Raw genomic sequence first — 57,671 nt, forward strand, 5'->3', positions numbered from 1 at the left:
AGATCATGGAGCGCGGGGGAGAGCAGAACGTGAGCGAACTGCAGTCGTACAGCGGGGCCACGCAGGCCGCCGTCTCCGAGCAGCTCGGCATTCTCCGGGGGCACGGCGTCGTCGAGTCCCGGCGGGACGGCACCTACATGCTGTATCGCATCATCGAACCGAAGGTCTTCCGCATCCTCGCCTGTGTCCGTGAGTGTGAAATCACCGACGGGAGGATCACATGACCCGCATTGTCATCCTCGGCGCCGGCACCGCCGGTACCACCATCGCCAACCGACTGTCCCGGCACTACCGCCGGGAAATTGCGGCGGGGCAGACCATCATCACCCTGGTGGACCAGGACAACGACCACATCTATCAACCCGGGCTCCTCTTTCTGCCGTTCGGGATGTACACCCCAGAGCAGGTCCGGAAGCCCCGCAACCGTCAGATTCGCGACGGCATTCGGTACGTCCAGCGCCCGATCGACCGGGTCGACGCAGACAAGGACGTCGTCTTCCTCGCTGACGGGACGCCGATCGCCTACGACGTCCTCATCGTCGCCACCGGTACTCGCGTGCTCCCGGAAGAGACCGAAGGGATGACCGGTGCAGGCTGGCGCAAGAACGTATTCGACTTCTACACGCTCGAAGGCGCCACGGCGCTCCGGGACGCGCTTGCCACCTGGAAGGGCGGCCGCCTGGTCGTCAATGTCGTGGACATGCCGATCAAATGCCCGGTGGCCCCGTTGGAATTCGTGTTCCTGGCCGACTGGTTCTTCACCAAGCGGGGCATGCGCGACAAGGTGGAGATCACCTACGTCACCCCGCTCGACGGTCCGTTCACCAAACCAGTCTGCAATCGCGAACTCGCCCACCTCTTCAAGGGCAAGGAGATCCGCCTCCAGCCCGAGTTCAACACCGGGGAGGTGGATGGCGCGAATGGTCGATTGATCGCCTACGACGAGCGCGCAATCCCCTTCGATCTGCTGGTCGCGATCCCCCTGCATGGCGGCGCCGAGTATGTGAGCCGGTCTCCCGGGCTGGGCGACGACCTCGGGTTCGTCCTGACCAACCCGCAGACCCTGCAGGCGGAGCGGAAGCCGAACATCTTCGCCCTGGGCGACGCCACCAACGTGCCGGCGTCGAAGGCGGGCTCAGTGGCACACTTCCAGGCCGAGATCCTCGAGGAGAACATCGCGCGCTTTCTCAAGGGGCAGCCGCTGGAGCCCGACTTCGACGGCCACAGCAATTGCTTCATCGAGACCGGATTCAACCAGGCGCTGCTGATCGACTTCAACTACGAGACCGAGCCCCTTCCCGGCACCTTCCCGATCCCCGGCATCGGCCCGCTCCGCCTGCTGAAGGAGTCACGCCTTAACCACCTCGGGAAGCTGGCGTTCCGGTGGGTCTACTGGAACATGCTGCTCCCAGGCCACGACATCCCGCTCGTGGCACCCCAAATGACCATGCGCGGCAAGCAGCTGCCGACGCCTGCCGCCGAACCAGTCGCCGTCTGAGACGCGAGGAGACCAAGACCATGCCCACCCTGACCATGCTGGATACCGTACTGGATGTGGATGCCGAGGGGTTTCTGCAGAAGCCGGAACAGTGGAACGAGACGATCGCCGCCGAGATCGCACGCGAGAACGGCGTGCCGGCACTGACGGAGCGGCATTGGGCGGTCGTGCGGTACATGCGCACCCGGTATCTCGAGACCGGCGCGGCGCCGTCGATCCGCTCGCTGGGGAAGGAGTCCGGGGTCGATATCAAGGAACTGTACAAGCTCTTCCCAAAGGGTCCTGCCAAGCTGGCCGCCAAGATCGGCGGCATTCCGAAGCCCAAGGGCTGCATCTGACGTGGCCTGCGCCACAGGAGCACTGCATATGTCCGCAACAGCTGTCTATCCAGAGACGTCCTCCGCCCCCGAGGCGGTCGAGGCTGCGCCGCGCCGCATCGAAAAGGTGTCCATCATCGTGTCCAAGGGGTCGCTGGAAGGGATCTATCCCGCGCTGATCATGGCCAACGGCGCTCGCATGGAAGGGATCGAAGCGAACCTCTTCTTCACCTTCTTCGGCATGGACGCCGTGGTGAAGGCCAAGCAGGGCAAGATCAAGGTGGCAACCGTCGGCAATCCGGCCCTCGGGATTCCCACACTCCTGGGGATGATTCCCGGCATGTCGAGCTTCGTGACCGGCCAGATGCAGAAGAAGATGGAGACGCTTGACATTCCGCCGATCGGGGAGTTTATCCAAATGATCGCCGACTCCGGCGGTAAGCTCTATGCCTGCAAGGCATCGGTCGACATGTTCGACTTGGACAAGTCGGACTTCGTCGAGGTGGTGGACAGCATCATCACCGTCGGTGACTTCTATGACATGGCTGCAGGCGGCGAGATCATCTTCACCTGAGTTGCCTCGGCCACATGCACGAGCCCCCGTCCGGCAAGTCCCGGGCGGGGGCTCTTCTTGGTCGTGCACGGTCCCATCAGGCTGACCTACCTGCAACGCGCCTGAGCCGGGGAAGCGGTCACATGACCTGGGCTGGCAGGTTGGAAAAGGTTCATTCGGCCTTCATGCACGATTCACGATCCGTGTTGTAGGGTTGTCGCGTCCATTCCAGGGTTTGCCCAAACATCGGAGGTAGTATGTGGTCGAGGCGCTATCTTCTGGCGTCAGGTCTGGTAGGTATTCTCCTGGGCTGTGCTGGCGATCCGCTTGATGAGAGCAACACCGGCATTCAGTCCCTGGTGGGTCCCCTCTGCCATCAGGGTTGTATTGAGATCGACCCTAATCCGAACGCGCCCGGGGTGTTCCTAGGGAGCGCTGTGACGGGGGAGACCTGTGTGGCGGGTGGGCAGTCAGATCATGACGGGGATGGGTTGTCAACATTCTGCGAAAACAACTTGGCGATCGCCTTTGCTCCAGAGCTCTACTACGACCAGTGGGACGAGGTAGGGCGAGAACCGTACTGGGTGGCCGCGCCTGTGTCGCCTAATGATACGGACAATATCAAGATCGCCTACCTCATTGGATACTATCGAGATGCTGGGAGCAGCACCTATACTTGTGGCCTGCCAGGCGCTCCTTCGAGCTGCTTTGGGCACAATGGCGATTCCGAAGCGATCATTCTTGAGGTGTACTACGACTACGACACTGAGCATTGGGTGCTGGGGAAGGCCAAGTATTCCCAGCATACCAGCTATGGTATCTACTCTAAGGGGTCGAATGCTTATCCTACTCAGTTGATGTATCCAAGTCATCAAGGCGCCTATCCACGTGCCTACGTCGCGGAAGGCAAGCACGCCAACTACAATAGCGAGAGCGCCTGTAATGCTGGGGGTACCCTTGGGACCGACACTTGTGAAAGCGTCGATACCCCCGCGAGGGTGTTCGTGAGCGGTGTGTATAATCTCGGGAGCAATTCAGTTCGATTGATAAACTGCACTACGAGTCGTGACCCCTCATATATCTATTACGGCAGCGGACGCCAAGAGTGCTTCTGGACAGACACGATATTCCGAGGCTGGATACCGACGAGTATCGGTGGCGCGGCGTCAGACCCCTACAAGACGCGATTGAATGCCGAGGGTTTCTAGCCATGAAACTGTCTCTCATCGTCGTCACCTCGGTGATCCTGGCGACCATGCCAGCGGCCGTCGCTGCACAGGAGAAAGCGCAGATCTACACGTCGAGTCATTGGGTGACCTGGGAGCCGCCCTCGTTTGAGAGTACCGCAGCTCTCGTGAGCGCTGCGGCGGACGATTACCGGTGGACCGGCGCGATCGTCGGCGGTGTGTTGTTGGGGGCGGCCGGCGGCGTTTTACTAGGTGGTATGTGCTCGGAAAACGGTGACGACAATTGTGGTGTCACCGCTGCATTTGGGGTCTTGCTGGGAGCGGCGGTGGGAGTTCCTCTGGGCGGACTGATCGGCTCACTCTTTCCGAAAGGCGACTAGTACTGCAGGCCCGTTTCGCGGCCGATGCGGCCAATCGGCTGAGCAGTCGAGCCCCCATCCGGCAACACGCCGGGCGGGGGCTCTTCCATCTGAATGGCACACCACGCAGGCTACCCCCGCAGCAGTGTGGTAAGGTAGATCCCATACCCCGCCAGCAGGATCCCCCCCTCCAGCCGCGAGATGCTCTTCCCCTTCCGCATCATCGGGAAGAGCACCAGGGCGAAGGCCAGCATCCACCACATGTCCGTCTTGACGATGCCCTCCGCGATCGGGATCGGGAGGACCAGCGCTGTGACGCCCAGGATACCGAGGATGTTGAAGATGTTGGATCCGATAATGTTGGCCAGCGCGATGTCGGTCCGCCCGCGGGCGGCGGCCACGAGGCTCGCCGCGAGTTCGGGCGCGCTGGTGCCCACAGCGACGATCGTGAGCCCGATGACCCGCTCCGACATCCCGGCATAGCGCGCCAGCGACACCGACCCGTCCACCAGGAACTTGCCGCCGAGCACAAGGAGTCCGGAGCCGACGAGCACGGCCAGGATGCTCATGCCGAGTTCGCGGGTGCGGGGATGCAGCGATCGCCCCGCCGTCTCGCTCGCGTAGTCGGTCTGTTCCTCGGGGCTCACCTCGTGCCGGGCGATGTAGACCGAGTAGGCCACGAACACGACCAGGGAAGCGACGAAGAACCCCCCCTCCATACGGTCGAGGCCGTAGTCGCGCATCAGCAGGAACCCGATCCAGCTCGCCAGGAACATCACCGGCCACTCGAGGCGCACCGCCGCGCCGTGGACCACCAGCGGCGCGACCAGGGCCGCCGCCCCCAGGACCATCCCGATGTTGAAGATGTTCGATCCCACCACGTTGCCGACCGCAATGTCCGGCGTGCCGCGCACGGCGGCCAGAACGCTGACGACAAGCTCGGGGAGAGAGGTGCCGGCGGCGACGATGGTCAGCCCGATGACGGCCGGGGTCAGCCCCGCAATCCGGGCGATGGTGGTGGCGCCACGGACGAGTGCCTCGCCGCCACCGGCGAGGAGGCCGAGGCCGAGAACCACAAGCAGGATCGGAGGCAGGAGTTCCATGGGCTGGAATATACTGCGGCCCGGGAACTCCGGGCCTGTGCGGAGCGGCGCATCCCTGTACCTTTCCCGCCGTTCTGCCGCCCGGTATTCCCCGGAGCGGCCAGCACATGACCGCGGAGCAACGAGGCTGGGTGTGGCGATCGAAGTGCAGGTCTTCGGGACGAAGAAATGTCAGGACACCCGCAAGGCGCTCCGGTTCTTCGCGGAGCGGCGGGTGAAGACCCACTTCGTGGACCTGCGGGTGAAGGCCGCGTCGCCGGGTGAATTGCGCCGGTTCGCCCAGAAGTTCGGGGTGGGGGCCCTGGTGGACCGCGAAGGAAAGCGGTTTGCCGAGCTCGGCCTCCGCAGCGCGGCCCTTTCAGACGAACGCTGGCTGGACCGACTCGCCGACGAACCGACGCTGCTCCGGACCCCCCTGGTGCGGCAACAGCAGCGGCTAACCATTGGTCCAGCGGAAGAGACCTGGAAGGAATGGGTGGCGTCGTGAGCCAGTTTTCAGTCTCCGGGCTGGCGGTCGAGTTCGGGGTCACCCGGCTCTTCGCCGACGCCACCTTCACCATCGAACGGGGCGAGCGCTGGGGTGTGGTGGGTCGGAACGGGACGGGGAAGACCACACTCTTTCGCCTCCTCGCCGGCACCGCCCAGCCGAGCCGCGGGACCGTCGCCCGGGAATCGGGACTGCGCATCTCGCTCATGGACCAGCACCGTGACTTCGGCGACGCCACGCGGGTGTGGGAGGCGGCCGCCGGTCCCTTCGCCGAGCTCCTCTCCCTTGAAGTGTCCCTCGCGGAACAGGCCGCCGCCCTCGGCGCCGATCCCTCGGAGGCTGCCCTCGATCGCTATTCCCGTGACCTCGAACGATTCGAACGCGATGGCGGCTACACCCTTGCCCCCCGCGTGGACGCGGTGCTCCACGGCCTCGGCTTCGACCCGGAGGTGGCACGGACGCAGGCGGTCGCCACGCTGAGCGGCGGGGAGCGGGGACGTGTCGCCCTCGCCCGCCAGCTCGTGGCGCCCGCGGACGTCCTCCTCCTTGACGAGCCGACCAACCACCTCGACCTCGACACCACCCGCTGGCTGGAAGACCACCTCCTCGGCCTCGACGCGACGGTCCTCGTCATCAGCCACGACCGGGCATTCCTGACCCGCCTCTCCAACCGGATCCTGCACTTCGAGGCGAAGACCATCACCGCCTACAAGACCGGCTACAAGGGTTTCCTGGAGCAGCGCGCCGAACGGCAGCTGTCGCAGCAGCGCGCCTTTGACAAGCAGCGGAAGAACATCGAGGCGGAGGAGGACTTCATCCGGCGAAACATCGCCGGCGGCAACAGCGCCCAGGCCAAGGGGCGCCGCCGCCGCCTCGAACGGCTCCCGCGGCTCGGCCCACCCCCGGGCGAGGAGGGGAGCATGACCGTCAACTTCCCGCCCGGCGATCGTGGTGGCGACCAGGTCCTCGTGGCCCAGAACGTCCGGGTCCAGATCGAGGACCGGGTCCTCCTCGACCGCTTCTCGGCGCGCGTCACCCGTGGCGAAGTGGTCGGCCTTGTCGGTCCAAACGGGGCCGGCAAAACGACCCTCCTCCGCGCCCTACTCGGTGAGCGTCCCCTCAGCGAGGGCGAGCTACGCCTCGGCGATTCGATCACCCCCGCCTGGTACCGGCAGGACATGGCCCAGGTGCCCCAGGAGAAATCGCTCTACGACATCACCGCCGACCTCCGCCCCATGTGGAATCGCGGCGCCATCCAGGGCCACCTCGGTGCCTTCGGCTTCAGCGGCGACACCGTGCTCCGCCGCGCCAGTTCCCTCTCCGGCGGCGAGCGTGCCCGGATGGCGCTCTCGATGATGGTGCTCGAGAACGCCAATCTCCTCATCTTCGACGAGCCCACCAATCACCTCGATGTCGAGTCGATCGAAGTACTGGAGGACGCACTCAGTGCCTGGGGCGGCAACGTCCTGCTGGTCAGCCATGACCGCGCGTTGCTGGAAGCGTTGGTGACGCGGGTCTGGGTCCTTCATCACGGCCGCATCACCGACTATCCCGGCACCTTCGTGGAGTGGGAAGAGGCGAGCAGGGAGCGGGAGCACGCCGCCGCGGTCGCCGCGGCGGAGGATGAGTCGAGTCGCCGCGTGGAGGAGCGGAAGAAGACGCGGCGCGGGGACGATCGCGCGAAGGATGAACGCGTCGCGCTGCGCGCCGCCCGCGAATCGCTCGCAGCTGCCGAGGCGCGGGTGGCGGCCAGGGGGAAGACCGTCACCGCCTTGAAGGACCAGATGGAAGACCCGGCGCTCTACGCCACCGCCGAGGGTGGCAAACGTGCGGCGCAGTTGGGGAAGAAACTCGAGGCGTCGCGGAGAGAATTCGAGGCGGCGTTCGCCGCCTGGGAAGCGGCCACCGCCGAGGTCGAGGCGCTCGGTCAGTAGCCCGGTGGCGGGCGGAACGGGCCAAGGATCCGGGAGACGCGGTCCGCCGTGGCCAGCAGGGCGTCGTCTTCCCACCGTCGTCCCACCAATTGTACCCCGACCGGCATCCCGCCCGACGTCTGGCCCGCCGGCACCGTCAGCACCGGATTGCCCGTCAGGTTGAATGGTGCTGAATACGCGCCGACCGCTGTGGTGTAGGCCACCTTGACCCCGTCGATCACGATCGGCTTGCCGGGCCGCATATGCGGAAAGGCAGCGGTCGGCGACACAGGAAGCATCCACGCGTCGAATCGATCGAGGAACCGCTCCAGGGCGGCGATCATCTCATCGCGGGCGGCCAGCGCCCGCACGAAGCGCTTCGGGTCCATCGAGAGCCCGCCGCGGAGCCCGCGGGTCCATCGGGTTCGTCCCAGCCCGAAGTAGGTGCCGTGACGGAGCATCATCCGAATCGGCGCCGGCGTCATCACTCCCATCTCGAACCCGTTGATCTCCCCCCACAATTCCAGTGCGTCCTGAAGGTCGAAATCCGACGGGCCAACTCGTTCCACCGTGCATCCGGCGGCCTCCAGCGATGCCGCAGCGGCGCGCACCACGTCGGCGGTCTCGCTCGCCACCGGTCCCTGCGGCAGGGCATCCATCCACGCGATGCGCACCTCGCCGGCGGCCGGCGGCTCCCGCGTCGGGGCGATGGGCGGCACCGGGGGCACCTCGCTGTGGCGGCCGTCGGGCCCTTCCAGCAGTGTCAGCGCGAGCCGCAGGTCCGCCACGTTCCGGGCAAGCGGCCCGAAGCTCACCATGTGACGAAGCCCGCGAGGCGGGGCGCCTGGCAACTCGCCATGTCCGGCGCCCGACACGCGATGCTCGGTTGGCTTCAGTCCGAAAACCCCGCAGAAGTGGGCCGGGATCCGGATCGATCCGGCGGCGTCGCTGCCGATCTCCAGTGGCGTGAGTCCGGCGGCGAGCGCCGCGGCCCCGCCGCCGGTGCTTCCACCCGGTGTCCGGTCGAGGTTCCAGGGATTGTTGGTGCGGCCGAAAATCGGACTGTCACACTGCCAGTCGTAGCAGAGGAGGGGGACGTTCGTCTTGCCGAGGATGACGGCCCCGGCATCGAGGACGCGCTGGACCACCGTGGCATTCGTGGTGGAGACGTTGTCGCGGGCCGGCAGGTAGCCGGCGGTGTTCCGCAGCCCCTGCACGTCGAAAATGTCCTTGATCGTGACGGGCACGCCGTGCAGCGGTCCCCACGACTCGCCGCGGGCCAGCGCGGCATCGGCGGCAACGGCGCGATCGCGGGCCAGCGGGTTCGGTATGACGACGGCGTTGATGGAGGGATTCAGCCGCGCCATGCGGGCGGCATGGACGTCGTGGGCCTCGACCGCGCTCAGCTCCCCCTCGCGGATGGCCGCCGCGATCTCGCCGGCGGTCGCAAACCCTGACCTGAGGTCGGCGGTCACTCCGGAAGCGGCTCCCCCGCGGTCCACTGCCCGGTGGCCAGTCGCTGCAGGTAGCGGAGCACGGTGTCGCGGTCGGCATGCACGGTCAACAGCAGCAGGTCTCCGTCGCGCGCCCAGCCGAGCGCCTGCCGCGCCGCCTGCAATTCGCCGACGGCCAGGTCGAGCTGATCGTCCCGCGCGCCGAGCGACCGCAGTTCCGCCAGCAGCATGCCGGAGACTTCCCCTGCGGCGCGCCCGCGAAGGTAGTCCGGCATTTCTTTCACGAGGACCCGGTCGGGTCTCCCGATCCAGGCGGTGCGCGCCAGCTCGAGGATGGCGTGATCGTCCCGGTCGCCCGCCTGGCCGATGACCACGAGGCGGCGCGTGGCGGGAAGGGCCTGGGCCATGTCCATGAGGGCGGTGATGCCGTGCGGATTGTGGGCAAAATCCACGAAGAGCCGGATGCCGCCGAATTCGAAGGCGTTGAGTCGGCCGAGATTTCCCGTGGGGCTGTTCGTGAGGGCGGCAAGGCCCGCGGCGATGGCGGGGTCCGCCAGGCCGAGGAGCGCTCCCACCAGCGACGCGGCAAGGGCGTTGGCGACGTTGTATCGTGCCGCCCCGCCGACGGTGATGGGGACGCTGCTGAGTGGCGCAATCGAACGCTCCCGCGTTCCCTCGGCGAGCACGATCTGGCCGTCACGGACCGTGGCGGTGGGTCCGCCCCTGCGTCGGGCACCGGCCAGGGTGAGGTTGTCGGGATCGAGCGAAAACCAGGCGATGGGCCCGGCAAACTGCGCCCCGGCGGGCACCAGGGCAGGGTCGTCCGCGTTCAGCACCAGCGGCCGCGTCCCCCCTAGCGCGCGGGCGACGACCAGCTTCGCCTCCGCGAGGTCGCCAAGGGAATAGACCCCCGATTCACCGAGGTGGTCCTCCGCGATATTGGTGACGACCGCGACCTCGGCGTGGTCAATCGCGAGGCCGCGGCGGAGCAGTCCACCGCGGGCCGTCTCCAGGACGGCCATCTCCACGCGCCGGTCGCGGAGGAGGCGGCGCGCACCGCCCGGTCCCGAGAAGTCTCCGGCCTCCAGCAACTCGCCCCCGACCTTCACACCATCGGTGGAGGTGTGCCCGGCCACCAGGCCCGCCGCCGCGATCATTTCGCTCACCAGCCGGGTAACGGTTGTCTTCCCGTTGCTGCCGGTGATGAGCGCCACCGGAATGTTCCGGAGTGCGGCCCAGTCGACCCTGCCAGGGTCGGGGAGCGCGTCCATCGCCCAGGTCCTCGAGCCCGCGCCCGTACCGATGGAGGCGGCCTCGTCGTCCCAGAGAAACCGGAGGCCATGGGCCCCGGCCGACTGGTGCAGGGCGAGCAGGGCAGGCTTCCGCTCCTCCGCGATCAGCGCGGCAAGCCGGGCGTACTCCTCCTCGTCGTCGACCGACTCGCAATGGAACCGGGCCGTCGCCGCCGCCCAGGCCCACTCGTTCACCTCGGTGGCGGCGTAGAGAGCGTCGATCGGTGCGGTCATCGCGAGGCTGGCGCCGCCGGGATATCGCCGGACATGCAACGACTCGCCCGCCCATCCCACGGCATCGAGGGCGAGCCGCGCCTCTTCCTTCCAGAAGCGGACGAGTTCGTCCGCGGCAGGTTCTGGGAGTTCGACTTCCAGCACCGCACCGGGACGGTCGGTGACGAGGTTCGGGCCCGTCAGGCGCCGTGAGTCACGGATCGTTGCCGGCAGCAGCATCAGTCGTCGGCTTCGCGGACGAGGCGGACGCCCCGCTCGTCGCTGATGAGCTGTTCAGAATCGGGAAGCTCGGTCCCGGGCACCGGCGCGGTCACGGCCACTTTCACCGGCGTGGCCGGCGTCGACGCGGCCCGGCTCTTGGGGCTGAAGTGAATGATCTGCTTCCAGGTCCGTGCGATCGAATCGCCGAAGACCAGCAGGAGGTCGCCCTGGCGCGCCATCCGCAGGGCGGCGTCCACCGCGCGCTGCTCGTCGGAGATGACCGTGATCTGCTTGTCCGGCACGCCGGCGGCGAGCAGCGTCTCGCGCAGGATCCGGGGCACTTCCTCGTCGGTGCGGCCCCGCAGTGAGTCGTCCCGCCGGCAGATGTAATGGCTGAAGCGCCCCGCCGCCTTCGCGGCGATGGCCCGGATGTCCTCGTCGCGCCGGTCGCCAGGCCCCGCCAGCACCACGAGCTTCTTGCCCTTGATCTCGATACGGTCGGTGAGCTGGCACATCACCTCCACCGCGTCGGGGTTGTGGCCGTAGTCGAGAATGACCTTGAAGCCGTGTTCGTCGAAGACGTTCATCCGGCCCGGCGCCTGGAAGAAGCTGGTGTCGAAGGTCCGGAGACCGTGCCGGATGTCCTCGAGCTTGACCCCCATGCTGAACGCCATGGCCGCCGCGAACATCGCGTTCTGCACGTTGTGCATCGCGCGGCCTTCGAGGGTGGCGGGTATCAGGTGGGTCCAGAGCAGGGGGATGTGTCCGCCCTTGTCGTAGATCGTGATCATCTCCCCGTTCACGCCGGCTTCCAGCGCCAGCGCGCGGCCGCCGGCGCGGATGTGCGCCCGGACCAGCTGGTGCTCGGGGTTCAGGGTGACGTAGCAGATGACCTTCGCCTCGGTGTAGTCGGCCATGGCGAGGCAGAGGGGATCGTCGGCGTTAAGCACGGCGGTGTCGCGCGCGACCTCGATCGGAATGCGCTTGACCTTGGCGAGCTCCTCGAGCGAATGAATGCCGCGGAGGCCGAGGTGATCGGACTTCACGTTGAGGCAGGCGGCCACGTCGCAGCGGCGGTAGCCCATGCCCGCGCGGAGCAGGCCGCCGCGCGCCGTCTCGAGCACGGCCACGTCGACATGCGGGTCCCCGAGCACCATTCGCGCGGCGATCGGGCCGGTCATGTCGCCTTCGACGGTCCGATTGCCGTCGATGTACACACCGTCCGTGGTGGTCAGCCCGACGGTGCGTCCCGCCAGCTTGTGGATATGCGCCAGCATGCGCGACGTGGTGGTCTTGCCGTTGGTGCCGGTGATCGCCGCGATCGGGATGCGCGAGGGGCTGCCGGGCGGGAAGAGCATGTCGAGCACGGGGTCGGCTACGTCTCGCGGCGTGCCTTCGCTGGGCGCCATGTGCATCCGGAATCCCGGCGCCGCGTTCACTTCGCAGATGGCGCCGCCGCCGTGCTCACGGTAGGACTGGGTGATGTCGGGTGTGAGGAAGTCCACGCCGCCCACGTCGAGACCGATCGCCTCCACGGTGCGAATGGCCATCTCGCGGTTGTCGGGATGGACCGAGTCGGTCACATCCACCGAGGTCCCGCCAGTGGAGAGGTTCCCCGTCGACCGGAGATAGACAATCTCCCCAGCGGGTGGCACCGACTGGCGCGTGTAGTCCCGCTGCGCCAGCAGCCGGTCGGCCTGCGCGTCGAACTCGATGCGCGTCAGGACTTTCTCGTGTCCGATGCCGCGGCGCGGGTCGGCGTTGACCACCGCCACCAGCTGCTCAATCGTGTGCGTGCCGTCGCCGACCACGTGCCCCGGCACCCGCTTCGCCACCGCCACCAGCTCGCCGTCGATGACCAGCATGCGGTGGTCGTGGCCCTCGATGAAGGTCTCCACGATGACGCTGCGGCTGATGGCCTGCGCCTGCCGGAAGGCCTGGGCCACCGACTCGTCGTCGCGGAGGTTGATGGCCACCCCGCGGCCGTGATTCGCGTTGTACGGCTTGATCACCACCGGATACCCGATCCGCCGGGCCGCATCGATCGCCTCGTCCTCGCGCTGCACCAGCCGCTGCTTCGGCACGGGCAGCCCGAGCCGGGACAGCAGCTTGTTGGTCTCCTCCTTGTCGGAGGCGATTTCGACCGCGATGTGCGGCGTGCGGCTGGTGATCGTCGCCTGGACCCGCTGCTGATAGCGACCCCAGCCGAACTGGATCAGGCTGTAGTCGTTGAGCCGCATCCAGGGAATGCCTCGTTCCACCGCCGCGTGGACCAGCGCGCCGGTGCTCGGTCCCAGGGCGCGGCGCTGGGCGAACCGGATGAAGGCATCGCGCTCCTCGGCGAAGTCGAAGTCGGTCGGGACGCTTCCGGGCGGCCGCAACTCTTCCGGCAGCAGGGAGTGGAGGAGCGTCAGCGCCAGCCGGCCCGCCTCGAGGCCGACCTCTTCCTGCTCGTATTCGAAGACCACGTGGTAGTGACCCGGGACCTCGGTCGAGCGCGTCTTGCCGAAGGTGACGTGCGCACCGGCGACATTTTGCAATTCAATCGCCACGTGTTCGAGCACATGGCCCAGCCAGGTGCCCTCGTCCTCCAGGACGCGGCGCTGGAACCCGCCGGCGTCGCCGTAGGAGCAGCCGTGCTCGAGGAGTCCGGGGAGTGCGGCAAACAGGGCGTCGTTGAACGCAGGTCCGAGCCGGCTGGTCGGCCATTCCTCGAGCGGTCCGAGATCCAGGTCGAAGCGGATGACGGGGAAATGGGCGTACAGGCTCGGTCCGAGGTAGACCGAGGTTTCGGTGATGCGCATAGGCCTCCCGGGGGGGACCGGGGTCAGGGCTGAGCGGCGGCGGCGTTCGGCGCCGCCGCCACGCGAGTGTGCAGATTGAAGGTCGCGCCGGCGGTCAGGATGTGCAGGCGCAGGCCGATGAGGCAGACCGGTTCGTGGTCGCCCACCTGGTCCATCGAGGAGTACTCGACGTTGGAGCAGTCCACGATCGTGATGCCACCGCTGCCGACCACTTCGAGCGTTTCATCCGGTCCGATGAACGCCGCGGTGTCTTCGTCGAGACCGACGCCGATCGCGAAGGGGTTGTAGGCGAGGGCGGTGAGGAGCCGGCCGAGCCGGTCGCGCTGCCGGAAATGCTGGTCGATGACCACGCGGTTCGTCAGCCCGAGCCCGGGGGCGAGCGCCACGATGTTGGCGCGCGGGACGGCGCCGTCCTCGCCGTGGGCGATCATGTGCTCCGAGAGGAAAGCCGCGCCCGCGGAGGTGCCGGCCACCGGGACGCCGGCGGCGTTCAGCGTCCGGATGGTCCGCGCGACCTCGGTCCCGCCAAGGGTCGTCGCCAGCCGCAGCTGGTTGCCGCCGGTCATGAACACGCCCGTCGCCGTGACCAGCTTGTTGAGCAACTCGGCGCGATCGCAATCGGCGCGCGTCTCGAACGGGAGGGACCGGACCCGGCCCGCGCCCAGTTCCGTGAAGAGGGTCTCGTAGCGATCGCCGGTGTCGGCCAGTTGCGAGGCGGTGGGAATGACCGCGATCCGCGCGTCCTTCCCGCCCGCGATCTCCACGAAGCGCCGCAGGATCCTGGCGTCGCTCATCTTCTCTTCCGCGCCGCCGACGGGGATGATCACCCCGCGCTCGGCGCCATCCGGCACGCGTGCGGGGCTCATCGCAGGTCCTCGAAGGTGCCGCGCACCACGGCGCGGCCGTCCACCACGTGCCAACGTCCCAGGGCCATCACGTCAGTCATCTCTCCGTCGGGGTTGAGGACCACCAGATCGGCGTCGCCCCCCGCTTCGATGCGTCCCTTGTCGGGGAGGCGCAGGAGGTCGGCGGGGTTGGATGTGAACGCGGGCAGGACCCGCTCCAGCGGCTGTCCGCGGTCGAGGAGCTCGCGCAGCGCGGTTGCCAGGGCGGCGGGGCTGCCCACCTCCATGTCGGTCACCCGGCCATCGCCGTCGAAGACCGGGAGGCACCCGCCACCATCCGAGCTGACGGTGATCCGTTCGGGGGGGAGCCCGGCGCCGAGGTAGCGGAGCAGGGCGTCCTCCGCCGACCAGGCGTCCTCCTCCGGGCCGACCGGGAACGCCGTCAGGTCGATCCACGCCCCGCGTGACGCGAGTTCCATCGATTCCTCGAAGAGCGTGCGGCGGCGGTTGACATGGGTGGGATTGAACACGCGGGGGGGGAGTTCGCTGGCGTCGAGCGCGTCATTGACCAGTTGCAGGCCGCGCGTCCCGTCGCCGAGGTGCAGGTGAACGATACCGGCTTTGCCGGTCATCAGGCCGGCGACATGCGCCTCGCTGGCCAGCCGGAGCAGTTCGTCCAGCGTCGGCTGACTGGAGCGATGATCGCTGAGCGCCAGCTCGCCGACCCCGATGATGCGGTCGACATGCACGATGTCGCCGCGGATGCTGCCGGTCAGCGTTGTCGGGGGCAGGTGATACCCGCCGGTATGGCACCAGGCGCTGAGTCCCTCGGCGACGAGGCCGCGCGCCGCCGCGACGAGCGAGCCCGTGGTCCGCGTCACGTCGTCCGTGCCCAGCACGCCCACCACCGTCGTGACGCCGCCAAGGGTGAAGCGCGTGAGGGGCACCGGGGGGACGCGACTTTCCGGCCCCGATTCTCCCCCGCCGCCAGTGAGATGCACGTGGCCGTCGACCAGGCCGGGAATCACGCGGCGGCCGCTGAAATCGCGCTCCACCACACCGAGCGAGGCCGGGAGCGCTGGGAGGTCGCGTCCCATCCAGAGCACCTTGCCGCCGCCGACGAGCATGTGGCGGGCCTCGCGAGGTTCCGGGGCGTAGATCTCGACGTTTCTCAGCAGCGTCAACATGCGTCTGGATGACTCCGTCGGCGTCAGGGGGAGGCGGGATAATACTGCCGTGGAGGCGTATATTGAAAGGATGAACAGGCCTTCATACGCCCCGGCAACGCTGACGGGGGAGACGGTGGTGCTCGAACCACTCGCGGAGCGGCATTGGCCGGGGATCCTGGCCGTCGGGCTCGCTCCGGAGCTGTGGACCTGGACGATCGAAGGCGTGGAGGGCGAGGCGGACCTGCGGCGCTGGTTTGACGGAGCGCTGGCGGCCGGTGCGGCCGGGCGCGCCGTACCCTTTGCCACGGTCGTCCGGGAGTCGGGGCGCGTGGTTGGCTCCACCCGGTTCGGCAACCTCGACGCCGACAACCGCCGGGTCGAAATCGGGTGGACTTGGGTGGCGCCGACATGGCAGCGGACGGGCGTGAACGCCGAAGCCAAGTACCTCATGTTGCGGCACGCCTTCGAGGCGTGGGGGTGCCACCGCGTGGAGTTGAAGACCGACGCCCTGAACGTGCAGTCGCGGGGCGCCATGCTGCGGCTTGGTGCTCGCGAGGAGGGCGTCTTCCGAAAGTACCAGGTGCGGCAGGATGGCCGTGTGCGCGACACCGCCTGGTATTCCATCACGGCCGATGAGTGGCCGGGAGTCAAGGCCGGGCTGGAGCGGCGGTTGTGGGAGCCGCCTCCGGCGCGTTAGCTTGCCCCCTTACCTGACACACCACCCCAAACAGATCGAATTCGCAATGTCCCTGATGACGTCGCTCCGCCATGCCGACCCCGGCACCGTCACCACCCCGTTGCTCATCGTGGCGGTTCCGCAGGGCGCCATGCCCGCCTCGCTCGCCGCACTCGACGGCCCCGCAGGCGGCGCCCTCGCGCGCCTGTATGCCTCGGGAGACTTCGCCGGCAAGAAGGACCAGGTGGCGTCGGTATACCCCGCCGGCCCCGCCGCGCGAATCCTGCTCGTCGGCTGCGGTGCCGCGGACGGCGCCTCCTCCCGCACCCTGCGCCGCGCCGCGGCGGTCGGTGGCAAGCGTGCGCGCCTCGCCGGCGTCACCGAGGCGGTGTATTACCTGACGCCGGAAGCCCGGGGCGCGGTGCCGGAGGGTGACGCGACGCAGGCGACCGCCGAAGGGCTCCTGTACGGCGCATGGTACTTCGATGCACTGAAGTTGCCGCCAGAGGAGACCAAGCCGGTGTTGGAGCGGGTCGAGATCCTGGCGCAGGGCTCGGCCGCGGAGGCAGGTCACGCCCGGGGCGCCGCGATCGGGGCCGCCCAGGCGCTGACCCGCGGGTTGCAGGTCCTCCCGAGCAATACCTGCACCCCGTCGTTCCTGGCCGCCCAGGCGCAGGACCTCGCGGCGCGCCACAAGATGGGCATCACCGTGCTGGACCGGGCGGCCATCGAGAAGGAAGGGATGGGCGCGCTGCTCGCGGTCGGGAAGGGAAGCGCCGAGGATCCGCGGTTCATCGCCCTGGAATACAAGGGCAGTGCCGGCGCCCCGGTGGTGCTGGTGGGGAAGGGCGTCACCTTCGACACCGGCGGCATCTCCATCAAGCCCGCCGAACGGATGGAGGACATGAAGTTCGACATGTCCGGCGCGGCCGCGGTGCTCGGCGCGTTCGAGGCGCTCGGCCGTCTCCAGCCCAAGGTCCACGTGATTGGGCTGATCCCGTCCGCGGAAAACATGCTCTCGGGCACCGCCTACAAGCCTGGCGATGTGGTGCGCGCCCTGTCCGGCAAGCACATCGAAGTGGTGAACACCGACGCGGAAGGTCGCCTGCTGCTGGCCGATGCGCTGCACTATGCCCGGCGCTACAACCCTGCCTGCGTTCTGGATATCGCGACGCTGACCGGGGCGGTCGTCAGCGCGCTGGGCTACACCGCCGCCGCCGTGATCGGCACCGACGAGGCGCTCATCGACGAGGTGCGTCGCGCCGGGGACCGCTCGGGAGAGCGGGTCTGGCAGCTGCCGTTGTGGGACGAGTTCCGGGAGCACATCAAGTCGGACATCGCCGACGTGAAGAACTCCGGTGGCCGGCCGGCGGGAACGATCACCGCGGCCTGGTTCCTTCGCGAATTCGCCGAGGGGTACCCCTGGGCGCATCTCGACATTGCCGGCACCGCCTATACGCAGAGCGAGGATGCCGGGTCGGTGAAGGGGCCCACCGGCATGGGCGTGCGCCTCTTCGCCGAGTTTGTTCTGGCCCGTCAGGGGTGACCCTCCGCCGCAGGTTCCCGGTCGCCGGGCTGGTGTTGCTCTGTTGCCTGGCCGCGACCGCACTCGAGGCGCAGTCGCCCGAGCAGATGGCGGCCGACTCGCAGCGCAACGCCGCGGACACGGTCGACATGAGCGCCCGGTATCTCGAGGGGCAGGCGCTCTCCAGGATCCGGCTGCCGGTGGCGCCGCGTCTCGACCCCGATGGGGTCATGCCGAACGGCTCGCGCATTGTCCTCGACAAGCAGGCCATCAGCTGGGCGACCGCCGAGACCGTGAGCGGGCTTCTGCTCGAGGTCCCCGGCCTCTACCTCTGGCGCAGCGGCTGGATCGGTCGGCCGGAGTACGCCAGCTACCAGGGCCGGGGCGCGACGTCGGTCGAGTACTTCCTTGATGGCCTGCCCGTCACCCCCGTCGGGCCCGACTCGGTCGGGATCGACCCCGCGCTTCTTCCCCTCAATCTCCTCGATCGCGTCGAGATCGAACGGTGGGCCGGCCTGCTCCGGGTCCGGATGTATACCCCCCGACACGACGTCGCCGCCGCGGAGTCCGACATCCTCGTCGCCACGGGCGACAAGAGTTTGTCGCGCTACGGCGGCAGGCTCCAGAAGCGATTCCGCTCGGGAATCGGCTATGCTCTCGCGGCGGACTACTGGGACGTGCTTACCAATGACGCCTTGTCCAGCGCCGCGCAGGAGACCAACGTCTGGTTCCAGCTGAGCTATTTGCATGGGGAACGGTGGGGACTGCAGTACCAGTACGTGATGCAGTCGCCGAACCGTGACCCGTATGTCAGCAACGCAGGCGACAGCATCGGGGCGGGGGTGAAGGGGACCCGGGGCGACATGCAGCTGCGGGCGTTCCTCAAGGGGGAAGCGGAGACCTCACGCGGCAGGCGGACCTCGTGTTCTCCTCGACCGGGTGGTCTGGGAGTGACGTGTCGCAGCGCATCAACGGCGTCGGCGTGGTGGCCTCATGGCGGAAGCCGACCATGTCGGCCTCCGTCAGCGGCTTCCTTCGCTCCCGCTGGACCAAGGCCGAGGTGCGGGGAGCGCGGGCTGGGCCCCACCGGGGCGCTCAGTGCCAGCCTCGAAGGAGTGGATTTCCTACGACAACAGCCGGTCGAGCGAGTGGGTGGGCGCACGCGCCGGCCTCCAGCTGCCCTACGGTTTCGACCTGAGCGGCTCCGCTCGGCTCGGCAAGGTGGTGGCGGCGCCGGCCATCGAGACGAGCCAGGCGCAGGACATCAGCGATCTCACCGCCACGCTCGGCTGGCAACGGTCGTGGCTCTCGCTGACCGCCGACGTCTCCCGGACGAGCGGCTTCCAGGGACTCGCGCCGCAACCGTACCTCAACGTGCCCGGCCTGGCGCCGGCGGCTTCCACGACCTGGCTGTCGCTCGGCGGGCGGCTGGCGCCCATTCCGTGGATCATCCTGGAGAGCCGGTACAGCAACCCGACCTCCGCGGCACCGAACGGCAATCCCCCAACCCATTCGCTCACGACGGCGACGATCCGCTCCAAGTTCTTCCGGACCTTCAAGAGCGCCTCCTTCGACCTGAAGGCCCAGGTTGGCGTCGAGTCCTGGGGCGACGGGGTGATTGGCCTGGATGCCACATCGGCACCGATCCGGCTTCCCGGGGCCACCTTCCTCCGGGCCTACCTGGAACTGGAGCTCGGGAGCTTCCAGTTCTATTACGACCGGATGAACCTGGCGGGGACCCAGCAGACCTACGTGCCCGGCTACGTAATTCCGCCTTATGGAAGCACTTACGGGGTGCGGTGGTCGTTTGTGAATTGAACGGCCACGCTGCCCCGCTGCCGCCTGGCCGCGCCGTCATCTGACCTATCCTGCCGCCTCCAAACCCGCTATCTTTCTTTGCTTTACCAGATTCGCGGAGGTTGTGTGCCGCACAGCATGACCGGCTTCGGGGCCGGCGAGGGGAACGCGGCCGGCGGGCGCCTCCGGATCGAGATCCGGACCGTCAACCACCGGTTCTTCAATCTGTCGGCCAAGCTGCCGTCCGATCTTGCTCCGCTCGAGTCCGAACTGCGCGAGCGGCTTCGCAGGGATCTGGAGCGAGGGCACATCAGCGTGAGTGTCCGCTGGGTCGAGTCGCCGGCGCGCGAGGCCGCCCTGGCGCTGAACATGGAGCGGGCCCGCGTCGTGGTCGCTCGCCTGCGCGAATTGCAGATGAGTCTCGGGCTGGTCGGTGAAGTGTCGCTTGAGCTGGTGGCTCGGCAGCCCGAGGTGCTGGTGTTCGACGGCAGCGAAATTCCGGCCGTCACCTGGGCCGAGTTCGAGCCGATCGTGGTCGCGGCCATCGCGGAATGTGCCGCCATGCGCCGCCGCGAGGGCGAGGCCCTTGCCACAGAGCTCTCGCACCGGCTCAACCTGCTGGAATCGGCGGCTCGTCGCGTGGCAGAATTGGCGCCGGCTCGGCTGCCACGGGAGCGGGACCGGCTGCGGAACGCCGTGGGCGAGCTGCTCGACGGCCGAGCCATCGACGACGCACGCCTCGCCCAGGAACTGGCACTCCTGGCCGATAAGCTGGACATCACCGAGGAACTCGTGCGCTTCGGCTCCCACGTGGCCGCCTGTCGTGCCGCGCTGGCCAGCGACGGTCCGTTGGGGAAGCAGCTCGGGTTCCTGGCGCAGGAGCTGGGGCGGGAGATCAACACGATGGGCTCGAAGGCCAATGACGCGGACATCTCGCAGCAGGTCATCGTGATGAAGGGCGAGATGGAGAAGTTCCGCGAGCAGCTGGAAAACCTCGAGTGACGCCGTTCCTCCTGGTGCTCTCCTCGCCCTCCGGCGGTGGCAAGACCACCATCGCGCGGGCGCTGCTGCAGGCGCGGAGCGACGTGGGGTACTCGGTGTCCGCCACGACGCGCGCGCCACGCCATGGGGAGAAGGACGGGCACGACTACCACTTCCTGAGCGCGGAAGAATTCGAGCGCCGGGTCGTCGCGGGCGAGTTTCTCGAGCACGCGACCTACGGCGGGAATCGCTACGGGACGCTGCGGTCCGAAATCGCCCGGGTGCTCGGCGGCGGCCGCCACGCGGTGCTCGACATCGAGGTGGAAGGCGCCCGGCAGGTCATGGAACGGATGCCGGATGCGGTCCGGGTGTTCGTCCTCCCGCCTTCGGCCAAGGTGCTTGTCGAGCGGCTCCGCGGTCGGGACACCGAGACGCCCGAAACCCGGCGGATCCGGCTGGCGCGGGCGGCCGAGGAGCTGTTGGCCGTGACCGAGTATGACTACGTGGTGATCAACGAGCACCTGCGCGACGCCGTCAACGAGGTCGGCGCAATCCTCGACGCCGAATCGAGCCGGGTGGCGCGTCGGCGGGATCTCGCCGGGTTCGTGGAGATTTTGCGTCAGGGGGTCGCAGCGGCGGCCCACGGCGACAGCGTATGACCAACCAAGGGAGCAGGAAGCAATGAAGATTTATACCCCGGTGGATGCGGCCCGGAAGTCCGGCAACAAGTACCTCGGCGTCCTGGTCGCGGCCAAGTTCGCGCGCTACCTGAACGAGTTCCCGCGCGACCACCTCGACACCGGCGACGAGAAGCTCACGACGACGGCGCTCGAGTCGCTCTCCTTCGGCGGGCTCGAGTACAAGATGATCCGCCGCCGCCGCTCCGAGGCGTAAGGTGTGGGCCGGCCGGCACGTCGTCCTCGGCGTGTCGGGCGGGATCGCATGCTATAAGAGCTGCATTCTTGCCCGACGCCTGACCGAGGCGGGGGCGCGGGTGGATGTCGTCCTCACGCGTGCCGCCGCGGAGTTCGTGCGGCCGCTCACATTTGAGGCACTGACCGGGCGCCCGGTCCTGACCTCCCTCTGGGAGCGGGATCGGGCGCTTGCGCATGTGCGCCTGGCCGACACCGCCGATCTCGTGATCCTTGCGCCCGCCACCGCCCAGTTGCTCGCCCGCGCGGCACAGGGACTCGCCGACGACGTCCTGACCGCCCTGCTGCTCGCCCGCACCGGACCGGTGCTCGCCGCACCCGCCATGAATGATGCGATGTACGCGCACGAGGCGACGGCCCGGAATGTGGAAGCGCTGGCCGCCCGGGGGTGGGCGTTTGTCGGCCCCGAGGTCGGCCCGCTCGCGGAGGGTCCGTCGGATCGCCCCGGTCGCATGAGTGAGCCGGAGACGATCGTTGCCCACGGCGCGCGAGTGCTCCGCCGCGGGAGCGCGCTGGCAGGTCGCACTGTGGTGGTGACAGCCGGCCCGACCCGTGAGCCGATCGATCCGGTCCGGGTGGTGACCAACCGATCCAGTGGCAAGATGGGCTACCGGCTCGCCGAGGCCGCATGGGAGCGGGGCGCAGACGTGGTCCTGGTCAGCGGCCCCGTCACGTTGCAGGCACCGGTCGGCGTGCGGCTCCGGTCGGTGGAGACCACGCAGGACCTGGAGCGGGCCGTGTCGGAGGAACTTCCAGGTGCGGATGTGCTGATCATGGCCGCCGCGCCGGCGGACTACCGGCCTTCCAGCCCGAGCACCGCCAAGCGACCGCGTACCGACGGTGCGCTGGCCATCCCGATGGAACCGACGGCGGACATCCTCCGCGCCACCGTGGCGGTGCGGAAGGCGGGGAGCGTGATCGTCGGCTTCGCGCTGGAAACGGGCGACGCGATCCAGAAGGCGCGCACGAAACTCGAAGGGAAGGCGCTGGACCTGATCGTGGTCAACGACGCCCTCGAGCCGGGTGCCGGCTTCGACGTCGATACCAACCGGGTGGCGATTCTCGACCGCGAAGGCAACGCGCGCGTCGTGCCGCTGGCCTCGAAGCGCGAGGTGGCCGACACCATCCTCGACGCCGTGGAGGCCCGCATTGTCGGATAAGTGGCAGCGGTATCTCCGCCAGCAGGCGGAGCTAGGCGGCAGCGAGGTGTACCTCGCAGCCGGACAGGGGGACCGCGGGGCAGGGGGGCAGGAGGTGTCGACTGCCCCGCAGCCCCGCGGCCCCGCCGAGATCGACTGGCGCCGCGGGGCCCCGCCCATCCCAGGCCCCGGCCTGACCATCGAGTTGCCGACCCCCGACCTTCTCGGCGACGGGCTCGGCGCGCTCGATTCGCTCGGGGCGATCGCCGAGCGGATCGCCGGCTGCACCCGCTGCGGGCTGGCCCAGGGACGCAAGAATACCGTCCCCGGGGAGGGGGATCCCTCCGCCGGGTTGATGCTGATTGGCGAAGGGCCGGGCGCCACGGAGGATGAAACCGGTCGGCCGTTCGTCGGCGCCGCAGGCGATCTCCTGACGCAGATCCTGGGATCTATCGGGATTCCGCGGGAGAGTGTATTCATTGCCAATGTCGTGAAGTGCCGGCCCCCGCAGAACCGGAAGCCGTTGCCGGACGAGTCCACCGCCTGCCTTCCCTATCTCCGCCGTCAGGTGCAGTTGGTCCGCCCGAAGGTGATTCTGGCGCTCGGCGCCACCGCGGCCGAGTCGCTGCTCGGCGTCCGGAAGAGCCTGGGCGCGCTGCGCGGCGCGGTGCACAGCTATGGAGGCGTGCCGCTGGTGGTCACCTATCACCCCGCGGCACTGCTCCGCAACCCGAATTGGAAGAAGCCGACCTGGGATGACGTCCGTATCGCCCGACAGCTCCTCGATCGCTGAGACCTACACCGGCCGCGCCGCCCCCTGGAGCCAGGAGGCGGAGCAGGCGGTGCTGGGCGCCATGCTGCTGGACCAGGACGCCGCGCTCCTCGCGACGGAACTGGTGCAGGACGAGATGTTCTACCGCGAGGGCAACCGCCGCCTCTTCCGGGCCATGGTGGCCCTCGTGGAGCGGCGCACCGTCATCGATCCCGTCACCCTGCGCGAAGAATTGGGGCGCCGCGGCGAGCTCGACGCCGTCGGGGGCGCCGACTACCTCGCCGACCTCGTGGACGCCGTCCCCACGGCGGCCAACCTCGAATACCATGCGCGGATCGTCAAGGACAAGGCGATCCTTCGCCGCCTGATCGAGACCTCCACCGGCATCATCACCGAGGCGTACGACGGCCGCGCCACCGCCTCCGACCTGCTCGACAAGGCGGAATCGCGGATCTTCCAGATTTCGCAGGACCGGGGCAGCGAGGGCTTCAGCCGCCTCAAGGAGATGCTTTGGCCCACGATGGAGCGCATTGAAGCGCTCCAGCGGAGCGGCAAATCGATCACGGGTGTGCCGAGCGGGTTCGTAGATTTGGACAAGCTGACCTCCGGATTCCAGCCGTCGGAACTGGTCATCGTCGCGGCGCGGCCGTCGATGGGGAAGACCGCCTTCTGTCTGAACATCGCCACGCACGCGGCGGTGGAGGGGGAAGGGGTCGCCATCTTCTCGCTGGAAATGTCCCGGGACCAGCTGGTGCAGCGGATGCTCACCGCCGAGGCGCGGGTCGACAGCCAGCGGGTCAGGCAGGGCGGGCTTCGTGACGCCGACTTTACCAACCTGGCGCGCGCCGCCGGTGTGTTGCAGAGCTGTCCGGTCTGGATCGACGACACCCCGAGCCTTTCGCTCCTGGAAATGCGCAGCAAGGCCCGACGGCTGAAGGCGGACAACGACATCAAGATGATCGTCGTGGACTATCTCCAACTGATGCGCAGTCCTGAATATGCCGAGAACCGGGTCCAGGAAATCAGCGACATCTCCCGCTCCCTGAAGGCGCTGGCCCGTGAACTCGCGGTGCCGGTGGTCGCGCTCAGCCAGCTGTCGCGCGCCTCGGAGCAGCGGGGCGGGGAGCGCCGCCCGATCCTCTCGGACCTGCGGGACTCCGGCGCCATCGAGCAGGACGCCGACCTGGTCATGTTCATTCACCGCCCGGAGTACTACGACCGGGAGGACGAATCGAAGAGAGGGCTGGCCGACATCATGCTGGCCAAGAACCGCAACGGTCCCACCGGCGACGTGCAGCTGCGCTTCAGCCGGGAATACACCCGCTTCGACAGCTTCTCAAGCCGCGACGACCCGGAGTAGCATGGCCCGCGCGCAGTCGGTCTATCGGTGTACGGAGTGCGGACACGACCATCCCAAGTGGGTCGGCCGGTGCGAGGGATGCGAGGCGTGGAACACCGTGGCCGAGGAGCCGTTGGTGCGGCCGGCGGCCACGCGGGCCGGTCGGCGGAATGCGCCGCGTGCCTCGCACGCCCCGGCTGCCCCCGCCGTCCGCCTCCGCGACATCGCCGAATCCCGCCTCATCCGCTGGCCCACCGGACTTCCCGAACTCGATTTTGTCCTCGGGGGCGGCATCGTCCCCGGATCGATGACGCTCATCGGCGGCGAACCCGGCATCGGCAAGTCGACGCTGCTGCTCCAGGTGGCCGCCCGGCTCGAGTCGGGCGGGCGCCGGGTGCTCTACGCGAGCGGCGAGGAATCCCCCGATCAGCTCCGCCTCCGCGCGGCCCGCCTCGAAGAGGATGCCGGGCCGGTGCACGTCCTCGGTGAGACCCGGCTCGAGGCGGTGCTCGAGGCCGCCGCCGGCCTTCCCGCGGAATTCCTGGTCCTCGATTCCATCCAGACCGTGTACACCGACTCGCTGGAGAGCGCGCCCGGCAACGTCGGGCAGGTGCGGGAGTCGTCCGCGCTCCTGATGCGCTACGCCAAGGAGACGGGCACCGCGGTGGTCGTCGTCGGGCATGTGACGAAGGGAGGCGGCATCGCCGGTCCCAAGACCCTCGAGCACATCGTGGACACGGTGCTCTACTTCGAGGGGGAGGGCTCGCTCGACTACCGGCTGCTTCGCGCCACCAAGAATCGGTTCGGCTCGGTCGACGAACTCGGCGTCTTCTCGATGACGGAGCGCGGGCTCGTGGCGGTGCCGAACCCCTCCGCGATGTTCCTGGCGGCGCGCGCCACCGGCACGAGCGGCAGCGCCGTGACGGCGCTGATGGAGGGCACGCGGCCCGTCCTCGTCGAGGTGCAGGCCCTCGCCGCACCTTCGGGGTATGGCACGCCGCAGCGCGTCGCCACCGGGCTCGATCCCAAGCGCCTGGCGGTCTTGCTCGCCGTCCTCGAGCGGCGGGGCAACACCTCCTTCGCCTCGCTCGACGTGTTCGTGCAGGCCACGGCCGGTGTGCGTCTCGCGGAACCCGGGGCCGACCTGGCCGTGGCCGCGGCGCTGCTCTCGAGCCTTCACGGGAAGCCAGTTCCGGCGGATGTGCTCTATCTTGGTGAAATCGGGCTGGGCGGCGAGGTGCGTCCGATCAGCGGCATGGAGCGTCGGATGACCGAGGCGGCGCGGCTCGGATTCCGGCGCGTGTTCTCGCCGGGGCGGAATCCGCCCACTGTTTCTGGCATCACCGTGGTGGGCGTGGACCACATCGATCAATTGGTGAAGAGCCTTGCCGCTTGACGTCGGGGTGATCGTCGTGGCCGCGGGCCGTGGCACCCGCCTCGGCGGGACGCCCAAGCAGTTCCGCGAGCTCGCCGGCGTGCCGGTGCTCCTCCGTGCCATCCGTCCCTTCGCCTCCCACCCCAACGTCACGCACATGGTGGTCGCGCTCCCGCCCGACGCCGTGGCCAACCCGCCGGAATGGTTGGCCCCTCTCCTGGGGGAGCGACTCCGGCTCGTGGCCGGCGGCGTGGAGCGGGGCGACTCGGTCCGTGCTGCGCTTGCGGCGCTCCCGGAGCAGTGCGCGCTGGTATTGGTGCACGACGGGGCTCGCCCCCTCGTTTCGCGGGAAACCATCGACGCGGTCATCGCCGTGGCGGCTCGCGGCACTGGCGCCGTGGCCGCGGTGCCGCTGGGCGATACCCTGAAGATGGCGGCGGAGGGCGAGGGGCCGCCCACCGTTGAATGCACCATTCCGCGGCGCCGACTCTGGCGTGCGCAGACACCGCAGGGATTTCCGCGCGAGCTGCTGGAACGCGCCATCGCCTCGGCGGCCGCCGATGGGGTGCAGGGCACCGACGATGCCGAACTGGTCGAGCGGATCGGTGGTCGGGTCGAACTGGTGCCCGACCAACCAGCCAACCTCAAGCTTACCACGCAGGCGGATTTCACTCTCGCCGCAGCGCTCCTCCAGGGTGTCTCATGATTCTTCCCTTCCTGACGCCGGATGACGTGGAGCGCGCGATCCCGACGGTGCGCGACCATCTCGCCACCGGCAAGCTCCTGGCCTATCCCACCGAAACGGTCTACGGGCTCGGCTCGGCGCCGACCGAGGCCGCGCTCGATGCCCTGGCGCGCCTGAAGGGACGGCCGCCGAAGAAGCCGTTCCTGCTGCTGGTTTCGAGCGAGAAGATGCCCGAGGCATGGGGACTGGTGTATTCCCGCGCCGCCAGTGCGCTCGCCGCCGCCTTCTGGCCCGGGCCGCTGACGCTCATTCTGAAGGGTGGAGAGGGGCATCTGCCGGACCGGCTGCGCGGCGCGGAAGGGGGCATCGGTGTGCGGTACACCTCACACCGCGGCGTTCGCCGGTTGATCGAGGCATGCGGGATTCCCCTCACCTCCACGTCGGCCAACCGCCCGGGAAGTCCCCCGGCCGCCGGTGCCAGTGGCATCGTGCCGCTCTTTCCCGAGGCGGTGCGGGCCGGCGACCTCCTGGTTCTTGACGGCGGCGTGCTCGGCAACGTCCCTCCCTCCACCATCGTGGATTGCACCGAAGCGCTCCCGCGCATGGTTCGGGAGGGGGCCATCCCCCGGGACGAACTGCGTCGCGCGGTTGGGAGCCTTGCACCCTGATGCCTTCGCGCCAATCGTCCCCTCGTCGCGTTGTCCTGGTCTGCACCGGCAACACCTGTCGCAGCCCCCTGGCGGAGGCGCTGCTGCGCCAGGCCCTGGAGGAGCGCGGTGTCACGGGCATCGAGGTGCTCTCCGCCGGAACCGGCGCATGGGAGGGAGCACCGGCGTCGGAAGGGGCCTACCTGGTTGGCTTGGAGAACGGGCTCGATCTCTCTGGCCATCGCGCACGACTCGTTACCAGTGAACTGGTGGCGGCCGCAGATCTGATGCTCACGATGGCGCGCCACCACCGGGCCCGAATTCTTGAGCTGGGGGGAGACGATCGGGTGCACCTGCTCGGGGAGTTTGCCGGCAGGTCGGGCGGGGACGCGGAGGTGGCCGATCCCTTCGGCGCCGATCTGGAGGCGTATCGCCAGACCCGAGACGAGTTGAGCACGCTGATCACGATTGTGGCGGACCGCCTGGCCGGGGAGCAACGGAATGCAGGGGGGTAGGACACGGGTCTTCGCCCTGCTCGGCGATCCGGTGGCGCACTCCCTCTCGCCCGCGATGCACAACGCGGCGTTCCGGGTTCTTGGCCTCGACGCGGTGTACGTCCCCATGCCCTGCGCCTCGGCGCATGTGCCGGTGCTGATGGCCGCACTGGCGGAGGCGGGGGGGGGCGGCAACGTGACCGTTCCGCACAAGCAGGTGGCCGCCACCGCGCTGACGCGGCCGAGCGAACGGGTGACGGCGCTTGGCAGCTGCAACACCTTCTGGTGGGATGGCACTGCGCTGGCCGGCGAGAGCACCGATGTCGAGGGAGTGCAGGCTGCGCTCCGCCGGCTCGAGGTCGAGGCGGAGACGTGGCTGGTCATCGGGACCGGCGGTTCGGCGCGTGCGGTAGTGGAAGCGGCGCGGCTCGCGGGTGCGCGCATCGCCGTCTCCTCGCGTGACCACGGTCGGGCCGCCGCCTTGCTCGCCCTGGCCGGCGCCCGTGGGGTCGAGTGTGCCACCGCGGAAGAGGCGACGCTGGTCATCAACGCCACTCCGCTCGGCCTGAAGACGAGCGATCCCCTCCCGTCCAGGCCGGACGCCACGCCGAAAGCGGCGGCCGCGCTCGACCTCGTCTACCGCCGGGGAGAGACGGCTTGGGTCCGCCAGCAGCGGGCGGCCGGCAGACGGGCCGCGGATGGCCGGGAAGTGCTCCTGGCCCAGGGGGCGGCCGCGCTCACGCGGTGGTTCCCGAAACAAACACCGCCACTCGACGTGATGCGGGCCGCCCTGCATGTTGCCCTCGATTGATCTCCGCGCCGCGCTCTCGGCGCTCGAATGGGCGCTGCTCCCACCGCAATGCCTGACCTGTGATGAACCAGTCCCCCGGAGTGACGGCGACGCGCTGATCTGTGGCGTCTGCCGCTCCCGCTGGCGGCGGGTGGCTCCGCCGCAGTGCGCGCGCTGCGGCGGGACGGTCCCCCCAGAGGGGCCGTGCCTCTTCTGCGCCGAATGGCCGCTGGCGCTCACCTCCGTGTGGGCCGCGGTCTGGCTGGACGAGGGGGCCCGCCGGGCGATGCACCGCCTCAAGTACGGCGGATGGTGGCGCGTCGCGGATGCGTTGGCGGCCGGCATGCAACCGGTGCCGTTGCTTGAGGCGCCGGCCGTGCTGGTCCCCATTCCGCTGGGGAGCCGTCGGCTGCGCGCGCGAGGCTTCAACCAGGCGGAGCGGCTCGCGGAGGCGCTCGCGCGACATGGGACGCACACGGTGCAGCCGGAGTTGCTGCGCCGCCGAAGGGAGACCGGGACCCAGACCAAGCTCACACCGGAGGCGCGGCGGGCGAACGTGAGCGGCGCGTTCGAGGCCACGGGCCCGGTGCAGGGGAGGATCGTGCTGGTGGACGATGTCCTGACAACCGGTGCGACCCTGGCAGAGGCGGCGGTCGCGCTCGCGGCCGGAGGGGCGACTTCGGTCCAGGCGGTCACCTTCGCACGGGCCCGCCCGCCGGCGACAATGCTGGGTTGAGGGTGCGGTCTGGCTGATTCGGGTTATTTTTCCGGCGCACTGATTCTCTTACAGGAGATACCATGGCGGTCAAAGTCGGCATCAATGGATTCGGCCGGATCGGGCGGAACGTCGTGCGGGCAGCCAAGAAGATGGGGGCGACCGACCTCGACTTCGTGGCCGTCAACGACCTCACGGACACCAGGACCCTGGCGCACCTGCTCAAGTATGACTCGGTGCACGGTCGGTTCGACGGCACCGTCGAGGCCGGGGAAGGGTCCCTGGTCGTCAACGGCGACACGATGAAGGTCCTCTCGGAAAAGGACCCCTCCAAGCTGCCGTGGAAGGAGCTAGGCGTGGACGTGGTGCTTGAGTCCACGGGCCGCTTCACGGACCGGGAGCATGCCGCCATGCATCTCTCGGCCGGGGCGCGCAAGGTGGTGATCTCCGCGCCGGCCAAGAAGGAAGACGTCACGCTCGTCTACGGCGTCAACCACGAAAAGTACGACCCGGCCGCGCACCATGTCATCTCGAACGCCAGCTGCACCACCAACTGTTTGGTGCCGGTGGTCAAGGTCATCCTGGAGCGGTTCGGTTTCGTGCACGGGTTCATGACGACGATTCACTCATACACCAACGACCAGCAGATCCTCGACCTGCCGCACAAGGACCTGCGCCGCGCCCGCGCGGCGGCGGTCTCGATCATCCCGACCAGCACCGGTGCGGCCAAGGCGACCGGTCTGGTACTCCCGGAAGTGAAGGGAAAGATTGACGGCGTGTCCCTCCGGGTCCCGACCCCGGACGTCTCGGTGGTGGCCCTGAGCGTCGAGGTCAAGAAGGGCACGACCATCGACGAGGTGAACGCGGCGTTTCGCGAGTATGCCGCGGGACCGATGAAGGGAGTCCTCGCGGTCAGCGACGAGCCGCTCGTCTCGGTGGACTACATCGGCAACGTCGCCTCAAGCACGGTCGACCTGTTGTCCACCAACGTGGTCGACGGGACCATGGTCAACGTGACGAGCTGGTACGACAACGAAATGGGGTACTCGGCGCGCTGCGTCGACCTCCTGTCGTACATCGGCGCCCGGTTGTGAAGCGGACACTCGCCTCGCTCGACCCGGCGGCCCTCGAAGGCCGCCGGGCGCTGGTCCGGGTGGACTTCAACTGCCCGATCGCCGACGGCCGCGTCACGGATGACATGCGCATTCGCGCGGCCTTGCCCACCATCAAGTATCTCCGGGACCGGGGCGCGCGGGTCGTGCTGCTCTCGCACCTTGGCCGGCCCAAGGGCGCGCCAAACCCCAAGTACTCCATGGAGCCGGTGGTCCGGGCGCTCGAGGCCCTCCTCGGCTCTCCGGTCACCTTCCTGCCCGACCCGACCTCGGCGGAGGCGGTCGCCACCACGCGCCACATGCCGCGCGGGGGGATCGCCGTGGCGGAGAACACCCGGTTCCATCCCGGTGAGGAAACGAACGACGACGCCCTGTCAGAGCGCTTCGCCGCGCTCGGCGACCTCTACGTGAACGACGCCTTCGGGTCGGCGCACCGGGCCCATGCGAGCACTGCAGGCGTGGCGCACCGGCTGAAGCCGGCCGTGTCGGGATTCCTGATGGAAAAGGAGTTGGCATACCTCGGACAGGCACTGGGAAACCCGAAGCGTCCCTTCGTGGCGGTGATGGGCGGCGCCAAGATCTCCGGGAAGATCGACCTGATCGAGGCGCTGCTGCCCACCGTCGACGCCATCCTGATCGGCGGCGCCATGGCCTGCACCTTCTTCAAGGCGATGGGGCTGGAGGTCGGCAATTCGCTCGTGGAAGACGACCGGGTGGAGATGGCGGCGGCGTTGCTGAAGCGGGCCGGCGCCAAGCTGGTGCTGCCCGTCGGGGCGGTCGTGGCGCAGAAGCTCGATGCCACCGCCGAGACGCGCACGGTCCCGCGAGACGCCATACCGGCTGGATGGGCCATGTTTGACATCGATCCGGCCAGTGAGCGCCTCTTTGCCGAGCGGATTGCCGCGGCCGGCACGGTGGTGTGGAACGGCCCGATGGGGGTATTCGAGACTCCGCCCTTTGACCACGGCACGATGGCCGTCGCCCAGGCGATGGCTCGCGCCACCGAAGCGGGGACGGTCACGGTGGTCGGTGGCGGGGACTCGGCTGCGGCCGTTGCCGCCGCCCTGCTCGCTGACAGGATGACGCACGTTTCAACCGGGGGCGGCGCCTCCCTCGAATTCCTCGAGGGGAAGGTCCTGCCCGGTGTCGCCGCACTCGACGAAAGCTGAGGACTTCATGCGCATGATCCGTCTGCTCCTCCTCGCGCTCTGCCTGCCGATGGTCGCGGCCGCCCAGACCAAGCCGGCGACGCCTCCCCCGAACTTCGATGCCTATGTGGCCGCGGTCATGAAGCAGTTCGACGTGCCGGGGATGGGCATCGCCATCGTGAAGGACGGGCAGGTCGTGCTCGCCAAGGGCTACGGCGTCAAGCGACTCGGCTCAAGTGAGAAGGTGGACGCCGACACCCGGTTCGGGATCGCGTCGAACACCAAGGCCTTCACCGCGCTGGCGATCGGCATGCTGGTGGAGGAGGGGAAGCTCGAGTGGGACGCCCCGGTGGTGAACTACCTCCCCGAGTTCATGATGTGGGATTCCTGGGTGACCCGGCAGATCACGGTGCGCGATATCCTCGTGCACCGGAGCGGCCTCGGCCTCGGCGCCGGCGACCTCCTCTGGTGGCCGCCGACGACGTACACACCACCCGAGATCATGCGCCGGCTCCGCTACATCGAACCCGCCACCAGCTTCCGCAGCGCCTACGCCTATGACAACGTCCTCTACCTGGTCGCCGGGCAGTTGATCGAGCGGGTCTCGGGCCAGACCTGGTCCGATTTCATCACCAACCGGATCATGCGGCCGGTCGGGATGAAGGAAGCGAACAGCACGCATGCCGCCGCCGGACAGTCAGGGGGCAACGTGGCCGCCACCCACGCGAAGGTGAACGGCACCGTACAGGTGGTGAAGCCGTTCTCCGACCCCAACACCGACCCCGCCGGCGGCATCAACGCCGGCGCCAACGACATGGCGCGGTGGATGATCGCGCAGATGGACTCCGGGCGGGTCGGCGACAAGCACCTCTGGAAGCCGAGCACGACCCGACAGCAATGGAACCTGGTCACGCCGATCCCGACCGGACCGATGCCGAAGGAACTCGCCCCGTACACGGCGAACTTCTCGGGCTACGGCCTCGGGTTCTTCCTGCGGGATTACCGGGGGCAGAAGCTGGTGACGCACACCGGCGGGTTGCCGGGATACGTCTCCCTCCTGATGATGCTGCCGAACCAGAAGGTCGGCGTCATGGTCCTGACCAACCAGGAGTCCGGCGCGGCGTTCATGTCGATCGGGTTGAAGGTGCTCGACTACTACCTCAACGCGCCGCCGTTCGATTGGCTCGCCGGCTACACGAGCCGGATGGCGCAAGCGGACTCGATGATGGCTGCGGCCAACGCGGCGACGGCAGCCGCGCGGGACAGCGCGTCTCGCCCGTCACTTCCACTGGCCAGCTACGCGGCGACCTACGAAGACCCGTGGTATGGGACGATCACCGTGTCGCTCAAGGGCAGCGGGCTCGTGATGCAGTTTGACAAGTCGCCGGACCTCGTCGGCGACATGGAGCACTGGCAGTACGACACCTGGCTGGTCAAGTGGCGGGACCGCGAGCTCCGCGCCGACGCGTTCGTCACCTTCACCCTCGACGAGGAGGGCAAGGTGGCAGGCGCCACGATGAAGCCAGCCTCGCCGGAGGTGGACTTCAGCTTCGACTTCCAGGACCTCCACCTGACGCCGGTCCGGAAGCAGTAGCGGATGCGACCGCTGCTCTTTGCCGCCAACTGGAAGATGCAGGTGACCCCCGAGGAGACCCGGCGGTTTGCCGGGCAGTTCCTCGGGGCCACCGCCCCGGTCGAGGGGCGCTCCCTCTGGTTCTTCCCCTCCGCGGTCTCGATCGGGACGGCGGCTGAGGCTTTCGCCGCACGGCCCGATGTGCGGATCGGTGCGCAGGATGTACACTGGGAACCCAAGGGGGCGTTCACCGGGGCAACGTCGATTCCCCTGGCGCGCGGGGCGGGGGCGAGCGGGGCGCTGGTGGGGCATTCCGAGCGGCGGCACGTATTCGGGGAAACGGACGAGGAAACGGGAAAGAAGGTCCGTGCCCTCCTGGATGCCGGACTCACGGCGTTTCTGTGTGTGGGCGAAAAGCTCGAGGAGCGCGAAGCGGGGAAGACCGAGGCGGTCGTCCTCCGGCAGCTCCGTGCAGGGCTGGCTGGGGTGCCATCCGGGCAGATGGACCGATTGGTCGTGGCCTATGAGCCGGTCTGGGCCATCGGCACCGGCCGGAACGCAACCGCCGAGGATGCCGCCCGGGTGCACATCGCGCTGCGCACCGAGCTGTCCCGACTGGGGGCCACCGGCCGGATCCCCATCCTGTACGGCGGGAGCGTCAATCTGGGCAATGCCTTGGGGCTCCTGGCCCAGCCGGAGATCGACGGGGTCCTGGTCGGCGGGGCCAGCCTCGACCCGGATGGTTGGGCGGAAATCGTGGGGATCGGTGGTTGACCCCCTCGGCGCCGACCGGTTATTCTTCCAGACTGTCTCACAACGGAAATAGGCATGTTCGGTCTCATTCTGACGCTATTGATTCTTGATGCGCTGCTGCTCTCTGTCGTCGTGCTGCTCCAGGCGGGGCAGGGCGGCGGCTTGGCGGCCATGGGCGGCGGCGGCGGCACCGAGAGCTTTGTCGGTGGTCGGCAGGCGGTCACCATCCTGACGCGGTCCACCTGGTGGCTCGGCGGCATCTTCCTGGTCCTCTCGCTGGTCCTGTCGGTGATGTCAGCCGGCCGGTCGACGGCCTCTTCGGATGTCGAGCGGTTGCTTGCCCAGCCGGAGCAGCAGGCGCCTGTCACCAGCTCTCCGCTGCCTCTTGGCGGTACGGAGCCGGCCCCGGCGGCCGAGACGCCCGCGGCGCCGCAGCCGCAGCCGCAGCCATAATGCGGCGGGACGTTACTCGTGGCGGGGTGGCCGGATGACCGGCCGCCCCGCCTTTGTATTGCTCGAAGATGGAACCTGCTTCAAGGGGTTCGTCGCGGCCCCCATTTCCCCGGCCTTTGGTGAGGTGGTGTTCACGACCAACCTGACCGGCTACCAGGAAACCTTTACCGATCCCAGTTATCTCGGGCAGATCGTGGTCATGACTGCCCCCATGATCGGCAACTACGGGGTCAACAGCGAGGACATGGAATCCACCCGGCCCCAGGTTTCGGGTGTCGTGGTTCGCGAACTCGCTCGGCAGCACTCCAATTGGCGGGCCACCGAATCACTCGATGGGTGGCTCGGCCGGTATCAGATCCCGGTGCTGACCGGCGTGGACACCCGCCGACTGACCCGGCATATCCGCTCCAAGGGCGCCATGCGCGGGGTGATCGCCGAGGGGGAGGCACCGTCGGACGCGATACGCCAGAACCTCCTCGACTCCCCCAGCATGGAGGGTCTGGACCTGGCGTCCCGGGCCACGGTGGACAAGCCATACGAACAGGGCTCCTCCGGTCCCCATGTGGTTGCGTTCGATTTTGGGATGAAGCGGAACATCGTCGACATGCTCGAGGCGTCCGGGTGCCGGGTGACTGTCGTTCCGGCCACGACGAGCGCCGCCGAGGTCCTGAAGATGTCCCCCGACGGGGTCTTCCTCTCGAACGGGCCCGGCGACCCTGCCGCCGTCACCTATGCCTTTCCCGTGATCCGCTCGCTCGCCGAGAGTGGGATCCCGATGTTCGGTATCTGCTTGGGGCATCAGCTCTTGGGGTTGGCCTTCGGCGGGAGCACGGTGAAGATGCCGTACGGTCATCGTGGCGGCAATCATCCCGTCAAGGACCTTGCCGATGGTCGCGTCCTCATCACCACCCAGAACCACGGTTTTGCCGTGGCGGGAGGGCAAGACGGAGTGCCGGGAGCCCCCGATTTGGAGGTCACGCACCTTAACCTCAATGATGGCACCGTAGAAGGACTCCGCCACAAGACGCTGCCCGTATTCGGCGTTCAGTACCATCCGGAGGCCGCTCCAGGCCCCCATGATGCCTACCCGCACTTTGCCCAGTTTGTCAGGTCCATGGCCCCCCAGCCGGCCCGCTGACCCCCAACCCATTGACAGACAACAGGTAAGCCCATATTATCGGCCTGTCCGGCGTATATTGAACGCCCGCCTCATGAGACCCTCCTGGGGGATGCATGACCAAGGCCGACCTCGTTGAGCAGGTAACCGCGTCGATCGCCCGCACTGCCGGGCCGATGATCTCCAAGAAAGACTGCGCGCGGGTAGTCGACGCGTTCCTCGACGCCGTGAAGGTGGCGCTCAAGGACCAGCATAACATTGAGGTGCGCGGGTTTGGCACTTTCAAGATCCGCCGTCGCAAGACGCGGATGGCTCGCAACCCGCGCACCGGCGAGCCGGTGGAAGTGGCGGCGCGTCCGGTGCCTGTCTTCAAGCCCAGCAAGGAGTTGCGGTCGCTGGTGGCCGAGGAAGGCGATGTGGTCTCCTCCGGAGGCCCGGCCGACGTCAATTGAGTATCGCGCTCCAGCGTGATCGAAGGGCCGCGCTGCCGCGCGGCCCTGTCTTTTTCCACAACGCCCCGCTGGTGTACCTTGAACGATGTTCTCACCACCAGCGCCTAAGCGCTTGCTCATGAACCCGTTGACTCTCGGCAGGCCGGTCTCTTCATGACCTCCAGCACCGCCTCAGGTCGCCTCACCGTCGCCATCCGGTTGTTCGCCGCTTATGCCGAGGCCGTCGGCCGGACGAGTGTGGAAATCTCCCTCCCGTCCGGTGCCACGGTTGGCGACCTCCTCACCGAATTTCGCCGACAGGTCCCCGCGGCTGTCGCTCTTCCCGACCGTCCCCTCTGCGCCGTCAACCTCGTGCATGTCCTGACCAGCCAGCGACTTCACGATGGCGACGAAGTCGCGATCCTTCCGCCGCTGGCAGGCGGGTGAGATGGCGTACCTGTCGAACGACCCACTCGATGTGGCCCGGGCCATGGCCGAGGTCCAGGCGCCCGAGCGGGGAGGCGTCGCCACCTTCCTCGGCGTTGTCCGCTCACAGCATCAGGGACGCACGGTGGTTCGACTCGACTACTCCGCATATCACGAGATGGCCGAAGCGGAGTGCGGCCGGGTGGTGGCGGAGGCGGAGAGCCGCTGGCCGGTCAAGGTCGCGCTCCAGCATCGACTTGGCACGCTTGAGGTCGGCGATGTTGCCGTCGTCGTGGCGGTTGGTGGGGGGCATCGGGAGGAGACGTTTGCCGCCTGTCGGCATGTCATCGAGGAGTTGAAGCGCCGCGTACCGATCTGGAAGCGGGAACACTTTGCCGATGGCGAAGTGGGCTGGGTCGGCGCCGGTGGGGCCGAAGGGGGGAACCCGTGAGCCCGCTCATGACCGGCACGCCGACCGATCGCCTCTCCCGGCCGATGGGGAGCCTGCGTCTCTCCGTGACCGACCGGTGCAACATGCGCTGCCGGTACTGCATGCCTGAAGAGGAGTACACCTGGCTGCCGCGCGCGTCGATCCTCAGCTTCGAGGAGCTCACCCGTCTCACCGGGATCTTTGCCGGTCTCGGGGCAGGAAAGGTGAGGCTGACCGGGGGCGAACCGCTGCTGCGTCACGACCTTCCCGATCTGGTCCGGCGTCTGGCGGGTGTCGAGGGGGTGCGCGACCTGGCGCTGACCACCAACGGCATTCTCCTTCGTGAGCGGGCCGAGGCGCTCCGCGCCGCCGGGCTGGGGCGGGTGACCGTGAGTCTTGACACCCTCCGACCGGAGCGGATGGCGGAATTCGCCCGGACCGACCGGCACGGTGACGTGCTTGCCGGCATCGCCACCGCGGTGGCGGCGGGGTTTGCGTCGGTCAAGGTCAACGCCGTCATCATCCGGGGATACAACGACGACGAGGTGCTTCCGCTGCTCGCGTTTGCGCGGCGGGAGGGGGTCGAGCTGCGGTTCATCGAATACATGGATGTCGGGGGTGCGACGCGCTGGTCCCGGGACCAGGTGGTGTCCCAGGCCGAGATTCTGGCGGCCATCGCGGAGGTGCATGGGCCCGCCGAGCCACTCCCGTCGCGCGCCGCGGCACCGGCGGAGCGGTTCCGGCTTGCGGACGGCACGGTCTTCGGCGTGATCGCCTCCACCACCGCTCCCTTCTGTCGTGACTGCGACCGGAGCCGGCTCACCGCGGACGGCACCTGGTATCTCTGCCTCTACGCGACGGAGGGGATCAACCTTCGCGACGTCCTGCGCGACGGGATCACGGACGAGGAACTCGCCACCCTGATCCGGGAGCGGTGGACGTCGCGGGAGGATCGCGGGGCGGAGCAGCGCCTGACGGTTCCTTCCCGCGGCGCACTCTATCAAGTCGAAACGCTTCGCGCCGATCCGCGGCGCGAGATGCACACCAGGGGCGGCTGACGTCGGCAATCGGCGCTCACCCCGTCTCGTGACGGATCATTTGGGAGCCTTCCATCCATGGCCCTGCACGTCGCGCTCATCGAACCCCGGATTCCACCGAACACCGGCAACATCGCCCGTCTCTGCGCCGCGGCGGGTGCCCCTCTTCACCTGATCGAGCCGCTGGGCTTCTCCGTGGACGACAAGGAGGTCAAGCGCGCGGGCCTCGATTACTGGGACAAGGTCGATCTCTGGGTCCACCCCGACTGGTTCGCCTTCCGGGATGCGATCAGCCGCGACCGGACCCTCTACTTCTCCGCCAACGCCACGCGGGATCTCTCCGAGGCGCCGTTCGCGTGGAACAGCGTCCTCGTCTTCGGAAATGAGACGGACGGCATGCCGGCCCGCATCCTCGAGAAACATCCGGATCGCTGCTTCCGGATCCCGATGCCGGGGGAGGTGCGCAGCCTCAATCTCGCGAATGCGGTCAGCGTCGTGCTTTATGAAGGTTTGCGTAGGATCGGGGCGCCGGTTCCCGCGATGGCGCCGGAGGCGGCGCCCAGCGACGAGCCGCCCAAGAAGAAGCGGAGCCGCCGCCGGCGCTGACAATCGCCACCCTTTGTGCGAGGCCATCGGGCCTTTAGCTTACGGGCTCCACCTTCACCATTCAGACCCTGACCTGGGACTCTACAACCAATGCTGCAGAAGATCGCCGTCGTCGGCGCCGGCCATGTCGGCGCAACCGCCGCCCAGCGCCTCGCCGAAAAGAATCTCGCCCGCACGGTCGTCATGATCGACGTCGTCGAGGGCATCCCTCAGGGCAAGGGACTCGACCAGTGGGAGTCGGCGCCGATCGAGGGGTTCGACACCCGCATCGTCGGCACCAACGGCTACGACGAGGCGGCCGGCGCGGAAGTCTTCATCGTCACGGCGGGCATCGCCCGGAAGCCGGGAATGAGCCGCGACGACCTGGTCAAGACCAACGCCGGTATCGTCGGCTCGGTGGCGCGCGAGATCAAGCGGGTCGCTCCACAGAGCATCATCGTCGTGGTGTCCAACCCGCTCGACGTGATGTGCCACGTGGCGATGAAGGAGTCCGGTTTCCCCCGTGAACGGGTCATCGGCATGGCCGGCGTGCTGGACACCGCGCGATACCGTTCCTTCCTGGCCGCGGCCATCGACGTCTCCGTCGAGGACATTCAGGCGATGGTGCTCGGGGGCCACGGCGACACGATGGTCCCGCTGATCTCCTACACCACGGTCTCCGGGATTCCCATCACGCAGCTGATCGCGCAGGACAAGCTCGACGCGATCGTCGACCGGACCCGGAAGGGCGGGGCGGAGATCGTGGGACTCCTGAAGACCGGCTCCGCCTACTACGCGCCAAGCGCGGCCGCGGTGCAGATGGTCGAGGCGATTGCGCTCGACAAGAAGCGCATCCTCCCCTGTGCGGCATGGCTGACCGGCGAATACGGCCTCAAGGACGTGTTCTGCGGCGTGCCGTGCAAGCTCGGCCGGCGCGGCCTCGAGGCGGTCATTGAAGTGTCGCTGACCGATGCGGAAAAGAAGGAACTGCACGCCTCGGCGGCGGCCGTGCGCGAGACCATGGTGGCGATCGGATGAGCACACCGCTTGGGTTCGCGCGGTCCACGGTCGGCCGCAAGGTCATCATGGCCCTGACCGGGCTGCTGCTGGTCGGGTTCGTCACCGGGCACGTGGCCGGCAATCTCCTCGTCTTCAAGGGCCCCGGCACGCTCAACGCGTACGGGGCCCTCCTCAAGAGCAGCGCGGTGGTGCTCTGGACCGTGCGGCTCGTCCTGTTGACGGCCGTCGGCCTCCACGTCTGGGCCGCCCTGACGCTCATCCGGCTGAACCAGGTGAGCCGTCCGGTCGCCTATGCGAAACAGGTGCCCCAGGCCTCGACGCTGGCGGCGCGGCTGATGCGGGCGGGGGGCATCCTCCTGCTCGTGTTCATCGTGTTTCACCTGCTGCACTTCACCACCGGGACCATCCACCCCGGCTACACTTTCAGCGAGACCGACGTCTACAGCAACGTGGTCAGCTCCTTCCAGGTGCCATGGGTGGCACTGTTCTACATCCTGGCCATGGTGGCGCTGCTGGCGCACCTGAGCCATGGCATCTGGAGTTTCTTCCAGACGATGGGATGGAATCATCCCCGGTTCAATACCGCCCGGCGCGTCTTCGCGACCGTCCTGGCGCTCATCGTGTCGCTCGGGTTTATCGCGATCCCGTCGGCCATTCTCGGGGGGATGTTGCGGTGAGCATCAACCTCAATCCAAATGTTCCGGACGGCCCGCTGGCCCAGAAGTGGGACCAGCACAAGTTCGACCTCAAGCTGGTGAACCCCGCCAACAAGCGGAAGCACACCATCATCATGGTCGGATCCGGCCTCGCGGGCGGGTCGGCTGCCGCGACGCTCGGCGAGCTGGGATACAACGTCCACTGCTTCTGCTACCAGGATAGTCCGCGGCGGGCGCACAGCATCGCCGCGCAGGGCGGGATCAACGCGGCCAAGAACTACCCCAACGACGGCGACAGCGTCTGGCGCCTCTTCTACGACACCGTCAAGGGCGGCGACTTCCGCTCCCGCGAGGCCAACGTCTATCGCCTGGCGCAGGTCAGCGTCAACATCATCGACCAGTGCGTGGCGCAGGGCGTGCCCTTTGCGCGGGAATACGGCGGACTCCTGGCCAACCGGTCCTTCGGCGGGGCGCAGGTGTCGCGGACGTTCTATGCGCGCGGCCAGACCGGCCAGCAGCTGCTGCTCGGCGCCTACAGCGCCCTCGAGCGGCAGATCGCGGCGGGCAAGGTCACGATGCATTCGCGCAGCGAGATGCTTGACCTGATCGTCATCGACGGGCAGGCGCGCGGCATCGTGACGCGCGACATGGTGACCGGCAAGATCGACACGTGGTTCGGCGACGCTGTCGTCCTCGGGACCGGGGGCTACGGCAACGTGTTCTACCTCTCGACCAACGCCAAGGGCTGCAACGTCACCGCCGCTTACCGGGCGTACAAGCGCGGGGCGGCGTTTGCCAATCCCTGCTTCACGCAGATCCACCCGACCTGCATTCCGGTGGCGGGCGACCACCAGTCGAAGCTGACCCTGATGAGCGAGTCGCTCCGCAACGACGGCCGGGTCTGGGTCCCGAAGAAGAAGGGGGACACCCGCGCCCCGGGTGCCATCCCCGAGGCGGAACGGGACTATTACCTCGAGCGGAAGTACCCGAGTTTCGGGAACCTGGCGCCCCGCGACATTTCCTCGCGTTCGGCCAAGGAAGTCTGCGACGAGGGGCGGGGCGTCGGACCGGGCGGGCGCGGCGTGTACCTCGACTTTGCGGATGCCATCGGCCGCCTGGGCGAGGACACCATTCGCGAACGGTACGGCAACCTCTTCGAGATGTACGAGCGGATCACGGACGAGAACCCGTACCAGGTGCCGATGCGGATCTACCCCGCCGTGCACTACACGATGGGCGGCCTCTGGGTGGACTACAACCTGATGGGGACGATCGACGGGCTCTTCGTCATCGGGGAGGCCAACTTCTCCGATCACGGCGCGAACCGCCTCGGGGCCAGCGCCCTGATGCAGGGGCTGGCGGACGGGTACTTCGTCCTGCCGTACACGATCGGGAACTACATCGCGACCCACAAGTTCCCCGCGGTGGACGGCACCCATCCCGAGGCCCGGGCGGTCGTTGGCCAGGTGGCCGACCGCGTGGCGCGCCTGCTGGCGGTGCAGGGCACGCGCACCGTCGATTCGTTTCACCGGGAACTCGGCCACCTGCTCTGGGAGCACTGCGGGATGGCCCGGAACGCCGAGGGGCTTCGCACCGCGCTGGCGCGGATTCCGGAACTGCGCGCCGAGTTCTGGCGCGACGTCAAGGTCCTCGGCACCGGCGAGGAACTCAACCAGTCGCTCGAGAAGGCGGGGCGGGTGGCGGACTTCATGGAATTCGCGGAACTCATGTGCCGCGACGCCCTCGAGCGCGAGGAGTCGTGCGGCGGGCACTTCCGGACCGAGTACCAGACGCCCGACGGGGAGGCGAAGCGCGACGACGCACACTTCGCGCACGTCGCCGCCTGGGAATACACCGGCGACGACACCCCCCCCGTCCGGCACATCGAGCCGCTTCACTACGAGAACATTGAGCTCGCCACGCGGAGCTACAAGTGATGAACCTGACCCTGCACGTGTGGCGCCAGCCGGGCGCCGGCGCCCCGGGACGCCTGGAGCGCTACGAGGCCCGCGACATCAGTCCCGACATGTCGTTCCTCGAAATGCTGGACGTCGTCAACGAGGGGCTGATCGGCAACGGCGAGAATCCAATTGCGTTCGACCACGACTGCCGCGAGGGCATCTGCGGCTCGTGCGGCGTGATGATCAACGGCGTCGCCCACGGTCCGATGGCCGGGACCGCCACCTGCCAGTTGCACATGCGCAGCTTCAAGGACGGCGACGAGATTGTGATCGAACCATGGCGGGCCCGGGCCTTCCCCGTGCTGCGCGACCTCATCGTCGACCGCTCGCCCCTCGACCGGATCATCCAGGCCGGGGGCTTCGTCAGCATCGCCACCGGCAACGCGCCTGACGCGCATGCCATCCTCGTGCCGAAACAGGATGCGGACAGCGCCATGGACGCCGCCCAGTGCATCGGGTGCGGCGCCTGCGTGGCAGCGTGTCCCAACGCCTCCGCCATGCTCTTTACGGCGGCCAAGGTTTCGCATCTGGGCCTGCTGCCCCAGGGACAGCCGGAACGGGACCGGCGTGCCCTCAGGATGGTGACCCAGATGGACCTCGAAGGGTTCGGCGGATGCACCAACTACGGAGAATGCACCGCGGCCTGCCCCAAGGGGATCAGCCTCGAAACGATTGCCCGGATGAACCGGGACTACCGCGTCGCATCGCTGCGCGGGCGGCCGGAATCGACCGCGGCGGCTGGTCCCTGATCCGGACTGCCCTCTCCCTCACGCTGGTTCTCGCCGCCCTGCCCGCCACCGTGCGCGGGCAGGGCGGCTCGACCTCTGCGACATTCGCCGGTCGGGGCATCGTCGTCGGCACCTACTCGAACGGCGAGCCGCTCGGCGGGGAGGCGACGGAGATCCGGCTGGTCCAGCCCATGTTGATGGCCCACGCCACGGCGTACAACCGCGCGCTCCGGGTCACCTCGACGGTCAATTTTGAGTCCTGGACCATTCCCGATGGCGAATTGACGATCGGCGCCTGGGGCGAGGGCTTCGTCGACCGGCGGCATCCGCACACCATCATTCACGAGCTCATGGCGTCCGGGGTGGGGCACCTGGGCAAGACGGAGCTGTCGCTGAGCGGCGGCAAGGGCTTCGCGGCGTTCGGGAGCGACGACCCGTCCGATCGGCTGACGCTCCGGTATCCCGTCAACCATCACTGGAGCCAGATCCTGGAGCGTGCGGTGCTGACCGGCGGTGTACTCGCCGGTCCTGTCATGCTGGAAGTCTCCCTCTTCAACGGTGACGAGCCGGAATTTCCCCAGGAGTCGCCCAACTTCAGCCGATTCGGCGATTCCTGGTCCACCCGGCTGACCGCGTTCCCTGTGCAGGGGCTGCAACTCGAGGCGTCCTATGCATCGGTACAGTCGCCCGAGCATCGCGCGGGGTCGGGAACCGACCAGACGAAGTGGCACGCCTCCGCCCAATGGACGCGGCCGCTCGGAGACCACCCCTTCACCGCCTTCGCCGAATGGGCAGAGACCAACGAGAGTGAGGGCCTGTTCACCTTCCATTCGTTGCTCGCCGAGGCGGCGTGGGATCTCGGGCCCACGCGGCTGTATTACCAGTTCGAGCGCACGGAGCGGCCAGAGGAGGAGCGCATCTTTGCGCAGCCCACGCGGAGCGTCCGGCCCCACCTGGAAGACGCGATCCTGGGAACGACGCGTTGGACGCTGAACACCATCGGCGTTGGGCGGGACCTCCTGGCCGGAGGCGGGGTGGCGCGCCTCCGCCCCTTTGTGGAGCTCTCCTACGTGACGGTATCCCAGGTGGGGCCGGGAGTCTTCGACCCGGCACTCTGGTACGATGGCACCGGCTTCTGGGGCGTCAGCCTCGGGCTGACAGTCGGCCTCGGACGGACGGCGTTCACGCACAGAATGGGTCGGTACGGGGTGTCCGAGGACGCTCCCGGACGGATGTCGGGTTCACACCATCACTGAGATGAGCTGATGCGCATGCGTATTCCTTCCCCGGTCGCTCGGACCGCCGTGATGCTGCTCCTCCTGGCGGCATGCGGCGGCTCCGACAGCGCCGGTCCCCCGCCGACGCGAGTGATTGCGGTCTCGACTGGCGACGGAGTGATCGCCGCCGTGAGGACCGCCGTCGAGCTGACCGCTCGCGTCACCGATCCCGCCGGGAATCCCGAATCAGGGGTGTCGGTGCGGTGGTCCGTCGTGAGCGGCGGGGGGAGCATTCCCTCAGCGAGCACCAGCGACGCCGACGGGTTCGCACGCGCCACCTTTACCCTCGGGCAAACTGCCGGACCGCAACGCGCGCGCGCCAACGTCGACGGAGTCGGCAGCGCGACGGCCGACTTCACCGTCACCGCGGTTGCCGGACCGGCCACCCAGCTGAAGAAGAGCGCCGGCGACGGCCAGACGGGATGGTCCGGGGTGGCCCTGCCGATCGCCTACGCGGTCACGGTGCAGGATGCGTTCAACAATCCAGTGCTCGGCGCCACGGTCGACTGGGTGATCACGTCCGGCGGGGGCTCGCTCTCCGCCACGTCCGTGGCGACCGGAGCCGGCGGCATTGCGACCGTCGTCCACACGCTCGGGACGGCGGCGGCCAAGCAGACCGTGGTGGCCAGTACCCCGGCCGTCGCGGGCGTGTCGGTGTCCTTCACCTCGACCGCACTCGCTGGCATCAAGCTCGTGAGCACCGTGGCGGTGCCCGCGAACTACGGGCTGCACGATACCTTCGTCCGCGACGGCCTTGCGTTCCTCTGCGTGTGGGATGAAGGGGTCTACATCTACGACGTGGGGAACGGGATCAAGGGCGGCACCATCGCGTCACCGCAACTCGTGGGCTCGGTGAAGACGGCCGGCGGCAACGTCCACAATGCGTGGTGGTATCACTCCCCGTCCGGCGCGAAGCAATACCTCTTCGTGGGAGAAGAAGGCCCGGGGAGTGTCGGCTCCGCCAGCTCCGGCTCGATCCACGTGGTGGACGTGTCGAACCTGGCGGCACCGGTCGAGGTGGGCAGCTATACGCTGGCCGGCGCGGGTACCCACAACTTCTGGGTCGACGAGAACGCGGAGATCCTCTACGCGGCCTACTACAATGGGGGGGTCGTCGCCCTCGACGTTTCCGGGAGCCTGCCGTCCGACATGCGCAGTCGGGAGCTGGCGCGGATTCAGCCCGGGGGCCCTGGCAATACCTACGTGTGGGGCGTGATGCAGTACCAGGACGGCGACATCTACGCCTCCGACATGCTGAGCGGCTTCTGGCGGCTTCGGTACAACGGCGGGAGCTTTTCGGTCGTGGGTGGCGGAAACAACGTCCCCGAGCGGTTCACGTCGGACCTGTGGGTGCAGAACGGGTACGGGTACACGGGGGGGTGGGGCAATCGCGGAATCCAGCCGGGCAACGCCGTCAAGATCTGGCAGGTGGCGGGGGCGGCACCGGTGCTCGTCGATTCCGTCATCACCAGCGGCATCACCACGGTCAGCGACGTGCAGGTCAGTGCCGATGGCAAGTTGCTGGTCTTCAGCGCGGAGAACGGGCCGAACGCGGGGCTTCACGTCTACTCGCTGGCTGCCTCTCCCAGCCAGCCCGTCTTCCTGGCCAGCTATCTCGTTTCCCAGGGGCTCCACACCGCCACCGTGGCCACCATCGCAGGGCAGACCTATGTCTTCGCGGCACGGAACCCGGCCAGCCCGGCCCTTCTGATCTTCGACATCACATCGCTGGCTCCCTGAGTCGGCCCGGAAATGCTGAACGGGGAGGCGCCGCTTGGCGCCTCCCCGTTCGCATATTTGGACCACCGCCGGAGTTACGGCGTCGCCGCCGGCACCTGGCCGGTCTGGTTGTTGGTCCGGTTCACGTCGGGGAACACCTCGCCCGGATCCACCGCCACGCCTACGACGCGCTTGTCCGGCACCACGAGGGTGAAGGTGTTGCCACCGTACCAGATTTCCACGGGCAGCCGCCGGTGTTCGGGAGGCGCACCGTCGAAGTAGAGGGTGAGGTCCACCGGCATGACCATCGGGCCGACGTTGTCGAGATAGATGCGCGACTGCGGCACCCCCTGCCGTTCGACGATCTTGACGGAATCCACCGCCTGATCGAGCGTCTCCGTGGTGTAGAACCACGACCGCCAGAACCAGCTGAGGTCCTCGCCGACGCCGTCTTCCATGGTGCGGAAGAAATCGGCCGGCGTGGGGTGCTTGAACGCCCACCGACGGATGTACTCGCGGAACGCCGGGTCGAACCGTTCCGGACCCAGGATCTGTTCGCGGAGGACGATCAACCCGAATCCCGGCTTGTTGTAGGCGGCCTGGCCGAGGATCGGGCCAGGCGTGCGATCGGCCGGCGTGATGATGGGGACCTCACGGCCCGAGAGGGCGTAGCCGACGTAGGTCCTGCCGTTGCCGCGGCGGTTCGGGGCGTCCGGGTACCGCAGCTTCCAGTTGTAGTAGTTGATGAAGGTGTTGAACCCCTCGTCCATCCAGGGATAGAGCCGCTCGTTGCTGCCCACCACCATCGGGAACCAGGTGTGGCCGAATTCGTGGTCGGTCACGCTGTACAGCGCCTGCGCGTTGGTGCGGTTGCCGCAGAAGACGATCATCGGGTATTCCATCCCTCCCTCGGGGCCGTTCACGTTGATGGCCACGGGGTAGGGATAGGGGAACCACTGCTTCGAGTACGCCTCGATGGCGAATTTGGCGTACTGGCTCGACTGGTTCCAGATCGAGTCGGCCGAGGGGGGATAGAGGCTCATGGCAACGGTCTTGCCGCCGTTGACGCTTACGGCGTCCCAGATGAAGTGCCGCGCGGCGGCCCACGCGAAATCCCGGACGCTGTCGGCCTGGAAGCGCCAGGTGAGCATGCCGGAGGCCGGGCGGGGCCGGGACGCCGGATCGCCGATCTCATTCTTGCCACGGATGACCACGGTGGTCTCACTGGTGCGCGCCGCTGCCAGGCGGGAGCGCTGCGTCGCCGTCAGGACCTCGGTCGGATTCTGCAGCACACCGGTGGCGCCCACGATCATGTTCGCCGGCACGGTCAGGCTGACGTCAAACGTCCCGTACTCCAGGTAGAACTCGCCCTGGCCGAGGTACTGCTCGGTGTTCCAGCCCCGCACGTCATCGTACACCGCCATCCGCGGGTACCACTGGGCGACCTCGAAGACGTAACTGCTGTCCACCAGCTCGATGCCCATGCGGTTCGTGATCGTGGTGTCAAAGGGGAAAGACCAGGCGAACTCGAGCGTGATCCGGTCCCGCGGCGGCAGCGGGTGGGGGAGGTCGACGCGCATCATCGTGCCGTTGATGAGATGCGGCGCCTCGGTGGCGGCGCGGGCCGACTTTCGGCCTCCACCCGCCGGAGCCCCGACGGCGACGCGCGTCAGCGTGACGCCGCCGTCCGCCCCGCGCGGCCCGAACCGGGTGTTGGGAGGCATGATGGCCGTCCCCCGGCTGGACTGGCTGAAGACATTCTGGTCCAGCTGGATCCAGACATATCGCAACGTATCCGCGGAATTGTTCGAGTAGGTGATCGTTTCCTCGCCGCTCAGGCGGCGATCGACCGTGTCCAGCGTGGCCCGGATGACGTAGTCGGCGCGCTGCTGCCAATAGTTGCGCCCCGGCATGCCGCTCCCGGTCCGGATCGTGGTGGGGGTCGGGAGGTCGAGACGCCGGAAGGGGGATTGGTCGGAGATCGGAGGGGGGACCGGCTTCGGCGGGGTGGCGGAATCCTGCGCTGCCAGCGGGGCCGAGAGGAGGCACAAGAGAACCAACGGACCTGCGCGCACGGGACACTCCATCGGATTGAGGTTGTCGGTGGTCGGGAGCGAGTGGATATTTCCACCTCACCCACCTACGGGATGATAGCATGATCCGTTTCCGATTCGCCCTGATGCTCGTGGCCGCGCTCCCATCCACCGCGGCCGCACAGTCGATCGCGGGGTTCACCGCGCCCGATGCGGCGCGCCAGCGGACCTTGGAGGGAATCCTCGACACGCTCGTCACGCCGGTGAGCGTCCGGGACGATTCGAGAGCGCTCTCGGCGGTTCCGCACATTGCCGGGACGCCGGCCCAGCACCGGACAGCCGAGTACGTCAACCGCGCGCTCGCGGCCGCCGGGTGGGACACGTCCAGCGTGTCGTTCCGGGTATATATCCCGTTCCAGGACTCGGCCGTGGTGGAGCTGATCAAGCCGAGCCGGAAGCGGCTCAGCCTGAACGAGCCGGCGCTCCGGGAGGATCCGGCGACCCATGGGGCCATCTGGCCTGCCATGAACGGGTACAGCGGGGTGGGAGACGTCACCGGTGCCGTGGTCTACGCCAACTACGGCCTGCCCACCGACTATGCCCAGCTCGATTCGATGGGTGTCTCGGTTCGGGGGAAGGTGGTGATCGCGCGGTACGGGCGGTCCTATCGCGGCATCAAGGCCCGCGAGGCCGAGGCGAACGGTGCGATCGCACTGATTCTCTATTCCGATCCGCAGGACGACGGCTATTTCGTCGGCCCCACCTATCCGGCCGGCCCGATGCGGCACCCCGACTCACCGCAGCGGGGGAGCCTCGGTGGAGGCGACAGCCGCGGCGACCTGTCGACGCCCGGCTGGGCCTCGACCGACGATGCCAGGCGGCTGCCGCAGGACTCTATTCCGGGGCCGACTATCCCCGTGATCCCGGTCGGGTATCGCAACGCCCAGCTGATCCTCCAGCCCATTGGCGGGCCCGAGGTGCCACAATCCTGGCAGGGAGGGCTGCCGTTTCGGTATCGCGTGGGCGGAAGTGAGGTCGAGGTCCGTGTCGGGGTCTGGGCCGAACGGGGGGAGGCGGCGTACAAGACGATCACGAATACCATCGCGGTGCTGAAGGGCACGACCTGGCCCGATCGATTGGTCATCGCCGGCGGACACCGCGACGCCTGGGGTCCTGGCGCCGCGGACAACGTGAGCGGCGTCGCCACGATTCTCGAGGCGGGACGCGCCGTCGGTACAGCAGCGACCGCCGGCTTCCGGCCCAAGCGGAGCATCGTCCTGGCCACCTGGGACGCAGAGGAATGGGGCCTGGTCGGCTCGACCGAATACGTGGAACTGATGGCGGAGATGCTGCGGCAACAGGCGGTGGCCTACCTCAATCTCGACATGAGCGCCTTCGGCCGGCACTTCGGCGCGAGCGGGACCGCCTCGCTCTGGGCCTTCATTCGCGACCTGGCCGCCGACGCCACACAGCCGGGCGACACCGTCTCGGTGCGGCAGGCGGCGCGTCGTGACCGATCGCTCCCCGATTCCGTTTCCCTCCCGATCGGCAACCTTGGGGGCGGCAGCGACTTCGCGGGGTTCTACAACATGCTCGGCATCCCGGCGTTCGACTTCGGCTTCGGCGGGCGCTACGGCGCCTACCATTCCGCCTACGACTCGTTCAACTGGATGGACCGCTTCGGCGACCCAGGGTATCTGAGCCACGCGGCGGCGGCGAGGATGACGGCCACCGCGGTGACCCGGCTGGCGAATGCCGATCTGCTCCCGTTCAACTTCGCCGAATTCGGGCACGCCCTCGGGGCGCTGGTCGCCGTCCGTCGTGACCAGGCGAGCCGGGCGAGGATGGAGGTTCCGGGCTGGGCCCAGCTCGACAGTGCCGTGGCGGGACTGGTGCGCGCGGGGACCCGGCTCGATTCGGCGCTCACCGTGCTGAGCGCGGCGACCGGGCGCCGGGCGCCGGACGCCGCCGATCTCTCGGCCGCGAACGATTCGCTGCGCGTGGCGGAGCAGGCGTACGTGCGGCCGGAGGGGATTCCCGGACGTCCGTTCTACCTCAACGTCCTGTTCGCGCCAGGGCGGGATGACGGCTACGGGGCGGTCGGGCTGCCGGGGCTGCAGGCGGCGATCGAGGATGGTGATGCGGCGCTGGCCGCCAGCGAGGTCCGCGACTTGACGGAGCGCACCAGCCGGGCCGCCGCAACTGTCGAGGGGGCGGTGAACCGGCTGGCGGGAGGCGGGAGCTAGAGGCGGGGCAGGGTGACGCCGACCTGTCCCTGGTACTTGCCGGCCTTGTCCTTGTAGCTGACCTCGCACTCGTCGTCGGCATCCGCCTCGAAGAAGAGCACCTGGCAGATGCCCTCGTTGGCGTACACCCGGGCGGGGAGCGGGGTCGTGTTGCTGATTTCGAGGGTGACGTACCCCTCCCACTCCGGCTCGAACGGCGTCACGTTCGTGATGATGCCGCACCGTGCGTAGGTGGACTTGCCGACGCAGATCGTCAGGACGTTGCGGGGGATGCGGAAGTATTCGATCGAGCGGGCCAGCGCGAAGCTGTTCGGCGGCACAATGCAGCTTTCCCCTTCAAACTCCACGAAGCTGCGCGCGTCGAACGCCTTCGGGTCGACGATGGCGGAGAGGGCATTGGTAAAGATCTTGAACTCGGGCGCCACCCGCATGTCGTAGCCGTAGGACGAGACGCCGTAGCTGATGACCTGGCGCCCCTGCGCGTCGAGCCGGCGGACCTGGCGATCTTCGAACGGTTCGATCATCGCGTGTTCCTGGGCCATGCGACGGATCCAGCGGTCGGACTTGATGGACATGACGAGCCTTGCCTCGGAGTGGGAGAAATCGCCGGGAAAGGTACCCGGCGCCGGGGTCTCGCCGCAACGCCTAGGTGCGCCTCGGGTCACGACTTGGGTTGACCTCGGTGAGGCCTCTGTTAACTTTGTGTCGCTCTTCGGCCCAGTCCTTGTCCGGATGGTGCTCTCTGAACCTCACGCCCTACATTCCGATCCTGTTCATGCTGGCCCTCGTCGTCATCACGGCGGTCGCCATGCTTGGACTCTCGCACGGCCTCGGGTTCCTGCTTGGCACCCGGCGGAAGACGCCGGTCAAGCAGTTGCCGTACGAGTCCGGCATGCCCGTCCTCGGCGACGCCCGCGAGCGATTTTCCGTCAAGTTTTACCTCGTCGCGATGATGTTCATTCTCTTCGACATTGAAACGGTCTTCATGGTGCCGTGGGCGGTGGCCTTCCAGCAGATGGTCGCCGACCGGCTCTTCCTGCTGGTCGAGATGCTGGTGTTCATCCTCATCCTCGCCATCGGGTACCTCTACGTATGGAAGCGGGGAGCATTCCAATGGGATTGACCCTGCCCGAAGGCGGGCCCCAGGTCGCCGAGTTGAGCGGGGAGTCGCCCAACTGGGTGACCGCCCGCCTGTCCGACCTGGTCAACTGGTCCCGGACCCGTTCGCTCTGGCCGATGCCGTTCGGCACCGCCTGCTGTGCCATCGAGTTCATGGCCACGGCCGCCAGCCGATACGACATCTCCCGGTTCGGGATGGAGCGGCAGGGATACACCCCCCGCCAGGCCGATGTTCTTATCTGCGCCGGTCGCCTGCCGTTCAAGCTGGCCCCCGTCATCCGGCGCGTCTGGGACCAGATGCCCCAGCCGAAGTGGTCGATTTCGATGGGAGCCTGCGCGTCGTCCGGCGGGATCTTCGACAATTACGCGATGGTGCAGGGTATCGACACGATCATTCCGGTGGATGTGTACGTGCCCGGCTGTCCGCCGCGGCCCGAGGGCCTGCTCTACGGCATCTTCCTGCTGCAGAAGAAGATCCAGGGGGAGAGCCTCATGGATCAGTCGCTGCGCATCGAGCGGTCCATGGGACCCGACGGACTCTTTCGTGCTCCGGCCGTCATCGACGAAGTCTCGGAGCCGTTCGGCAACTCTGTGCACCAGACCCGCTCCTCATGACGGCCGCCACCGTCTCGCCGTCCGTCGCCGCGCTCGTCAGCCACTTCGGCGCCGCCATTCTCCGGGACCGGGTCTCTTGTGGCGACACCATCGTCTGGGTCGCGCCCGACAAGGCCCACGACATCCTCGCCTGGCTCCGCGACGATCCGGGGCAGGACTTCAACTTCCTCACCGACGTGACCGCCGTGGAGTATCGCGACGGCGAGCTGCCGCTGGAGGTCGTCTACCAGCTTCGCTCGCTGGGGCGCCGGGCGGACCTGCGTCTCAAGGTTGAGCTCGACAAGAGCCAGCCGCTCGAGGTCGAGAGCGTGTGCGACCTCTGGGCCGGGGCCAATTGGCTCGAGCGCGAGGTGTTCGACATGTTCGGCATCACCTTCCGGAACCACCCCGACCTGCGCCGCATTCTCATGTGGGAGACCTACGCCGAGGGGTACCCGCTCCGGAAGGACTTCCCGCTCCGCGGGCATTTCAGCCGGTCCGAGCAGACCCGGCAGGCGCTGGCCGCCAATCCCGAGGCGCACTACTCGCTGGAAGAGCTCTCCATCGCCGCCTCGTATCACGAGCTGAGCATGGAAATGCGCGAGCGGCTTGGGCACGGTGAGCGCGGGGAGGTGACGTGAGTACCCGGACCGTCGAATTCGAGCTGACCACGCCGGGGGTCGACGCCGCCGGCCGCGACATCCGTGTGCCGCTCGGCGTCCAAGGGCACCCGGATGCCGAGATGTCCTCGGAGCACGCCCTCATCAACATCGGCCCCCAGCACCCCGCCACCCACGGGGTCCTCCGGCTCGTCATCGAGCTCGACGGCGAGACGGTCGTCCGGTGCATTCCCCATATCGGGTACCTGCACTCGGGCTTCGAGAAGCTGGGGGAGTACCGGCACTACAACCAGATCATCCCGCTGACCGACCGCACCGACTACCTGGCGCCGATGTCGAACAACGTCGCCCTCGCGCTGGCGGTCGAGAAGCTCATGGACATCCAGATCACCGAGCGCTGCCAGGTGCTCCGGGTCATTGCCTGCGAAATGAGCCGGATCATCTCGCATATCGTCTGGCTCGGCACCACTGGCATCGACCTCGGGGCCTTTACGCCCTTCCTCTGGCTGTTCCAGCAGCGGGAACTGATCTATGACCTGCAGGAGGCGTGGACCGGCGCCCGGCTGACGACCTCGCTGACGCGGGTGGGCGGCATGATGGCCGACGTCCCGGAGGGCTGGGAAGACGGCCTGCGGCAGTTCTGCCAGGGATTTCCGAAGGTCCTGCGGGAAGTCGACACGATGTTCACCAAGAACGCCATCTGGTGCGGTCGCAACCAGGGCGTCGGGGTCATCAGCGCGGCCGACGCGATCAACGGGTCGCTCTCGGGCCCGCTCCTGAGGTCCACCGGGGCGGACTACGACGTGCGGAAGGACCGCCCCTACCTTGGCTACGAGACGTACGATTTCGACGTCCCCGTCGGCGAGCATGGCGACAACTACGACCGCTACCTGGTGCGGCTGGAGGAGATGTTCCAGTCCACCCGCATCCTCGAGCAGGCGCTCGACCGGCTGGCCGGCCTGCGCGGCGCGCCGATGAACGTGGCCGACGCGCGGGTCATCCTGCCGCCCAAGTCGCGCGCCATGAGCGACATGGAGTCGATGATCCACCACTTCAAGCAGGTCATGGAAGGGATTCACCCGCCGGCGGGCGAGGCCTACCTGGGCATCGAAAACCCCAAGGGCGAACTCGGCTACTACTTCGTCTCCGACGGCACCGCCAAGCCGGTGCGCTGGCGCATCCGGCCCCCGTCCTTCATCAACCTTTCCGCGCTGCCCCAGATGTGCGAGGGCGCGCTCCTCAGCGACGTGATCGCGACCAACGCGAGCGTCGATATCGTCATGGGAGAAATCGACCGATGAGCGGCTCCACGCACGGCCACGCCGATGCGCCCCATGCGCCGGTGTTCACGGGGGAGGTCCGCTCGCGGCTCGAGGCGCTCTTCCCGCAGTATCCCACGAAGCAGGCCTGCCTGCTGCCGGCGCTGTGGATGGTGCAGGAGGAGCGGGGCTGGATTTCCGAGCCGGCCATGGCGGAGGTGGCGGAGGTGCTCGGGCTGACCCCGGCGTACGTGAAGGGGGTCGTGACCTTCTATACGATGTACCACACCCATCCGGTCGGGCGGCACTTCATCCAGATCTGCACCACGTCGCCGTGCAACCTGTGCGGCGCCGAGGCGGTCATGGAGGCGTTGTTGCGCGAGACGGGCTGCGGGGAGCTCGGCGCGACCAGCCCGGACGGCCGGTTCACCGTGTCCGAGGTCGAGTGTCTCGGGGCGTGCGGCTTCGCCACCCCGATCATGATCAATGACGACTTCATCGAGAGCGTGACGCCGGAGCGGGTTGCCGGCATCCTGCAGGGGTACAAGTAATGGGCTATCCGCATCCGTCCCACCCGAAGGAAACGCCGGTGCTCTCGAAGCACTTCGGCGAGGCCGCGGCGCGGACCTACGAGGGCTGGGTGGAGCGCGGCGGCTACACCGCGCTGCGCAAGGCGATGGGCATGACGCCCGAGGCGATCATCGACGAGGTGAAGGCGTCAGGGCTGCGCGGGCGGGGCGGCGCCGGGTTCCCGACCGGGCTGAAGTGGTCCTTCATGCCCAAGGGCGACGGCAAACCCCACTACCTCGTCTGCAACGCCGACGAGTCGGAACCCGGCACTTTCAAGGACCGCGAAATCATGCGGTGGACGCCGCACCAGCTGATCGAGGGGTGCGCCATCGCGGCGTATGCCATCGGGGCGGAGCGCTGCTACATCTACATCCGGGGCGAGTTCACCGAGCCGCTGGCCATGGTCAAGGCCGCGGTGGCGGAGGCGTACGCCCACGGCGCGCTCGGCGCCGATGTCTTCGGTTCCGGCAAGCGGATCGACATCGTGGTGCATCGCGGGGCGGGGGCGTACATCTGCGGCGAAGAGACCGCGATGATGAACTCGATCGAGGGGCGCCGTGGGAACCCGCGCATCAAGCCGCCGTTCCCGGCGCAGGCCGGCCTCTTCGCCATGCCGACCACCATCAACAATGTCGAGACGCTTTCCGCGGTGCCGCACATCATCAATCGCGGCGGCGAATGGTACAAGGGTCTCTGCCTCAGCAATCCGAAGTCCACCGGCACCAAGCTGATCTCGGTCTGCGGGCACGTGCAGCGGCCCGGCAATTACGAGGTCACCATGGGCACGTCGATGCAGGAGTTGCTCTTCGACATGTGCGGCGGCATGAAGCCGGGGCGCACGCTGAAGGCGGTGATCCCCGGCGGTTCCTCGGTGCCGATCATGACGGCGGCCGAGGTGGACGGATGCCTCCTGGACTACGAAGGGGTCGTCGCGTGCGGCTCGATGCTCGGCTCCGCCGGCATGATCGTCATGGACGACTCCACCGACATGGTCTACCAGATCTGGCGGCTCGCCCGGTTCTATGCGCACGAGTCCTGCGCCCAGTGCACCCAGTGCCGCGAAGGCACCGCCTGGACCACCAAGATCCTGGAGCGGATTCTGGCCGGGAAGGGCAAAGAGGCGGACCTGCAGCTGCTGCTCGACCTCTCCGAGAACATGACCGGCAAGACGATCTGCGTGCTGAGCGACTCCTGTGCCGCGCCGATCGTCAGCGGGATCCAGAAGTTCCGGTCCGAATTCGACGCTTACCTCAGCGGCGCGCGCCAGCCGGCGCTCGCAATGGCCTGATCCGATGACCGAACGCGTGACCGTCACGATCGACGGGGCCCAGGTGAGCGTCCCCAAGGGCACGTCGATCATCGAGGCGGCCAAACAGGCCGGCGTCCTCATCCCGCACTACTGCTACCACCCGTCGCTGCCGTCGCCGGCCGTCTGCCGGATGTGCCTGGTGGAGGTGGAGAAGGCCCCGAAGCTGATGCCGGCGTGCGTCACGACCGTCACGGACGGCCAGGTCGTGCACGTGAACAGCGCGCCGGCAAAGAAGGCACGGGAAGGGGTGCTGGAATTCCTGCTCGCCAACCACCCGCTCGACTGCCCGATCTGCGACCAGGCGGGTGAATGCGAGTTGCAGGACTACACCTTCCAGGAAGGCCGTGCCGCCGGGCGGCACGACGACTATCCGAAGCGGTACAATCCCGTCGAGGAGTTCGGACCCGACGTCCTCTACGTGCCCAACCGGTGCATCCTCTGCACGCGGTGCGTGCGGTTCATGGACGACGTCGCCGGGGACGGGGTCCTCAACGTCTCGGAACGGGGTGACCGGGCCACCATCGGGATCTTTCCCGACCGCGAGCTCGATCACCCCTGGGCGGGCAACGTGGTGGACCTGTGCCCCGTCGGCTCGCTCATCTCCAAGGACTTTCTGCACAAGGCGCGCGCCTGGGACCTCGATCGCACGGCCAGCATCTGCCCCGGCTGCACCCAGGGGTGCAACATCACGATCGACACCCGCGACAATACTGTGGTCCGCCTGCGGCCTCGCGCCAACCTCGAGGTCAACCGTCACTTCATGTGCGACGAAGGGCGGATGCACTATCGGTGGATGAATCGGGGCGACCGGGTGGAGGCGCCCCTCGTGCGCGAAGGCGACGGGCAGCGCCCCGTCGACTGGGAAACGGCCCTCGACCACCTTGGGCAGATGGTCCGGGGCGGCGCCGGATCCGCGGTGGTGCTCGCCTCGCCTCGCGCGAGCCTCGAGTCACTCGGGTGGGTCAGCCGTCTCCTCGGCCGCTACCAGGTGACCGGGGCGGTGCAGGTGCCGATGGGCGACGAGGAGCCCCTCGCCGGCGTCCCCGGATTGGCGCTGCGCGCTGAGCGGGCACCGAACCTCCAGGGCGCCCGTGCGCTGGGCCTGGACGCGGCCTGGGACGCGGCGGTCGCGGCGGCCGCCAAGGCCTCCCTCGTGATTGTGCTTGATGCGACGCTCACGGAGGCGGAGGCCGGTACCCTGGCCAAGGCGGGAAGCGTCGTGGTGTTCGCCACGGTGGAAGCGGAGGCATGGGCCCACGCCGGGCTCGTCCTGCCGGTCACCACCATGGCCGAGGAGCATGGCACCTGGATGAATCGCGACGGGCGGGTGCAGCGGTATCAGCAGGCCAAGGCGGGCCCGGGGATGGCGCGCCCGGCGTGGTGGATTGCTGCCGGCGCCATCGATGGCGCCGCCGAGGCACCGGCCACCGCCGCCGAGGCGTTTGCGGCGCTGGGCGCCGACTGGCCGGCGCTGGCTGGGCTCTCCTATGCCGACCTCGGCCTGAGCGGTCGCACGTCGGCCGCCGTCGCGGCGGGGGCGGCCCGGTGACCCCTGAACTGAAGGGCTTTGTGCTGGTGGCGCTCGTCAAGACGGTGGCGGTGTTCACCTTCCTGATGCTGCTCGTGGCCTACTCGACGCTGCTGGAGCGCTGGATCGCGTCGTGGATGCAGGACCGCATCGGCCCCAACCGCGCCGGTCCCAAGGGGCTGCTCCAGCCGATCGCCGACGGCATCAAGAACCTCCTCAAGGAGGAGGTCATTCCCGATGGCGCCAACAAGGTCTTCTTCGTCATCGCCCCGGCGATTTCGTTGATGGCGGCGCTGATCATTCCGTTGACGATCCCCTGGGCGGCGCCGATCCCGCTCGAGTTCGACATCACGCTGCCGCTGCTCGGCCGGTTTGTCCACCACGGCGCCACGGCGGCCACGGTGACGGCCCTGCCGATCGGGTTCCTGTTCGTGCTCGCCATCAGCTCGGTCGGCGTGTACGGCATCGCCCTCGGCGGGTGGGCGTCCAACAACAAGTACAGTCTCCTGGGCGGCCTGCGCGCCACCGCCCAGATGGTCTCCTATGAAGTGGCGATGGGGCTCAGCCTCATTCCGGTCCTCCTCCTGGTCGGCAATGTCTCGTTCGTCGAGATCGTGGCAGCACAGCAGCAGGCCCGCTTCGGGTGGCTCGTCCTCCCCCTGGCCCTCTCCGCCTTCATGTTCC

At 68.1% G+C, this 57,671-nt stretch carries 57 protein-coding genes (2 of these 57 cut by a window edge); 49 read left to right on the top strand and 8 right to left on the bottom strand.

The genetic code is table 11. The annotated features are described in order from the left end of the window. From R2910_02535 to R2910_02560, 6 genes are all read left to right on the top strand, one after another. Positions 1-224: the 3' portion of a metalloregulator ArsR/SmtB family transcription factor gene (locus R2910_02535; protein ID MEZ4411851.1), read on the top strand. It extends 97 nt beyond the left edge of the window; the window shows 224 of its 321 coding nt (coding positions 98-321); its start codon lies off the left edge, out of view; the stop codon is at positions 222-224. Continuing rightward, positions 221-1,498 (top strand): FAD/NAD(P)-binding oxidoreductase, encoded by a 1,278-nt coding sequence (locus R2910_02540; protein ID MEZ4411852.1) that lies wholly within the window; start codon positions 221-223, stop codon positions 1,496-1,498. Before R2910_02535 ends, R2910_02540 begins: the two co-directional genes overlap by 4 nt. A 20-nt stretch (positions 1,499-1,518) precedes the next feature. Next, positions 1,519-1,836 (top strand): TusE/DsrC/DsvC family sulfur relay protein, encoded by a 318-nt coding sequence (locus R2910_02545; protein ID MEZ4411853.1) that lies wholly within the window; start codon positions 1,519-1,521, stop codon positions 1,834-1,836. A gap of 28 nt (positions 1,837-1,864) precedes the next feature. After that, the gene (locus tag R2910_02550) at positions 1,865-2,389 is read left to right on the top strand and encodes a DsrE/DsrF/DrsH-like family protein (GenBank protein ID MEZ4411854.1); all 525 of its coding nucleotides are present in this window, start codon (positions 1,865-1,867) and stop codon (positions 2,387-2,389) included. Between the two features lie 236 nt (positions 2,390-2,625). Then, positions 2,626-3,576: a hypothetical protein gene (locus R2910_02555; GenBank protein ID MEZ4411855.1), complete on the top strand. Its 951-nt coding sequence runs from the start codon at positions 2,626-2,628 to the stop codon at positions 3,574-3,576. A gap of 2 nt (positions 3,577-3,578) precedes the next feature. Continuing rightward, complete coding sequence (locus R2910_02560) at positions 3,579-3,935, top strand: hypothetical protein (GenBank protein ID MEZ4411856.1); 357 nt, start codon at positions 3,579-3,581, stop codon at positions 3,933-3,935. A 110-nt stretch (positions 3,936-4,045) separates the two neighbouring features. On the opposite strand, the gene R2910_02565 is transcribed toward R2910_02560, so the two are convergent. Continuing rightward, positions 4,046-5,017, bottom strand: a complete 972-nt coding sequence (locus tag R2910_02565; protein MEZ4411857.1) for a calcium/sodium antiporter — start codon at positions 5,015-5,017, stop codon at positions 4,046-4,048. Between the two features lie 133 nt (positions 5,018-5,150). Here R2910_02565 and R2910_02570 point away from each other — a divergent pair, with 133 nt between their 5' ends. Continuing rightward, complete coding sequence (locus tag R2910_02570; protein MEZ4411858.1) at positions 5,151-5,504, top strand: arsenate reductase family protein; 354 nt, start codon at positions 5,151-5,153, stop codon at positions 5,502-5,504. Beyond that, positions 5,501-7,438, top strand: a complete 1,938-nt coding sequence (locus tag R2910_02575; protein ID MEZ4411859.1) for an ABC-F family ATP-binding cassette domain-containing protein — start codon at positions 5,501-5,503, stop codon at positions 7,436-7,438. Before R2910_02570 ends, R2910_02575 begins: the two co-directional genes overlap by 4 nt. Here R2910_02575 and R2910_02580 read toward each other — a convergent pair. Genes R2910_02580 through iadA form a run of 5 tightly spaced genes read right to left on the bottom strand, consistent with a single transcriptional unit; the run spans position 7,432 to position 15,434 of the window. Continuing rightward, entirely contained in the window at positions 7,432-8,892 is a 1,461-nt protein-coding gene (locus R2910_02580; protein ID MEZ4411860.1) for an amidase, read from the bottom strand. The genes R2910_02575 and R2910_02580 overlap by 7 nt on opposite strands. Beyond that, positions 8,889-10,616, bottom strand: a complete 1,728-nt coding sequence (locus tag R2910_02585; GenBank protein ID MEZ4411861.1) for a Mur ligase family protein — start codon at positions 10,614-10,616, stop codon at positions 8,889-8,891. The genes R2910_02580 and R2910_02585 overlap by 4 nt, the downstream gene beginning before the upstream one ends. Further along, the gene (gene cphA / locus R2910_02590) at positions 10,616-13,402 is read right to left on the bottom strand and encodes a cyanophycin synthetase (protein MEZ4411862.1); all 2,787 of its coding nucleotides are present in this window, start codon (positions 13,400-13,402) and stop codon (positions 10,616-10,618) included. Before cphA ends, R2910_02585 begins: the two co-directional genes overlap by 1 nt. A 23-nt stretch (positions 13,403-13,425) precedes the next feature. Beyond that, positions 13,426-14,268, bottom strand: coding sequence for a cyanophycinase (locus tag R2910_02595; protein ID MEZ4411863.1), 843 nt, complete (start codon positions 14,266-14,268; stop codon positions 13,426-13,428). Continuing rightward, entirely contained in the window at positions 14,265-15,434 is a 1,170-nt protein-coding gene (iadA, locus tag R2910_02600; GenBank protein ID MEZ4411864.1) for a beta-aspartyl-peptidase, read from the bottom strand. Before iadA ends, R2910_02595 begins: the two co-directional genes overlap by 4 nt. Before the next feature lie 70 nt (positions 15,435-15,504). On the opposite strand from iadA, the gene R2910_02605 reads away from it, so the two are divergent. The 32 genes from R2910_02605 to R2910_02760 all read left to right on the top strand — a co-directional run bounded on the left by R2910_02605 (position 15,505) and on the right by R2910_02760 (position 45,730). Next, positions 15,505-16,113, top strand: a complete 609-nt coding sequence (locus R2910_02605; protein MEZ4411865.1) for a GNAT family protein — start codon at positions 15,505-15,507, stop codon at positions 16,111-16,113. Between the two features lie 46 nt (positions 16,114-16,159). Then, positions 16,160-17,638: a leucyl aminopeptidase gene (locus R2910_02610; protein ID MEZ4411866.1), complete on the top strand. Its 1,479-nt coding sequence runs from the start codon at positions 16,160-16,162 to the stop codon at positions 17,636-17,638. 1,077 nt (positions 17,639-18,715) lie between these two features. Next, positions 18,716-19,435, top strand: coding sequence for a hypothetical protein (locus tag R2910_02615; protein ID MEZ4411867.1), 720 nt, complete (start codon positions 18,716-18,718; stop codon positions 19,433-19,435). A 105-nt stretch (positions 19,436-19,540) separates the two neighbouring features. After that, positions 19,541-20,416: a YicC/YloC family endoribonuclease gene (locus R2910_02620; protein MEZ4411868.1), complete on the top strand. Its 876-nt coding sequence runs from the start codon at positions 19,541-19,543 to the stop codon at positions 20,414-20,416. Further along, entirely contained in the window at positions 20,413-21,054 is a 642-nt protein-coding gene (gmk, locus tag R2910_02625; protein MEZ4411869.1) for a guanylate kinase, read from the top strand. The genes R2910_02620 and gmk overlap by 4 nt, the downstream gene beginning before the upstream one ends. 22 nt (positions 21,055-21,076) lie before the next feature. Next, positions 21,077-21,289, top strand: coding sequence for a DNA-directed RNA polymerase subunit omega (locus tag R2910_02630; protein MEZ4411870.1), 213 nt, complete (start codon positions 21,077-21,079; stop codon positions 21,287-21,289). A 1-nt stretch (position 21,290) separates the two neighbouring features. After that, positions 21,291-22,487, top strand: a complete 1,197-nt coding sequence (gene coaBC, locus R2910_02635; GenBank protein ID MEZ4411871.1) for a bifunctional phosphopantothenoylcysteine decarboxylase/phosphopantothenate--cysteine ligase CoaBC — start codon at positions 21,291-21,293, stop codon at positions 22,485-22,487. Next, the gene (locus tag R2910_02640) at positions 22,477-23,259 is read left to right on the top strand and encodes a uracil-DNA glycosylase (protein MEZ4411872.1); all 783 of its coding nucleotides are present in this window, start codon (positions 22,477-22,479) and stop codon (positions 23,257-23,259) included. Before coaBC ends, R2910_02640 begins: the two co-directional genes overlap by 11 nt. After that, positions 23,222-24,598, top strand: coding sequence for a replicative DNA helicase (dnaB, locus tag R2910_02645; protein ID MEZ4411873.1), 1,377 nt, complete (start codon positions 23,222-23,224; stop codon positions 24,596-24,598). Before R2910_02640 ends, dnaB begins: the two co-directional genes overlap by 38 nt. 1 nt (position 24,599) lies before the next feature. Beyond that, positions 24,600-25,973 carry a DNA repair protein RadA gene (gene radA / locus R2910_02650; protein ID MEZ4411874.1) on the top strand — a complete coding sequence of 458 codons (1,374 nt, stop codon included), beginning with the start codon at positions 24,600-24,602 and terminating at the stop codon, positions 25,971-25,973. Then, positions 25,963-26,658 (top strand): 2-C-methyl-D-erythritol 4-phosphate cytidylyltransferase, encoded by a 696-nt coding sequence (gene ispD / locus R2910_02655; GenBank protein MEZ4411875.1) that lies wholly within the window; start codon positions 25,963-25,965, stop codon positions 26,656-26,658. The genes radA and ispD overlap by 11 nt, the downstream gene beginning before the upstream one ends. Next, on the top strand, positions 26,655-27,305 hold the full coding sequence (locus R2910_02660) for an L-threonylcarbamoyladenylate synthase (protein MEZ4411876.1): 651 nt from the start codon (positions 26,655-26,657) through the stop codon (positions 27,303-27,305). The genes ispD and R2910_02660 overlap by 4 nt, the downstream gene beginning before the upstream one ends. Beyond that, positions 27,305-27,799 (top strand): low molecular weight protein arginine phosphatase, encoded by a 495-nt coding sequence (locus tag R2910_02665; protein ID MEZ4411877.1) that lies wholly within the window; start codon positions 27,305-27,307, stop codon positions 27,797-27,799. Before R2910_02660 ends, R2910_02665 begins: the two co-directional genes overlap by 1 nt. Further along, a complete protein-coding gene (locus tag R2910_02670) occupies positions 27,786-28,589 on the top strand; it encodes a hypothetical protein (GenBank protein ID MEZ4411878.1) in 804 nt (267 codons plus the stop codon). Before R2910_02665 ends, R2910_02670 begins: the two co-directional genes overlap by 14 nt. After that, complete coding sequence (locus R2910_02675) at positions 28,573-29,304, top strand: double zinc ribbon domain-containing protein (GenBank protein MEZ4411879.1); 732 nt, start codon at positions 28,573-28,575, stop codon at positions 29,302-29,304. The genes R2910_02670 and R2910_02675 overlap by 17 nt, the downstream gene beginning before the upstream one ends. 62 nt (positions 29,305-29,366) lie before the next feature. After that, the gene (gene gap / locus R2910_02680) at positions 29,367-30,377 is read left to right on the top strand and encodes a type I glyceraldehyde-3-phosphate dehydrogenase (protein MEZ4411880.1); all 1,011 of its coding nucleotides are present in this window, start codon (positions 29,367-29,369) and stop codon (positions 30,375-30,377) included. Further along, the gene (locus R2910_02685) at positions 30,374-31,564 is read left to right on the top strand and encodes a phosphoglycerate kinase (protein MEZ4411881.1); all 1,191 of its coding nucleotides are present in this window, start codon (positions 30,374-30,376) and stop codon (positions 31,562-31,564) included. The genes gap and R2910_02685 overlap by 4 nt, the downstream gene beginning before the upstream one ends. A 13-nt stretch (positions 31,565-31,577) precedes the next feature. Further along, the gene (locus R2910_02690; GenBank protein MEZ4411882.1) at positions 31,578-33,137 is read left to right on the top strand and encodes a serine hydrolase; all 1,560 of its coding nucleotides are present in this window, start codon (positions 31,578-31,580) and stop codon (positions 33,135-33,137) included. A 3-nt stretch (positions 33,138-33,140) separates the two neighbouring features. Beyond that, on the top strand, positions 33,141-33,890 hold the full coding sequence (gene tpiA / locus R2910_02695) for a triose-phosphate isomerase (protein MEZ4411883.1): 750 nt from the start codon (positions 33,141-33,143) through the stop codon (positions 33,888-33,890). Positions 33,891-33,944: 54 nt separating this feature from the next. Then, a complete protein-coding gene (gene secG, locus R2910_02700; protein MEZ4411884.1) occupies positions 33,945-34,322 on the top strand; it encodes a preprotein translocase subunit SecG in 378 nt (125 codons plus the stop codon). A gap of 34 nt (positions 34,323-34,356) precedes the next feature. After that, complete coding sequence (gene carA / locus R2910_02705) at positions 34,357-35,460, top strand: glutamine-hydrolyzing carbamoyl-phosphate synthase small subunit (GenBank protein ID MEZ4411885.1); 1,104 nt, start codon at positions 34,357-34,359, stop codon at positions 35,458-35,460. Between the two features lie 95 nt (positions 35,461-35,555). Further along, positions 35,556-35,891: an HU family DNA-binding protein gene (locus R2910_02710; protein MEZ4411886.1), complete on the top strand. Its 336-nt coding sequence runs from the start codon at positions 35,556-35,558 to the stop codon at positions 35,889-35,891. Between the two features lie 153 nt (positions 35,892-36,044). Then, positions 36,045-36,317: a MoaD/ThiS family protein gene (locus R2910_02715; protein ID MEZ4411887.1), complete on the top strand. Its 273-nt coding sequence runs from the start codon at positions 36,045-36,047 to the stop codon at positions 36,315-36,317. Next, positions 36,274-36,747: a molybdenum cofactor biosynthesis protein MoaE gene (locus R2910_02720; protein MEZ4411888.1), complete on the top strand. Its 474-nt coding sequence runs from the start codon at positions 36,274-36,276 to the stop codon at positions 36,745-36,747. The genes R2910_02715 and R2910_02720 overlap by 44 nt, the downstream gene beginning before the upstream one ends. Continuing rightward, on the top strand, positions 36,744-37,784 hold the full coding sequence (moaA, locus tag R2910_02725; protein ID MEZ4411889.1) for a GTP 3',8-cyclase MoaA: 1,041 nt from the start codon (positions 36,744-36,746) through the stop codon (positions 37,782-37,784). Before R2910_02720 ends, moaA begins: the two co-directional genes overlap by 4 nt. 57 nt (positions 37,785-37,841) lie before the next feature. Further along, a complete protein-coding gene (locus R2910_02730) occupies positions 37,842-38,369 on the top strand; it encodes a tRNA (cytidine(34)-2'-O)-methyltransferase (GenBank protein ID MEZ4411890.1) in 528 nt (175 codons plus the stop codon). A 90-nt stretch (positions 38,370-38,459) separates the two neighbouring features. Continuing rightward, complete coding sequence (gene mdh / locus R2910_02735; GenBank protein MEZ4411891.1) at positions 38,460-39,386, top strand: malate dehydrogenase; 927 nt, start codon at positions 38,460-38,462, stop codon at positions 39,384-39,386. Beyond that, complete coding sequence (locus tag R2910_02740; protein ID MEZ4411892.1) at positions 39,383-40,045, top strand: succinate dehydrogenase cytochrome b subunit; 663 nt, start codon at positions 39,383-39,385, stop codon at positions 40,043-40,045. Before mdh ends, R2910_02740 begins: the two co-directional genes overlap by 4 nt. Then, entirely contained in the window at positions 40,042-41,961 is a 1,920-nt protein-coding gene (locus R2910_02745) for a fumarate reductase/succinate dehydrogenase flavoprotein subunit (protein MEZ4411893.1), read from the top strand. Before R2910_02740 ends, R2910_02745 begins: the two co-directional genes overlap by 4 nt. After that, positions 41,961-42,734, top strand: coding sequence for a succinate dehydrogenase/fumarate reductase iron-sulfur subunit (locus R2910_02750; GenBank protein ID MEZ4411894.1), 774 nt, complete (start codon positions 41,961-41,963; stop codon positions 42,732-42,734). Before R2910_02745 ends, R2910_02750 begins: the two co-directional genes overlap by 1 nt. A gap of 50 nt (positions 42,735-42,784) precedes the next feature. Then, complete coding sequence (locus R2910_02755; GenBank protein ID MEZ4411895.1) at positions 42,785-43,969, top strand: hypothetical protein; 1,185 nt, start codon at positions 42,785-42,787, stop codon at positions 43,967-43,969. 15 nt (positions 43,970-43,984) lie between these two features. Beyond that, positions 43,985-45,730: an Ig-like domain-containing protein gene (locus tag R2910_02760; protein MEZ4411896.1), complete on the top strand. Its 1,746-nt coding sequence runs from the start codon at positions 43,985-43,987 to the stop codon at positions 45,728-45,730. Between the two features lie 74 nt (positions 45,731-45,804). Here the strand turns inward: R2910_02760 and R2910_02765 are convergent, their stop codons facing one another. Further along, positions 45,805-47,784: a M1 family metallopeptidase gene (locus R2910_02765; protein ID MEZ4411897.1), complete on the bottom strand. Its 1,980-nt coding sequence runs from the start codon at positions 47,782-47,784 to the stop codon at positions 45,805-45,807. 80 nt (positions 47,785-47,864) lie between these two features. On the opposite strand from R2910_02765, the gene R2910_02770 reads away from it, so the two are divergent. Further along, positions 47,865-49,988: a M20/M25/M40 family metallo-hydrolase gene (locus R2910_02770; protein MEZ4411898.1), complete on the top strand. Its 2,124-nt coding sequence runs from the start codon at positions 47,865-47,867 to the stop codon at positions 49,986-49,988. On the opposite strand, the gene dcd is transcribed toward R2910_02770, so the two are convergent. Next, on the bottom strand, positions 49,985-50,563 hold the full coding sequence (gene dcd, locus R2910_02775; protein MEZ4411899.1) for a dCTP deaminase: 579 nt from the start codon (positions 50,561-50,563) through the stop codon (positions 49,985-49,987). The genes R2910_02770 and dcd overlap by 4 nt on opposite strands. A gap of 200 nt (positions 50,564-50,763) precedes the next feature. Between dcd and R2910_02780 the strand changes: the two genes are divergently transcribed. The 8 genes in view from R2910_02780 to nuoH are tightly spaced (at most 56 nt apart) and all read left to right on the top strand, a layout consistent with a single transcriptional unit that may run on beyond the window. Continuing rightward, entirely contained in the window at positions 50,764-51,111 is a 348-nt protein-coding gene (locus tag R2910_02780; protein MEZ4411900.1) for an NADH-quinone oxidoreductase subunit A, read from the top strand. A gap of 56 nt (positions 51,112-51,167) precedes the next feature. Beyond that, complete coding sequence (locus tag R2910_02785) at positions 51,168-51,722, top strand: NADH-quinone oxidoreductase subunit B family protein (protein ID MEZ4411901.1); 555 nt, start codon at positions 51,168-51,170, stop codon at positions 51,720-51,722. Beyond that, entirely contained in the window at positions 51,719-52,342 is a 624-nt protein-coding gene (locus R2910_02790; protein ID MEZ4411902.1) for an NADH-quinone oxidoreductase subunit C, read from the top strand. Before R2910_02785 ends, R2910_02790 begins: the two co-directional genes overlap by 4 nt. Next, complete coding sequence (nuoD, locus tag R2910_02795; protein MEZ4411903.1) at positions 52,339-53,622, top strand: NADH dehydrogenase (quinone) subunit D; 1,284 nt, start codon at positions 52,339-52,341, stop codon at positions 53,620-53,622. Before R2910_02790 ends, nuoD begins: the two co-directional genes overlap by 4 nt. Continuing rightward, positions 53,619-54,131 carry an NAD(P)H-dependent oxidoreductase subunit E gene (locus R2910_02800; protein ID MEZ4411904.1) on the top strand — a complete coding sequence of 171 codons (513 nt, stop codon included), beginning with the start codon at positions 53,619-53,621 and terminating at the stop codon, positions 54,129-54,131. The genes nuoD and R2910_02800 overlap by 4 nt, the downstream gene beginning before the upstream one ends. Next, complete coding sequence (gene nuoF / locus R2910_02805; GenBank protein MEZ4411905.1) at positions 54,131-55,438, top strand: NADH-quinone oxidoreductase subunit NuoF; 1,308 nt, start codon at positions 54,131-54,133, stop codon at positions 55,436-55,438. The genes R2910_02800 and nuoF overlap by 1 nt, the downstream gene beginning before the upstream one ends. Before the next feature lie 4 nt (positions 55,439-55,442). Continuing rightward, positions 55,443-57,008, top strand: coding sequence for a 2Fe-2S iron-sulfur cluster-binding protein (locus R2910_02810; protein ID MEZ4411906.1), 1,566 nt, complete (start codon positions 55,443-55,445; stop codon positions 57,006-57,008). Beyond that, a protein-coding gene (nuoH, locus tag R2910_02815) for an NADH-quinone oxidoreductase subunit NuoH (protein ID MEZ4411907.1) crosses the window boundary here: on the top strand, positions 57,005-57,671 show its 5' portion. 575 nt of this gene lie beyond the right edge of the window; the window shows 667 of its 1,242 coding nt (coding positions 1-667); its start codon is at positions 57,005-57,007; its stop codon lies off the right edge, out of view. The genes R2910_02810 and nuoH overlap by 4 nt, the downstream gene beginning before the upstream one ends.

The sequence above is a fragment of the Gemmatimonadales bacterium genome (assembly GCA_041390145.1).
Classification (GTDB): Bacteria; Gemmatimonadota; Gemmatimonadetes; order Gemmatimonadales; family GWC2-71-9; genus SPDF01.

Coding starts and splice junctions, on each gene's coding strand:
- dcd (MEZ4411899.1), bottom strand. CDS start 50,563: ATGTCCATCAAGTCCGACCGCTGGATCCGTCGCATGGCCCAGGAACAC.
- R2910_02595 (MEZ4411863.1), bottom strand. CDS start 14,268: ATGAGCCCCGCACGCGTGCCGGATGGCGCCGAGCGCGGGGTGATCATC.
- R2910_02810 (MEZ4411906.1), top strand. CDS start 55,443: ATGACCGAACGCGTGACCGTCACGATCGACGGGGCCCAGGTGAGCGTC.
- R2910_02545 (MEZ4411853.1), top strand. CDS start 1,519: ATGCCCACCCTGACCATGCTGGATACCGTACTGGATGTGGATGCCGAG.
- R2910_02715 (MEZ4411887.1), top strand. CDS start 36,045: ATGACCTCCAGCACCGCCTCAGGTCGCCTCACCGTCGCCATCCGGTTG.
- R2910_02790 (MEZ4411902.1), top strand. CDS start 51,719: ATGACGGCCGCCACCGTCTCGCCGTCCGTCGCCGCGCTCGTCAGCCAC.
- R2910_02720 (MEZ4411888.1), top strand. CDS start 36,274: ATGGCGACGAAGTCGCGATCCTTCCGCCGCTGGCAGGCGGGTGAGATG.
- carA (MEZ4411885.1), top strand. CDS start 34,357: ATGACCGGCCGCCCCGCCTTTGTATTGCTCGAAGATGGAACCTGCTTC.
- R2910_02770 (MEZ4411898.1), top strand. CDS start 47,865: ATGATCCGTTTCCGATTCGCCCTGATGCTCGTGGCCGCGCTCCCATCC.
- nuoF (MEZ4411905.1), top strand. CDS start 54,131: ATGGGCTATCCGCATCCGTCCCACCCGAAGGAAACGCCGGTGCTCTCG.
- R2910_02780 (MEZ4411900.1), top strand. CDS start 50,764: ATGCTGGCCCTCGTCGTCATCACGGCGGTCGCCATGCTTGGACTCTCG.
- radA (MEZ4411874.1), top strand. CDS start 24,600: ATGGCCCGCGCGCAGTCGGTCTATCGGTGTACGGAGTGCGGACACGAC.
- R2910_02740 (MEZ4411892.1), top strand. CDS start 39,383: ATGAGCACACCGCTTGGGTTCGCGCGGTCCACGGTCGGCCGCAAGGTC.
- cphA (MEZ4411862.1), bottom strand. CDS start 13,402: ATGCGCATCACCGAAACCTCGGTCTACCTCGGACCGAGCCTGTACGCC.
- R2910_02605 (MEZ4411865.1), top strand. CDS start 15,505: ATGAACAGGCCTTCATACGCCCCGGCAACGCTGACGGGGGAGACGGTG.
- R2910_02710 (MEZ4411886.1), top strand. CDS start 35,556: ATGACCAAGGCCGACCTCGTTGAGCAGGTAACCGCGTCGATCGCCCGC.
- R2910_02670 (MEZ4411878.1), top strand. CDS start 27,786: ATGCAGGGGGGTAGGACACGGGTCTTCGCCCTGCTCGGCGATCCGGTG.
- R2910_02800 (MEZ4411904.1), top strand. CDS start 53,619: ATGAGCGGCTCCACGCACGGCCACGCCGATGCGCCCCATGCGCCGGTG.
- R2910_02760 (MEZ4411896.1), top strand. CDS start 43,985: ATGCGTATTCCTTCCCCGGTCGCTCGGACCGCCGTGATGCTGCTCCTC.
- iadA (MEZ4411864.1), bottom strand. CDS start 15,434: ATGTTGACGCTGCTGAGAAACGTCGAGATCTACGCCCCGGAACCTCGC.
- mdh (MEZ4411891.1), top strand. CDS start 38,460: ATGCTGCAGAAGATCGCCGTCGTCGGCGCCGGCCATGTCGGCGCAACC.
- R2910_02565 (MEZ4411857.1), bottom strand. CDS start 5,017: ATGGAACTCCTGCCTCCGATCCTGCTTGTGGTTCTCGGCCTCGGCCTC.
- secG (MEZ4411884.1), top strand. CDS start 33,945: ATGTTCGGTCTCATTCTGACGCTATTGATTCTTGATGCGCTGCTGCTC.
- R2910_02610 (MEZ4411866.1), top strand. CDS start 16,160: ATGTCCCTGATGACGTCGCTCCGCCATGCCGACCCCGGCACCGTCACC.
- R2910_02555 (MEZ4411855.1), top strand. CDS start 2,626: ATGTGGTCGAGGCGCTATCTTCTGGCGTCAGGTCTGGTAGGTATTCTC.
- R2910_02540 (MEZ4411852.1), top strand. CDS start 221: ATGACCCGCATTGTCATCCTCGGCGCCGGCACCGCCGGTACCACCATC.
- R2910_02665 (MEZ4411877.1), top strand. CDS start 27,305: ATGCCTTCGCGCCAATCGTCCCCTCGTCGCGTTGTCCTGGTCTGCACC.
- R2910_02630 (MEZ4411870.1), top strand. CDS start 21,077: ATGAAGATTTATACCCCGGTGGATGCGGCCCGGAAGTCCGGCAACAAG.
- R2910_02730 (MEZ4411890.1), top strand. CDS start 37,842: ATGGCCCTGCACGTCGCGCTCATCGAACCCCGGATTCCACCGAACACC.
- R2910_02675 (MEZ4411879.1), top strand. CDS start 28,573: ATGTTGCCCTCGATTGATCTCCGCGCCGCGCTCTCGGCGCTCGAATGG.
- R2910_02550 (MEZ4411854.1), top strand. CDS start 1,865: ATGTCCGCAACAGCTGTCTATCCAGAGACGTCCTCCGCCCCCGAGGCG.
- dnaB (MEZ4411873.1), top strand. CDS start 23,222: ATGACGTCCGTATCGCCCGACAGCTCCTCGATCGCTGAGACCTACACC.
- R2910_02560 (MEZ4411856.1), top strand. CDS start 3,579: ATGAAACTGTCTCTCATCGTCGTCACCTCGGTGATCCTGGCGACCATG.
- tpiA (MEZ4411883.1), top strand. CDS start 33,141: ATGCGACCGCTGCTCTTTGCCGCCAACTGGAAGATGCAGGTGACCCCC.
- R2910_02690 (MEZ4411882.1), top strand. CDS start 31,578: ATGATCCGTCTGCTCCTCCTCGCGCTCTGCCTGCCGATGGTCGCGGCC.
- R2910_02585 (MEZ4411861.1), bottom strand. CDS start 10,616: ATGCTGCTGCCGGCAACGATCCGTGACTCACGGCGCCTGACGGGCCCG.
- R2910_02750 (MEZ4411894.1), top strand. CDS start 41,961: ATGAACCTGACCCTGCACGTGTGGCGCCAGCCGGGCGCCGGCGCCCCG.
- R2910_02660 (MEZ4411876.1), top strand. CDS start 26,655: ATGATTCTTCCCTTCCTGACGCCGGATGACGTGGAGCGCGCGATCCCG.
- gap (MEZ4411880.1), top strand. CDS start 29,367: ATGGCGGTCAAAGTCGGCATCAATGGATTCGGCCGGATCGGGCGGAAC.